Here is a 57,374-nt window from a genome sequence, read left to right on the forward strand (position 1 = left end):
TAGCGGCCTACGTCAACAGACAGAGACCGTCGGCATGAGCCAGCAGTTCCACGTCGGCGACCATGTGCGCTGGAATTCCGAAGCCGGCCACGTCACCGGTCGCATCACGAAGGTGCACACGGCAGACACGCCGTACAAGGGCCATTTGCGCCATTGCAGCCCGGAAGAACCGCAGTACGAGATCCAGAGCGACAAGACCGACCATATCGCCATGCACAAGGGCGCAGCGCTGCAGAAGATCGCGTGAACGCCATTCCCGCCACGATCTGGACGATCGGCCACTCCACCCGCACGCTGGAGGAGTTCCTTGCCCTGCTTGCGGCGTACTCCATCGAGGCGATCGCCGACGTGCGCCGTTTCCCCGGCTCACGGCGGCAGCCGCAGTTCGCACGTGACGCCTTCGCTGCCAGCCTGTCCACGCATGGCATCGCTTACCAATGGTTTCCACCATTGGGTGGACGTCGCCGGGCGCGACCGGATTCGCCCAACACGGCCTGGCGCAATGCCGCGTTCCGCGGCTATGCCGACCATCTCGCCAGCGCGGAATTCGCCGAAGGTCTGGCCGAGCTGCTGGCGTTCGCGGCACGCCAGCGCACTGCGGTGATGTGCGCCGAGGCGGTGTGGTGGCGCTGCCACCGGTCGATCATCGCCGACGTGCTGAAGCAACGCGGCGTCGAGGTGATCCACATCCTGGATCTGCATCACGGCGTGGTGCATCCATGGACCTCGGCTGCGCAGATCGAGAACGGCAAGCTGAGTTACGCGGCGCCGCAATCAACGCTGTTGTAGGAGCGCACCTTGTGCGCGATGGCTCTGGCGTTTAATCGAAGCCAAAGGCATTCGCGCGCGGGGTGCGCTCCTACCGTGATGGTCCCTGGTACGCGCCTTGCGCCAGCTGCAGCAGAATCTTCATCTCCTCGCGCAGCGGCAGCGGCGCGATCACTTCGGCATCCGGGCCGTACTTGAGCACATCCATCAGCAGCTCTTTCGAGTTGGAATACGGCAACTGCAGCTCGTAGCGGCCATCCGGCAGCCATGCGCCCTTCTGCTGCGAATGCCAGTGCTCGTCGGCCACCCAGCGCGCGGCATGCGAGGAGAAGCGGATCGTGGCCCAGGCCTTGGGTTGGCCGGCGAAGATGCCGTAGCTGGAAGCCAACGCCTGGTCGAGCTCCGCCGCGGGCACGTCGCGCGCGGGCGCATCCAGCGCCTGCGCTTCGGCGATGCGATCCACTGCAAAACTGCGCAGCGCCTCGCGATCGTGGTCCCAGACGTCCAGGTACCAGTTGTCGCGGTAATGGGTGAGGCGTTGCGGCGACACGGTGCGGCGACTGTCGGTGCCGGTGGTGCGCGCGCGATAGCGGAAGCGCAGCTGCTTGCGCTCCAGCACGGCGCCCGCCACTACGCGGAACGCCTGCTGGTCGAGCTTGCGCGCACCCCACGGGATCACGCGAATGCGCTCGATAGGCAATGCCTTGCCGCTGCCACGGTCGGACAGCAGGTGCTCGATGCGCGACTTGAACGGCGCCAGCGAACCGGCCAGCACGCCGGGACCGCTGCGCCCGATCAGTTCATTGAGCGCGAGCAGCGCCGCCAGCTCGTCGGAGGTGAGCCACAAGCCCGGCAGTTCGAAACGCTCGCCTTCGGCTTGCTCGTAACGCCACGCGGCCTGCTCGCCGCCCACGCTTTCGATGGGAGCGCCCAGCGCGTCGCGCAGGAAGGCGATGTCGCGGTAGAGCGTGGCACGCGAGCAATCCAGCTCCTCCATCAGCTTGCCCAGCGGCACCGGGTAATGCGCCGACTTCAACAGGCGATGCAGGGTGAGGGTGCGTTCGTAGCGATCCATGGCGGGTTCGGCATTCGCGGCGGGCAAGCCGGAACTATGGATACCCCCGGCCACGCCCGCAAGCCTGTCCAAGGACCTGTTCCGCTCCCCATGGCTTACCCTTGAAGCCTTGCCTTGCCCGACGGATCCACCGATGCCAGCCAAACGCCCGTCCCGTGCCGCCACCTTGCTGCAGGTGCTGGAAACCGGCGGCTACGGCGTCTGGCTCTGGCTGGGCCTGTCCCTGTTGCTGGGATTGGGCCCGCTGGGGCGCAGCAGCACCCTGGTTCCATTGGGATTGGGAGCCGCGTTGGTGAGCATCGGCCTGCTGCCAGCCTGCTTGCAGGTGCCTGGGCTTTCGCGCTGGCATGGTTGGCAACCGCGCCCCGGCCATCACCCGACCCGCTCCGCACTGGTGGCGCTGGCGAGCTGGCTGCCGGTATTGGCGGTAGCGGGGCTGGCGCAGGGCAGCAACGGCTTCTGGGCTATCCGGCTGGCCGGGGCGATGCTGATGTTGTGCAGCCTCGCCTGCCTGCTGCTGTCCGCCCACGACGATCGCGCCTGCCTGCCCGCCGCCTTGCAACGCGCCACGGCCCTGCTTCCCGCGGGGCGCATCACCACGGCGGCCTACACCGGGAGTCTCTGGTTATGGCTGGCCGTGCTGGCGCAAGGCGAGTTCGCCGGCCATCGCGGCGCCTACCCGTGGGTCATGCTGCTGGCCTTGGCGCTCGGATTGGGGCTGCTCGAAAGCGCGCTGTGGCAGTCGTTGCGTGAACCCGAAACGCACACCGGCGAATACGCACCAGGCCGCGGCATGCTTCCCGCTCGGCTTGTCGCAGCGGTGCTGACCTACGCACTGCCCTGTGCAGCATTGCTGCTGGGTGGCGTCGCGGGCAGTTTGCCGGCCGCCGCGCTTGCCACGCCCAGCTGCGTGCTTGGCCAATGGCTGGAGCGCCAGCTGTACGAGGCCACGCTGGCCGCCGCTGCGGGCGCGAAGTCGCTCTGACCGGCTGCGTTCATTGCAAATTCAAGCAGTTCCATTATGGTGTGTTGCTTACAACATTTGTTTAACAAACGGGATCCCCACCCATGAAAAAGACCCTGATCGCCACCCTGCTGATGGCGACTTGCGCCTGCTTTACCGTCCATGCACAGGACGCCAGCAACAGCGACAACAGCGGCTCCAGTTCCAGTTCCAGCGCCAACAACGGCGCCAACAACGGCGGCTGGACTGGCTCGGGCGAGTTCGGCTACGCCTCGGCCACCGGCAACACGCGTTCGCAGAACGTCAACGCCAAGCTCGGACTGAACCAGGAAAACGAGCAGTGGAAGAACAACTTCTTCCTCGACGTGCTGCGCACCAAGGTGCAGGAGAAGGTGGCCACCCCGGCCGGCAACACCGTCGATGAATTCGAGACCACCGCCAACCGTTACGACGGCGGCGCTTCGGTGGGCTACAAGCTCGACCCGCGCAGCTACATCGTGGGTGCGGCGCGCTACGACCACGACGACTTCGGCGCCAACCTGTGGCAGGGCGTGGTTTCGCTGGGCTACGGCTACATCGCGCTGAAGGACGCGCGCAACGAGCTGTCGTTCGAAATCGGCCCCGGTTACAAGGAATACCGCCCGGCGGCGCTCCCCATCCTGATCGACGGCGCCACCATCAACCAGGATCAGCCGGTGGAGCACGAACTGGTGGCCCGCGGCCTGATCAACTACAAGTTCCGCCTCACCGCCAACACCTCGTTCGAAGACACGTTCCTCACCGAAGCGGGCTCCAAGAACACCTACATTCAGAACGACGCCGGCCTTGCAGTCAGCATGACCAAGAAGCTGGCGCTGAAGGTGGGCTTCCAGGTGCGCCACAACAGCGACGTGCTGCCGGGCATCAAGAGGACCGACACGCTGACCACCACCAACCTGGTCTACAACTTCTGAGAGTCTGTCTTTGCGATCATCACGATCGCGAAAGAATCGCCTGAAGCGATTTCTGACATCGCGCCATTGCCGGCCCGAAGGGCGGTTGCCGGGGACGGTGTTAGCAAAATCAAACAGGCGACCATCTTTGGCCGCGCTCTTCCGTCCTCGGCACACACGAACGGCCTCTGCCTGCGCAGGGGCCGTTTCGTTTCGGCGCCTCGTCCCGACGCCCGGACGTCGACTCAAAGAAACCCGGCAGCGCCCTGCGCAAACAGCGCATCGGCCACCAGCCGCCCCAGCGCCTCCGCATCTTCGCCATCCGCCTGCGCGCGCAGCAGACGGCCACTGGCCGACTCGCCCACCAGGCCGCGCAAGTGCAGGCCATGCTCGGTAAGCGTGCACCATGCGCCTACCGGCACCGTGCAGCTGCCGCCTAGCGCCCGGTTCATCGCGCGCTCGGCGCTTGTTTCCAGCCGCGTGTCGGCGTCGTCCAGTACGGCGAGCAGCGCCAGCGTGTGCGGCTGGTCGGCACGCGCCTCGATGGCGACGGCCGCCTGGCCGGGTGCCGGCAACCAGTCGGGGGCGGCGAGACGGCTGCGGATGCGCGCAGCCAGATCCAGGCGCTCCAGTCCCGCGCAGGCCAGCACGATCGCGTCGTAGTGGCCGGCGTCCAGCTTCGCCAGTCGCGTGCCCACGTTGCCGCGCAGATCCAGCAGCTCCAGATCAGGCCGCAACGCGCGCAGCTGCGCCTGCCGACGCAACGAGGAGGTACCCACTTTCGCGCCATGCGGCAGCTCGACCAGGCCTGCGTGGTGGTTGCTGACGAAGGCATCGGCGGCATCCGCGCGCGGCAGGATCGCCGGCAGGACGAAGCCCGGTTCCAGCTCCGCCGGGACGTCCTTCAGCGAGTGCACGGCGAGATCGGCGCGGCCTTCCAGCATCGCCACTTCCAGTTCCTTCAGGAACAGGCCCTTGCCACCGATGGTCGCCAGCGGCCGGTCGATGATTTCGTCGCCGCGCGTGGTCATCGGCACCAGCTCCACTGCCAGCCCGGGATGGGCCGCGCGCAACAACGCCGCCACGTGCGTGGCCTGCCACAGTGCGAGCGGGCTTTGCCGGGTGGCGATGCGCAGGGTGTTGGGGATCATGCGGGCTCCGTGATGTGGCTCGTGCGTCATTGTCGCCGATGCCACGGCGACCACGCTGGCATGGCTTCATCCCATCCGCAGCAGCTTGCGCAGCGCCGGCAGGTTGCGACGGCTCACCTCGGGGCTGAAGTCGGTGCCGGCGAGGCGGGCAAGCACGCGGCCATCGGCGAGGGGCTTCAGGCCCAGCAGGCGCGCGGGCGGCACCAGGCAATTGCGGTGCAGGCGGATCAGCTGGTCGGGGTAAGCCTCTTCCAACTGGCGCAACGATTCGTCGATCAGCAACTCGCCGCCGGCGTGCCGCACACACACGTATTTCTCCTCGGCAAGCAGGCAGATCACCTCGTCCAGCTGCACGCGCACCTGTTCGTCGCGCACACGCGCGCACAGCCATGCGGTGGCGGCGCGCGGCGCATCCGCCAGCCGCTTGCGCGCGCGCAGCAGCGCTTCGCGCAGGCGCTCCAGGCGCACCGGCTTGAGCAGGTAATCCACCGCGTCCAGCTCGAAGGCGTGCAGGGCATGGTTTTCGTAGGCGGTGCAGAACACCACCTGGGGCCGTGCACGACCGGCCAGCCGCGCAGCCAGCGTCAGGCCATCGAAGCCTGGCATGTTGATATCGAGCAGCAGCACATCGGGTTGCAATCCGGCGAGCGCGGCGAGCGCGGCCTCGCCGTCGCCCACGCTGCCGGCCAGTTCGACGCCCTCGCACTCGCCCAGCAACGAGGCAAGCCGGGTGCGCGCCAGCGGTTCGTCATCGACGATCAGTACGCGCATCGCGATCTCCCTTGTCCAGCAGCGGTAATCGCAGGCTCACCACGTAGCGTTCGTTTCGCGGGCCGGCCTGCACGATGGCACGCGGGCCGTAGCGGAACGCCACGCGACGGCGCACGCTGTCCAGGCCGTGGCCGTTGCCGCCGCGGGCGGGCGAGGCCGGCAACGGGTTGGCGATCTCGATCACGATGGCGTCGCTTTCGCGCGTGCCGCGCAGGCTCACCACGCCGCCCTCGCGCAACGGCTGGATCCCGTGGCGCACGGCGTTCTCCATCAGCGGTTGCAGCAACAGGCGCGGCAGCGGGAAATCGCGCGGCAGGTCGTCCAGTAAGCGCTCCACGCGCAGGCGTTCGCCAAGGCGCAACTGTTCGATGGCAAGGTAGCGGTCAAGCAAGGCCAGTTCCTCGTCCAGCGTGCCGTCGCCTTGCTCGTGCTGTCCCAACGCGGCGCGGAACAGCTCGGCGAGGTCTTCCACCGTGCGTTCCGCCGCCACCGGATCGAGCGGAATCAGCGCCGCCACCGTGTTCATGCTGTTGAACAGGAAGTGCGGGCGGATGCGCGCCTGCAGCGCCTCGACCTGCGCGCGCGTCACTGCGGCGAGGCGCAGCCGCCACTGTGCTGCGACGTAGAAGTAGCGCAGGATCGCCGCGCCGAGCAGGGCGGCGATCAGCACGTTGTCGCGCACGAAGGCCACCGTGCCGCCGCTCACCAGATTCATGTGCAGGGCCCCGTCCAACCCGTGCGCCACCCAGCTCGCCACGCCGACGATGGGCATCACGAGCAGCCATGCGGCCAGGTAGGGCAGATGGCCCGGCAGGCATCGCAGCCATGGACGCAACAGGCACAGCACCACGACGATGGCCAGCGCCAGCCAGCTCACGAACAGGATGCCCACGCTGTAACCCGAGAAATCGCGATGGTCGCCTGCCGCCAACCACACCACGGTGGCGGCAAGCGCCCCGGTCACCAGCAGAGTGAACAGCACCGGCAGGCTGCAGAAATCCGGCAGCGGGCTGGGTTCGTCGACGGTGCCGAAATCGGGCAGGTGCATGGGCGCAGTATGCCGCAGGGTCACGTTTGCTGTAGGAGCGCACCCTGTGTGCGATGGCTTCCATGTTCGATCAGAGCAAAGGGCCCTCGCTCACAAGGTGCACTCCTACGAGTGCATCAGGTGAACCGTTGACCCAGCCACGTGCGCAGATCGGCGATTTCCTCGCCGCAGACCGCATGCGCCATCGGATAGGCGTGCCAGTCCACGCGATAACCGAGGCGCCGCAGCAGGTCCCGGCCGTCGCTGCCTCGCGACGGAACCACCACCGGATCGAAAGTGCCGTGCGCCTGGAAGATCGGCACGTCGGCATTCGCCGCACTGCGTTCGGCCTCCAACGTACCGGCCAGCGGCAGATAGGTGGACAACGCCACGATGCCGGCGAGCCGCCCCGCGTGACGCAAGCCGGCGGAAAGCGCGATCGCGCCGCCTTGCGAGAAGCCGGCAAGCACGATGCGCTCGTCCGGCACGCCGCGTTCGTTCTCACGCGCGATCAGCGCCTCGACCGCGGCGCCGGAGGCGCGGATGCCTGCCTCGTCCTGCCGCGCCAGCAGGTCGAACGCGACGATGTCGTACCACGCGCGCATCGGCATGCCGCCGTTCACCGTCACCGGCTGCACCGGCGCGTGCGGAAACACGAAGCGCAGCGCCGGCCAGTCCGCCGCCACCAGCTCCGGCACGACGGGGGCGAAGTCATGGCCGTCTGCGCCCAGGCCATGCAGCCAGATCACGCTGTAGCGCGGGCTGGCGGCGGTTTCGTGTTCGACGGCGGGGAGCAGGGCGGGCATGGCAGGAACCGTGGCGGAAAGAGGCACAGCTTAACGTCTGCGACGGTTCCTGCCGCCCATGGCAAGGTGGCGAATGCCTCAGGCCGCCTCGCCCAGCCGCGCCAGCGCCCGTTGGTGCGAGGCGTGGATGTTGTCACGCTCCGGCGTGGTGCCTTGGATGACATGGGCCAGCCATTCGTCAGTGGTCATCACGGCGGCGAAGCGCGACTGCTCCACCACCGCGAACACGCGATGGATCTCCTCGGCCGTCGCTGCGCCGGCGCGGTTGGCGTAGGGCACGCTGCCGGAGGCATCCATCAGGAATTCCACCGCCAGGCCCGCGTCGAAGGCATGCTTGATCGTGGTGTCGTTGCAGTTGTGGGTCATGTAGCCCACCACCGCCAGGGTGTCGATGGCGTGCGCTTCGAGCCAGTCGCCGAGGTCGGTGCCGGCGAAAGCGCTGGGCAGGACCTTGCGCAAGTAATGTTCGTGCGGACGGCTGGCGACGACCGCATGCAGTTCCCAGCCGCGCGAACCGGTAGCGAACAGGGGCGCATCGACCGGCGACGACTGTTGCACCACGATCACCGGAATGCCGGCGGCGTGCGCGGCATCCATCGCACGGCCGATGTTGCGCAGCGAGTCGGCCACGGGCGGGTACTGGATGCGCAGGCCGCCGCTCTCGTACTCGTTCTGCACGTCGATCACGACCAGGGCGCGGCGCGGCTTGCCGACTTCGTTCATGGCGGTTTCCTCGGATGAAGGGGACATGCTTGTCCCGGTGACGCCATGATCCGCGCATGAAGGCCCGGCCAGCAGTGGCCTGATTGCCAATCTTGATTAGAATCGGGCCAATCGATGCGGAGGTTGCGTAATGGCCAGGACACGCGTGGCAGTAGTGGCGTTCGACGGGATCCGGCCCTTCCATCTGTCGGTGCCGTGCGCGGTATTCGGCGAGACCGCTGGCGACGAGGCATCGCCCTTCGACCTGCGCGTGTGCGCCGCCGAGCCCGGCGAGCTGCGCAGCCAGGCAGGCTTCGGCATCGTGGCACGGCATGGACTGCGCACGCTGGCCTGGGCCGACATCATCGTGGTGCCATCATGGCGCGATCCGGGCGAGGCGCCGCCGACGCCTCTGGTGGCCGCGCTCAGGCGGGCGCACGCACGCGGCGCGCTGGTGGTGGGCCTGTGCCTGGGTGCCTTCGTGCTGGCCGAGGCCGGCCTGCTCGACGGTCGGCGCGCCACCACGCACTGGCGCTGGGCCGCGCGCTTCGCGGCGCGCTATCCGCAGGTGCGGATCGAGCCCGGGGTCCTGTACGTAGACGAGGGCGACGTGCTCACCTCGGCCGGCACTGCCGCCGGCATCGATTGCTGCCTGCATCTGCTGCGCCGCCGTCTCGGCGCGGAAGCCGCAAACCGCATGGCACGCACTCTGGTGGTGCCACCACACCGGCAGGGCAGCCAGGCGCAATACATCGAACAGCCGGTGCTGGCGACCGCGCGCGACACGCCACTCACGAAGACGCTGGACTGGGCCACGCGCCATCTCGGCGAAGCGCACAGCCTCGATTCGCTGGCCATGCGCGCCGCCATGAGCCGACGCAGCTTCACCCGCCATTTCCGCCAGCACACCGGCACCACCGTGGGCCGGTGGCTGCTGGCGCAACGACTGGCGCTGGCCCAGCGCCTGCTGGAAACCACTGCGCAGCCTATAGAACGCGTTGCCGAACGCGCGGGCTTCGGTACCGCGCTGTCCATGCGCCAGCATTTCGGCGCCATGCTGCACACCACACCGTCGTTGTACCGCCGCGAGTTCCGCGGCGGCTGAGGGATTACTTCTCCGGCAAACCCAGCTCCTGCGCGAAGAACGTCAGCATCAACGCCGTGTTGCCCACGCGCTGGCTGAAGGGCGCGCCGATGCCATGGCCGGCGTCCATGCGGGTGAGCAGCAGCACCGGCAGGCCCGAGGTGCTGGCGTTCTGCAGCGCGGCGGTGAATTTGCGCGACTGCCATGGCGACACGCGCGGATCGTTCGCGCCGGTGGTCATCAGCACAGCGGGATAGGCGGTGTGCGGCTGCACGTTCTGCAACGGCGAATACGCCAGCGTGGCCTTGAACTGCGCCGGGTCGGCCACCGTGCCGTACTCGGGCACGTTATAGGCGCCGTTGGCGGATTCGGTCTCGTGGCGGATCACGTCGTAGATGCCCACCATGCTCACCACGGCACGGTAGTCCTGCGGATGCTGCACCAGCGCGGCGCCCATCAGCAGACCGCCGTTGCTGCCGCCGAGGATGCCGAGGTGCCTGCGGTCGGTCCAGTGCGTGTCGACCAGCGCCAGCGCGGCGGCATGGAAATCGTCGAACACGTTCTGCTTGCGCAGCTTCTGGCCCTGTTCGTGCCACAGCTCGCCGTTCTCGTTGCCGCCGCGGATGTTGGCGAAAGCCAGCACGCCGCCGCGTTCCAGCCACGCCAGCTCCGGACCGACGAAGTTCGGCACCACGGGCAGGTCGTAACCGCCGTAGCTGTAGAGGATGGCGGGGCGGGCGCCGTCCGGCGTGACGCCCTTCATCGCCAGTACGGTGACCGGGATCTTCGTGCCGTCTTTCGAAGTGCCATCGATGCGGTACGTCTGTATCTGCGAATAATCGGCGGCGGCCTTCACCTCGAACACGGTCTTGAGCGTCCCGGCCTTGGCGTCGTATTCCGCCCAGCGCGAAGGCAGTGTCCAGCCGCCGTAACCGATCAGCGCACGATCCTGTCCCTGCTCGGCGGCGATGCCGCCGACGCCGATGCCATGCGCGGGCAACGGCAGGCGGCGCATGAACTTCGCGGCGCGGTCGTACTGCTCCACCCACCAGTCCGGCCCCCAGCTGCGCACCACGAGGAAGCCGTCGGCGACCGGCGCCACGCCCTGCAGTGCGCCTTCGCGCTGGCCCAGCACTTCATGCGCACTGCCATTCGCATCCACCGCTAGCAACTTGCCATGCGGTGCGCCTGCGAAGCTGGCGACGTAGAGTTGCTGGCCCACCCAATCGGCGAAGCGCACGTCGGCTTCGTCGCCCAACGCTTTCTTCCACTGCGAACCTTCGCGCAGCCACACTTCGGCCGGCCCGCCGTCGCCCGTGTTCGCCAGCACGGCAAGCTGCTTCGCGTCGCGCGAAGCCAGCAGACGGTATTCGGCCACCTTGGAGAAATCCTTGCCGAATACCACCCTGTCCTTTGCCTGCGCATCGCCCAGCGCGTGATGCGCCAGGGCAGCGTTGAATTGCACCACCTCCTTGCCTGCGGGCGGCAACGGGAATCGCACATAGGTGAAGCCCTTTTCGTCGGCATCCCAGGCCACACCCTGTGGCGTGGTGCCGCCGCCGGCCCAGGGCAGCGCATCGCGCAAGGTCTTGCCGGTGGCGACGTCGAGCACGTGCAAGGTGGTGAGTTCGCTGCCGCCTTCGGCGGTGCCGTAGGCGAGGTAGCGACCGCTGGGCGAGGGCCAGTAGCCGGTGATCGCGGTGTTGCCACCGCTGGCGTTGAGATCCACCAGCACGCGTGGCGCGCCGTCCGGCCACGGCTGCGCGATCAATTGCGGCTGCGGCTGCGGTGGCGTTTCCTGCAGGTAGAACAGCGTGCCGCCAGCCAGCAGCGGCGAGGAACGGGTGACGGAAGTGATCGCCAACTGCTGTACGCGCGCATTCAGCGCCTTGCCGTCAGGCATCGTACCCAGCGTGTAATCGGTGTAGCGGTTCTGTTCGGCGATCCACTGCCGTACTGCAGGCGCATCGCCATCTTCCAGCCAGCGATAGGGATCGGGCACGCGCACGCCGTGCAGTACGCTGGCGTCGTCGCGCTGCGGCGAGGCGGGCGGTTGCGATCCGTGGCCGTCGATCAACGACACATCGTGTTGCGGCGGCTCAGGAATCTGCTGAGCGTCGGCAGCACAGGCCGCGATGCCGGCAAGCAATGCGATGGAAAGGACAAGTACGGGGCGCATGCGGCTTCTCCGGCAAGTCGATCAGCTTTCGAGCGTACTCCCGCGCACGCCACCGGCGCACCTGACTTCCGGCACTGGGGCGGCCGCGCGCGCCGCGGACTCGTTTATGCTGATTTCTTTTGCCGCCGGGAACATCCATGCGCTGCCTGCTGCTTGCCAGCCTGATCGCCTTAGCCACGCTGCCCGCCATCGCCATCGCGGCGACGCCGGCGGCCGGGCCGCTGGACCTGGAAACCATCATGGCCAGTCCCGACTGGATCGGCCACCCGGTGGAGAGTCCGTACTGGAGCGTGGACGGCCGCAGCCTGTACTACGCGCTGAAGCGCGATGGCGACAGTGTGCGCGACCTCTATCGCCTAGGGGCGAACGATGGTGCGGGCGGCAAGCTCGATCCCGCCGCCATGGCGCAGGCCGAGGGGCCGGCCGTGTTCGACCGCGGCCATACGCACGCGGCCTTCCTGCTGCATGGCGATGTGTTCCTCGTCGATCTCGCCAGCGGGCACCGCACGCAGGTGACGCGCTCGCCGCAGCCCGAATCCGCACCGCAGTTCTCCGCCGACGGTCGCGCACTGCAATTCCGCGACGGCAACGACTGGTACAGCTATGACCTCGCCAGCGGCGTCACCGCGCCTGCTGCGGTCCTGAAGTTTGCCGACGACCCGCAGGCGAATCAACCCGACGCACTGGAACGCCAGCAGCTCGAAACTTTCAGCACGCTGCTGGAGATCAAGGCCGACCGCGACGCACACCGCACGCAACAGCAAACCCTGGCCGCCGCTGACCCCGGCCGCGTGCCGCAGCCGTTCTGGCTGGGCGACAAGATCAAGGCCGCGGATACCGAACTCTCGCCCGATGGCCGCTGGATGCTGGTGGTCGCCGAACCCGCGCACCACGGCGACGGCAAGTCGCCCGACGTGATCCATTACGTCACCGACTCCGGCTACACGGAGGCGGAGCCGGCGCGCAATTACGTGGGCCGCAATGATCCCGCGTCGCAATCGTTGCTCCTGCTCGATCTCGCTTCGCACAAGGTCTGGCCGCTCAAGACCGACAATCTGCCCGGCATCAAGGACGACCCGCTGAAGGCGATCCGCACACAAACCATCGCGGCGCTGGAAAAGAGCGGCCACGACGACGAAGCCAAGGCGCTGAAGGCACCCGACGTGCGTCCGGTGACCATAAGCGGCGATGGGAATGGCGGTGGCATCGCGTGGAGCGACGACGGCAACCAGGCCGCCGTGCAACTGCGCGCCGTCGACAACAAGGATCGCTGGATCGCCAGCGTCGACTTCGCCACCCATGCACTGGTGTCGCAGGACCGCCCGCACGACAACGCATGGATCAACTGGAGCTTCAACGACTTCGGCTGGCTCAAGGACGGCCGCACGCTGTGGTACCTGAGCGAGGCCGGTGGCTGGTCGCGCCTCTACGTGAAGCCGCTGGACGGTGCCGCGAAAGCACTCACCGACAACAGCAAGTTCGAAGTGAGCCAGCCGCAACTCAGCACGGACGGCAAGTGGTTCTACCTGCTGGCGAACAAGCTGGCGCCGTACAGCTACGACGTATACCGCGTGCCGTCGAGCGGCGGCGAACTCACCCGCGTGACGCAATACGAAGGCGTGGACAGCTTCACGCTATCGCCCGACGGCAAGCAGCTCGCCGTGCTGCACTCCGCGCCCTATATGCTGAGCCAACTCGCGGTGCAGCCTTCCGCCGGCGGCACGCCGCGCGAACTCACCGACACCATGAAGAGCGGCTTCGCCGCCCACGCATGGATCCAGCCGCAATTCGTCGCCGTGCCTTCCTCGCATGGCGCCGGCGTGGTCTATGCCAAGTACTACGGCCCCGCTGGCGAAACCGATGCGGCCGCCTCGCGCCCCGCCGTGATCTTCGTGCACGGCGCGGGCTACCTGCAGGATGTGTCGAAGCAGGAGACCTATTACATCCACGAACAGATGTTCCAGAACCTGCTGGTGCAACAGGGCTACGTGGTGCTGGACATGGACTACCGCGGCTCCGCCGGCTACGGCCGCGACTGGCGCGACGCGATCTACCGCGACATGGGCCACCCGGAACTGGAAGACCTGCTCGACGGCAAGGCCTGGCTGGTCAAGCACCATGGTGTCGACCCCAAGCGCGTCGGCATCTACGGCGGCAGCTACGGCGGCTTCATGACCGAGATGGCCTTGCTGCGCGCGCCCGGCGAATTCGCCGCAGGTGCCGCGCTGCGCCCGCCGGCGGACTGGGTCACCTACAACCACGAGTACACCTCGAACATCCTCAACGATCCGCAACTCGACCCCGAGGCCTACAAGACCAGCTCGCCGATCGAATACGCGCAGAACCTCCGCGATCCGCTGCTGATCGAACACGGTCTGATCGACGACAACGTGATGGCCAGCGACTCGATCCGCCTGTACCAGCGGCTCGTCGAACTGCACAAGAAGAATTTCTGGATCTCGTTGTATCCGCTGGAGCGGCATGAATTCGAGCACGCGGACGACTGGTACGACGAGTATCGCCGGATCGACGAGTTGTTCGACACCTACGTGAAGGGGCAGCCGAAGTGATATGCATGCGATCTTGCGATCCGTTCTGGCGGACAAGCGGCGCTGCAAATACCCCGGTGCAAGAGAGATCAAGCCTCATCATCACACGCAGTTCTTCGGAACAGGTTTGAAGCCATGCCTTTTTCGACGCTTTTCAAGGTCGCGATCGGGGTAGTTATTTTTTGGGCAGTATTCGCATATCAAAACGAAAAGCTCAAAAATTTAGCGCCAAGCCTGGAAGCTTTCAGCCAAACGAAGGAAGTTACTGGAATTTACACGTACAAGCAGTACGGACGAAATTTTATAACTTGGCTTGATAACACTCAAATCGAGTGCAGCCTGGATTACAGCGGAGGCAATGCATCTTGTTTTGCCCATACAAAAGACATCCCAAGAGGAGAAAAGATTACAGTTGCCATGTCTTTGATTAAAATGGATGCGGAAAATGTGCCGTATGTCAGCGCCATTAAATTCAATGGCAAGGAGATATACAGAAAAGCTCCGACGGATTCTTTGAAAGACTGGTGGTTCGGTAGTCGTGCGACAAAAGCTTTTCTTCCGGCACTTCTTGTTGAAGCTTTCTATTTATTAATCTTGTTTTTGTTCTTCACGGATAGGGACACGATGCCTTGAGGCCTGTAAAGCCGAGGCTCAGACGTGCAGATTCCGCACCAGCATATAACCCGCCACCACAACCACCGCGACTGCAAACACTAGATTGAGCGCGCCACGTGTGCGAGCCAATCGCGACGCAAGGCGCGCGCCCAGCCAGCCGCCAGCGATGCCGCCTGCCACGAACAGCCCCGCCACGCGCCATTCGACCAGGCCGGAGGCGGCGTAATTGATCGCCGTGGTGGAGGCGAACGCACCCACCGCGACCAGCGAGCTGCCGATCGCAGCGATGATCTCCATGCCGCTGGCGAAGATCAGGCCCGGCACGATCAGGAAGCCGCCGCCGATGCCGAAAAAGCCGGACAACGCACCCGCACCGAAGCCGGTGGCGGCGAGACGGGGAAACAACCGCGGCTTCGGATAATTGTCGTCCCCGCCGTTGCGCCGGCCGCGCAGCATCAGCGCCGCCACCACCAGCATCAGCATGGCGAACAGCACGAGCAGGTGATGGCCGTCCACGCGCTTGCCCAGCGTGGAACCGGCGAACGCGCCCAGCACGCCCGTGGCGGCGAACGTCAATGCAGCAGGCCAGCGTACATGGCCGGCGCGCGCGTGTGGCACGAGGTTGATGAAGGCGTTGGACGCCACCGCCACCGCGCTGGTACCGATGGCGAGGTGCGGATCGTGCAGACCCACCACATAGAGCAGCATCGGCGTGGCGAGGATGGAGCCGCCGCCGCCGATCAACGCCAACGAAAATCCGACCAGAGAGCCGCAGGCCAATGCCAACAGGTCGGCCAACATCAGGGCGACGTGTCCGGTACACGACGCAACACAGCAGGGTTCAAGGTGTAACCGGCATCGGCGGCAGCGCGCTCGATGCCTTCGTTGTCCAGCGTACCCACCATCGCCTGGGCCCACAGGTTAATGGCGCGCGTGCCTGTGCGGCAGAACGCCAGCACCGGCGCGGGCAACGTGCGCAGCGCATCGGCGAACGCGGCCACGTCGGCGTCGCGCCATTGCCCGGAGACGATGGGAAGGTGGCGCCACGCAAGGCCCTGCGCTGCCGCGACTTGTGCAAGCTCGGCGCTGGCAGGTTGGTCCGCCGCTTCGCCGTCGGGACGATTGCAGACCAGGCTGCGCCAGCCTTGCGCGGCCAGCTCGGCGATGTCGCCCGCCTGCAGTTGCCCGGCCACGCCGAACGCGGGTGTGAGGCGATGGACGGGGGTATTCACTTCGCCGCCCCGCTGCCGAGCAGGTGGCCGTTCACCGTGGTGCCGTACAGCGACATCGGCGTGTCGTGGTACTTCGCGCGCGTGGCGGCGACATCGCCGGCATAGCGCGGATCCTGCGGCCGCTCGTGCGCGTCCATGTACATCGCCACGTCCCACGCATCCTGGTCGCTCAGCGTGCCGCCGCGACTGAGCGGCATGTTGGCCTTGATGAAGGCGGCGGCATTGTCCAGCTCGTGCATGCCCGCGCCCCAGTTGAAGGACTGCGGCCCCCACAGCGGCGGGAACACGTTGCGACCGTTCACTTGTTGCCCCTGGCCGTCGTCGCCATGGCACAGTGCGCAATCCTTCGCGTATACCGTGGCGCCGCGCGCGTAGTCGGGTGGTTGCGGCGGCTTGAAGCCCTGCTTGGGATAGCCCGCACCGGCCAGCTTCACGCCGTTCGGCGCGCCCTTGCTCATCCACCACGCGTAGCTTTCCAGCGCCACGATGGTGTCGCTGTCCAGCGGTGGTGCCTTGCCGTTCATGCTGAAGCGGAAGCAGCCCTGCAGGCGCTCGCCAAAGCTGTTCACGCGACCGTTCTTCTTGCGGTACTGCGGGTACATGCCCCAGGCACCCCACAGCGGAGCGGAGTCGGCGAGGCGGCCCGCGTCGAGGTGGCAGTTGCTGCAGCTGAGGCCGTTGCCCACGTAGTCGTGCGCCTGGGTCGGCGTGTCGGTGAAGATCGCGCGGCCGAGGCGGATCTCGTCGCCCAAGGGACCTTCAGGAATATCAGCTTCGGCGGGCGGCGTGAAGGCGGGTGCGGCTTTGCTCTTCGACGACACACTGGCGACGCTGGCGGTTGATGCAGGCTTCGCAGCAACGGGGGCTTCCGTAGCCGGACGCGAACACGCCGTCAGCATCAGTGCACCGAGCAACAAGAAAGGCAGCTGTTTCATGGCGCGCTCCCTTTGGCCGGCAGCGGCTGCGCGGCGAACCAGCCGGCCACGGCGTCGATCTCCTGTGGCGTGAGTTGCTTGGCGACGTGCTGCATCAACTGCAGAGGATCGTTATGGCGCGTGCCTTGTCGCCATGCGCGCAGCTGCGAGGCGATATAGCCGGCTGGCTGGCCGGCCAGTGGCGGGAAGTTCGCGCCCACGCCAACGCCGCCGGGCGCGTGGCATTGCGTGCACGCGGGCAGAGCACGGCTCCAGTCGCCGCGCGTGGCAAGTCGTTCGCCATCGGCGCCGGGCTTGGCTGCCGCCGAAGCGGCCGGATGTGCGGGCAAGGGCAGGGCGCTGTAGTACTTCGCCAGCGCGGCGCGCTCGTCCTCGCTCAGCGCGCTGGCGTTCGGCTGCATCACCGGATTCGCGCGGGTGCCGTTGGCGAAGTCGTCGAGCTGCTTCTGCAGGTAGGCGGCGTCGAGGCCGGCCAGCCGGGGATAGCCGTTGATGTCCATGCCGCCGCCAGCAGGGCCATGGCAGGCCATGCATGGCGCGGCGCCCTTGCCGTTGCCCTGTTGCGTGATCGCGGCAGCATCGGTGGCGCTGGCGGCCAGTGGTAATAGCAGGACGAGAAACCCGAGCATGCGCAACATCAGCGTCACCTCATTTCGGCGGCTGGAAGCCGTACTTGCGGTAGATCGCCTGCGCCGTCACGCCTTGCACGAAGTCGAAGAAGTCCTTAGCCGCCTGCGGATGCGGCGCAGTCTTCAGACGCGCCACGGTGTAGATGCCGACCGCGTTCTGCGCCGCAGGTATCGCCACGGTCTCCACCGGGTGATGCAGGATCTGCTGCTGGAAATACGCTTCGGTCGACCACACCGGTGCCGCGTCCGATTCGCCCTGCAACACACGCAGCGGCGACTGGCGGTGGTGGATGGTGGTGAGGAAGGTGCTGCCGTCCTGCACCTTGGTGACCATGATGGCGCGGTCCAGCGCGTCGCCGCCGGCCTTGCGGTAGCCGTCCTCGATCTGTTTCGCGATGCCTTCCCACGCAGGGTTCGGCATGCTCACGCGCACGTCCGGGCGGCCGAGGTCCTTCAGTCCTTCGATGTGCTTGGGATTGCCCTTCGCCACGAGGATCGCCAACGGATTGCGCGCGTAGTCGGCGCTGGCTGCGAACCAGCCGTGCTGCCCCTGCAGGCGCTCGACCGCGCCCTTGCCGGCCGTATAGACGTCCGGCTTCAAGGCAAGACGCAGGTTGCCCATCACCAGCACGCCGCTATCGATCTGCTTGGCAAGGATGCCGGGCGGCAGGGTTTCCACGAATACGCGCTGGTATTCGGGGTGCGCCTGCTTGAAGGCGGCGACCAGGTCGTGCACCACCATGAACTGGTTGCCGGCGAAGAACACCGTGAGCTGCGGATCGACCACGTCGCCGTGCAGGTCGGCGATGGCATCGAACGGCGGCACGCTGAACTGCATGCCTTCCGGGGGTGAGTTCCACGGCGGCAGGTAGTCGGGTTTGGTTTGGGTGGCGGCCTGGGTGGTGCAGGCGATACCGAGCAAGGCGGCCAGCCACAGGGGTCGTGAGAGTGCTCGTTTCATCGGGTATCTCTTTCAGAGCAGGAGCGCGTGTTTGATGCCTGAAAAGTGCGTCCTGCACTTTTCAGGCTCGCCGAATCCGGCTTGGCCGGATTCGGCTCCGCTCGATCAGGCGAGTGCTACGCCTGATCGACGTTGGGCCTTTCCATGGTCCGAGAGTCTCCCGTGTCAGAGGGGCATCAGGGCATAACCCTGTTGCTGCAGTTCGGTGATCGTGGTGAGCGCGGACAGCGCCAGCGTGACGTGGCTGTCCATCCAGAGGTAGTCGAACTTGTGCTCAGCCCACGCCTGCCCGCATACGGCCACGTCGACGCCGTGCTTGCGCAGCTCCTCGATTACCGGCAGGTTGGGATTGGGCACGCCGAACTGCTGCCGATAGGCTGCGTCGCTGAGCGCGATCGGCGTGGCCGGGCCATAGGCGATGGCCACGAACTTCAGGTGGTCCAGCGGGACGCCGGACTGCACGTACAGGTTCACCGAACGCGCCACGCGATCCAGCGCGGGGTTGACCTGGTTCGGCTTGTCGGAGGCCTTGGTGAGGCTGAACACCACTTTGTAGGTAGCGTTGCGATCGGGCTGGTAGGCGGCTTGCGGCAGCGCGTGGATCTTGCCGGCACTGGCGATGGTGGGGGTTTGCCAGAAGCCGCTGTCGTCCGCCATGGCGGTAGCAGGCAGCAGGCTGAGCACGAACAAACCGGTGAGCAACGGACGGAACATGGCGACTTCCCTATTCATGGCAACGCGGACAGGCGTCTTCGCATGCTATGCCCGCGCGCAGCGATAAGCCAAGACGGTTTTTGTGATTCGGGCGATAGATGCGACTGATGTGCCGGGAAGCGTGGCCGCATGGGTTTCGCGTTCGGGCAGCGCCCTGGTCATCTGCCCGCGATGGATGAGTGTGCCTCAACCGGCCAGCGTCATTGCGCGCTCGAAGTAGCGGGCCGGCGATTGCCCATAGGCACGCCGGAACATCGCGATGAAGGCGCTGGTGCTGGCGTAGCCGGTGGCCTCGGCCACCTGCGCCACCGGCATGCCTTCAGCCAGCCGTTCCAGCGCGCTGCCCAGCCGTGCCTGCTGCCGCCATTGCGCGAAGCTGAGCGCGGTCTCGTGGCGGAACAGCCGGCTGAGGCTGCGCACCGACAGGCCTGCGTGCCCGGCCCAGGATTCCAGGCTGCGGTTGTCCTGCGGCGCCTGCAGCACCGCATGGGCGATGCGCAGCAGGCGGCGGTCGACCGGCATCGGCAGGTGCAGCGCTTCCTGCGGGGCGCGTCGCAGTTCGTCCAGCAACACTGCGCACACACGCTCTTGTTCCGGTTCCAGCCGTTCGGCGAACACCCAGTTGCTGGCGCGTCGCACCAGCGCATGCAGCAGTTCGCTGCTGCCGATCACGCACGGGCGCTCGGGCAGGCCGGCGCAGGCATCGGGCGCAAGGAACACGCCCCAGCCGCTCATCGGTCCGCTCACGCTGACCGTGTGCAGTTCGCCCGGCGGCATCCAGCCCGCGCGGTGCGGCGGCAGCCGCCACGAACCGTGGCGGCTGCGCACATGCACCAGGCCGCTTTCGATGCAGTAGACCTGCCCGCGCACATGGCGGTGCCAGTCGTGCGTGCGGGTTTCGCCGCGCCGCTCGCTGGCTGCCTCGCCTTCGTCCCAGTAGGCGATCACGGCGGGGCCATCGGCGCGCTCGATGCGGTCGTGCAGCTGTTCGTGCCAGGTGCCCATGTCCGATTCTCGCTATTTGTTGACCAAATAACGTTATCAGTTCGCAGGCCTGCGTGCGTAAGCTGGCGGGCGCCGCCAGCGCCTGCCGCTGGCTTGCGTCGCCGCTGCCGTCGCTCGCGGTTCCCCACCTCCCTGTCGCCACCCGGCGCCCTACCGGAGAAACCCGCATGTCCACGTCCACGCTGTCTGTCGCTGCCCCGTTCCGTTCGCCGCTGGAAACCTTCGTCGCCTGCGCCCACGAAATGCTCGATCCAGCCACACCCGAAGCCGTGCGCCGCCGCGCCGAACCCCGCCTGCTGGCCGTGCTCCCCATGCTGCAGGCCCTGGGCGTCTTCGAGCTGTTCACTCTTCGCGATACCGCCCTGCGCCGGCTGGTGCAGGACGAGCTGGAGGCGCGACGGACGGGCCACGGTTAAATTTTGCCGAAACAAAATTGGCCTTACACATATTTGCCTTGACAAATACTCTCGCGGCAATAGAATGCGCGTCTGTGAACACCGAATCGACCACCATCGCCCCTCTCCGCGAAAGCCTCGGCGTGCTGCTGGGCCTCGTGCGCGCCGAACTGGTACGTGCCATGGAGGCGGAAATCGCCACCAAGGGTCTGGATCTGAAATTCACCCAGTTCCTGATACTGAAGCGGCTGGCCCTGCTGGGGCCGATGAGCGCCACCGAACTGGCCCGCGCAGTGGAACTGGATGGCGGCGCGATGACGCGCCAGCTCGATCAGCTCGAGCGCAAGGGGTACCTGCGCCGTTGCCCGCACGAACAGGACCGGCGCGCACTGCGCATCGAACTGACCACCGAAGGCAACGCGCTGTGGCAACACCTCACCAGCTGCAACGATCGGGTGCTGGCCGCGGCGCAGGCTTCGCTGAGCGTAGACGAGCGCGCGCAGCTGCACGATTACCTGGAACGCGTGCTTAGCGCGCTCCGCACCAAGAACTGACTTTCCAACGAGACCGAAAGCTCATGCGCCTGCATCTCCTTGCGGCAGCGGTCGGACTGACCATCGCACTGGCCGGCTGCGCCAGCAGCGGCGGCCTGCATCCAGACGGCACGCCGATCGACCCGTCCTCGCTGAAGACCACGCAAAGCCTGGCGAACGTGCCGGCCAATGCGACCTGGCCGTCCGCCGACTGGTGGACGGGTCTCGGCGATCCCCAGCTCGACGCCCTGATCACCGAAGCGCTGGCCGACAATCCCTCGCTGGCGGTGGCCGATGCCCGTGCGCACCAGGCGCAGGCCGTGGCAGGCGCGAGCGACGCCGCGCGCCAACCCACCTTCAACGTGGGCGGCAGCGTGGCCGACGCGCGCATCCCCACGACTCTGCCGGGGCTGGGCAACGGCCACCTGACGCCGGCCCGCTACGTTTACGGGAGCTTCAACTGGGACATCGACCTGTGGGGCGGCAAGCGCGCCGCCTGGGAAGCGGCGGTGGGCCAGGCCCGCGCCGCCGAGGTCGAGGCCCGCGCCGCGCGCGTGGAGCTCTCCACCAATCTGGCCCGTGCCTACGTGCAACTGGGCTACGCCTATACCCAGCAGGATCTGGCCAAGGCCGAGCTGCAGCGCGCCGATGCCGCGCACCGGCTCACCGCGCAGCGTGTGGCCGCCGGCATCGACAATCAGATGCAGCTGAAGCAGGGCGATGCCGAAGTGGCGAGCGCGCAGGAGCAGCTGGCCGTGGCCGCCCGCGCGATCGATTCCGCGCAATCGGCGCTCTCGGTGCTGCTGGGCAAGGGCCCGGACCGCGGCCGCGAGATCGGCCGCCCGCACCTGCTGTCGCCCGCCAAGCTCGCCGTGCCGGCCAACCTGCCGGTGGACCTGGTGGGCCATCGCGCCGACCTGGTCGCCGCGCGCTGGCACGTGGAAGCCGCCGGCAAGGACATCAAGGCCGCCAAGACCCAGTTCCTGCCCAACCTCAACCTGGGCGCGATGGTCGGTCTGATCTCGATGGGCGAGGCCAGCCTGTTCCAGCTGCCGGCACGCTTCTACGATGTGGCGCCGGCGGTGAGCATGCCGATCTTCGACGGCGGCCGCTTGCGTGCGAACCTGTCCGGCAAGGACGCGCAGTACGAACTCGCTGTGGCCCAGTACAACCAGACCCTGGTACGCGCCATCAACGATGTCGCCGACGATGTCGACGCCCTGCAGTCGCTGCAGCAGCAGGCCGAAGCGCAGCAACGCGCGCTGACCGCGGCGCAGGACGCCGAGCAGCTCGCCGAGCAGCGCTACAAGGCCGGCGTGGGCAGCTACCTGGAAACGCTCACCGTGCGCCAGCAACTGCTCGTGGCCGAGCAACGCATGGCCACGCTGAAGGCACAACAAAGCGACCAGTCCGTGCAACTGATCCTCGCGCTCGGCGGTGGCTACCGCCCCGGTGCGGATCAGTCGCCGCCGACGTCGAACACCCCCGATTCCCCCGCATCCGAACAGCATCACTGAGGCAGACCCATGTCCAGCCAGAATCCCACCGCGGCCCCTGCGCCGCAGAACAACAAGCGCGGCTTCCTGCTGCGCGCGCTCGCCGTGGTCGTGGTGCTTGCCGCGATCGCCTGGGCCGTGTGGTACTTCCTTGACGGCCGCTGGTACGAAGGCACCGACGATGCCTACGTGAGCGGCAACGTGGTGCAGATCACGCCGCAGATCCCCGGCACCGTGGTCACCATCGGCGCCGACGACGGCGACTTGGTGAAGCAGGGCGACGTGCTGGTGAAGCTCGACAAGTCCAACGCCGACGTGGCGCTGGCCAGCGCCAAGGCCAACCTCGCGGCCACCGTGCGCAAGGTGCGCGGCCTGTACAGCGCGGTCAGCGGCGCCGAGGCCAGCGTGGCGGTGCAGAAGGTGGCGGTGCAGAAGGCGCAGGCCGACTACGACCGCCGCGTGGCACTGGCGAAGACCGGCGCGATCTCCGCCGAGGAGCTGTCGCACGTGCGCGACGCGCTGACCGCCGCACAGAGCGCGCTGATCACCTCCGAGCAGCAGCTCCAGACCAACAAGGTGCTGGTGGACGACACCGTGGTCGCCTCGCACCCCGACGTGCAGGCCGCGGCCGCGCAGTTGCGCTCCGCCTACCTCGACGATCTGCGCACCACCATCGTGGCCCCGGTGACCGGCTACGTGGCGATGCGCTCGGTGCAGCTGGGCCAGCGCATCGCGCCCGGCACGCCGCTGATGGCCGTGGTGCCGCTGCACCAAGTGTGGATCGACGCCAACTTCAAGGAAACCCAGCTCACCCACATGCGCATCGGCCAGACGGTGGAGATCACCTCCGACGTGTACGGCGGCTCGGTGAAGTACGACGGCAAGGTGGAAAGCCTGGGTATCGGCACCGGCAGCGCGTTCTCGCTGCTACCCGCGCAGAACGCCACCGGCAACTGGATCAAGATCGTGCAGCGCATCCCGGCACGCGTGGTCTTCACCGACCCTGCCCAGCTGGACAAGCATCCGCTGCGCATCGGCATGTCGTTGGACGTGGCGGTGAACCTGCACGACCAGAACGGCCCGATGCTGGCGCAGCAACCGCCGACGCAGCCAGCCTTCAGCACCGACGTGTATGAGCAGCAGGCGGCCAAGGCCGACGCGCTGATCAGCGAGATCATCCACGCCAACATGGCGGGTGGCAGCGGCAAGTAAGCATCAGGCCCCTCTCTTCCTGGAGAGGGGCCGGAAGAGGGTTCTGCGAACCGGTGACGCCACGCTCGCCCGTACCCTCTTCCGTCCTTCGGGCACCCTCTCCAGGGAGAGGGAACCTGTTGAATCCATCACCGGCACGGTTCCATGAGCACCCATTTCCGTCCACCGAATCTCGCCGTCACCACGATCGGATTGTCGCTGGCCACCTTCATGCAGGTGCTGGACACGACCATCGCGAACGTGTCGTTGCCGACCATCGCCGGCAACCTCGGCGTGAGCAACGACCAGAGCACCTGGGTCATCACCTCGTTCGCGGTGAGCATGGCGATCGCGCTGCCGCTGACCGGCTTCCTCACCCGCCGTTTCGGCGAGGTGAAGCTGTTCGTGTGGTGCACCCTGCTGTTCTCGTTCACCTCGTTCATGTGCGGCGTGTCGCAGAGCATGGGCATGCTGCTGCTGTTCCGCGCACTGCAGGGTGCGGTGGCCGGGCCGATGTATCCGATCACGCAGAGTCTGCTGATCGGTACCTATCCGAACGAGAAACGCGGCATGGCGCTGGCGCTGCTGTCGATGGTGACCGTGGTGGCGCCGATCGCCGGCCCGATCCTGGGCGGCTGGATCACCGACAACTATTCGTGGCCGTGGATCTTCTTCATCAACGTGCCGATCGGCATCTTCGCCAGCGTGGTGGTAGCGAACCAGTTGCGCGGCAAGACGGAGCGGCTGGAACGCCCGCGGGTGGACTATGTGGGCCTGGTCACGCTGATCGTCGGCGTGGGCGCGCTGCAGATCGTGCTGGACAAGGGCAACGACGAGGACTGGTTCAACTCGCAGTTCATCGTGATCACCAGCATCGTGTCTGCGGTCGCGCTGGCGGTATTCCTGATCTGGGAGCTCACCGACAAGGATCCGATCGTCGACCTCAAGCTGTTCCGCCATCGCAACTTCACCGCCGGCACGCTGGCGCTGATCCTGGCCTACGCCGCGTTCTTCTCGATCTCGCTGCTGGTGCCGCTGTGGCTGCAGCAGAACCTGGGCTACACCTCCACCTGGGCAGGTTTCGCCACCGCGCCGCTGGGCATCATCCCGGTGCTGCTGACCTTCTTCGTGGGCAAGTACGCCATGCGCACCGACCTGCGCATGCTGGCCGCCGCCTCGTTCGTGGTGATGGGCGCCACCTGCTTCATGCGCTCCAGCTTCTACCTGCAGATCGACTTCTACCATGTGGCGATCGTGCAGTTGTGGCAGGGCCTGGGCGTGGCGCTGTTCTTCATGCCCACGTTGACTATCCTGCTGTCCGACCTGCAGACCAACGAGATCGCCGCGGGTTCGGGCCTGGCCACCTTCTTGCGCACCCTGGGCGGCAGCTTCGCCGCCTCGATCACCACGTTGATGTGGACGCGTCGCGCGGTCAGTCACCACGAGCAGCTCGCCGAGCAGATCAACCCGTTCAATCCGGCTGCGCAGACAGCGCTGCAACAGTACGGCCACGGCAGCCTGCAACGCGGCGCCAGCGCGCTCAACGGCATCATCACGCAGCAGGGCTTCCAGATCGCATTCAACGAGATCCTGCACGCGCTGGGCTGGATCTTCCTCAGCCTGATCGTGGTGATCTGGCTGGCCAAGCCGCCATTCACGCCGAAGGCCGGCGCATCGAGCAGCGGCGGACACTGACGGCGCAGGTCGCCGGCTTCGGTCCGGCCACGTCGGATGGGCTGCCATTCCTGATAGCGGAATGGCGCGCCCGGCTTTCAGGTTAGGCGACGACCCGCCGCGGCGCCGCCCTCTTCGTCGCGATGGTCAGTGATGCGGGCGTAAGCGCTTCGGCGGCCGGGCTTTCCTCGACGGCCTCGATGCGGATCGAGCCGGCATCGGTCGCCGACTGCACGATGACCTGCGCCAAGCCGTTGAACAGCGATCGCCTCGGTTCCTTGTCGCTTTCGTGGCAATTGGGGTCGCCGTTGCCCACGCCGATCAGCTTGCCCGCGCCGGAAATGCGGAAGGCGATTTTGTTGTTCGCCGTCGGCACCGGGCGCCCATGTTCGTCGAGCACGTCGACCGTGATCATGGCCACGTCCTGCCCATCGGCATCGATCTCCGGACGATCGGCGGTGAGTCGCAGCTTGCGCGCCGCTCCGGTGGTTTCGCGGCGCTCCACCAATACGGTCCGGCCGTCTCTGCGGCCGCGTGCCTCGATCGCGCCGGGAGCGTAGGCGACCTTCCATTGCACGTGGCCGAAGCGAGGCACCTGCTGGATGCCCAGGCTCTTGCCGTTGAGCAGCAGCTCGACTTCGTCCAGGTTGCTGTAGACCCACACCGCGATTTCCTGGCCCTCCCTGCCCTGCCAGTTCCAGTGCGGGAATACGTGCAGGCTGGGCGCCTTCGTCCACCAGGCCTTGTAGTAGTAGTAATAGTCCTTGGGGAAGCCGCACAGGTCGACGATGCCGAACTGCGAGCTCACGGAAGGCCAGCCGTACGGGGTCGGCTCGCCGCGATAGTCGAAGCCCGTCCAGGCAAACCCGCCGGCCAGCCAGTCGCGCGTGCCGTAGAAGCTCCACCATTGCTCCGGCGTTTCGCCCCATTCGACCACGCCGTCGTAGCTGTTGACCGTGTTCTTCTTCGGATCGGTCGCGTATTCGCCGCGCGTGGCGATGGCGCTGGAGGTCTCCGAACCGTACACCGCACGCTTGGGATGCTCCCGGTGGAACACATCCGGATACTTCAGGTTGTAGTTGAAGCCGATCACGTCGAGTGCGTCCGACACGCCTTGCTCGTTGTTGCCGTTGACCGCCGCCGACACGACACGGGTGGGATCGAGTTCGTGGCAGCGCTCGACCATCGCTGCGCCGATGCGTTCGCCCTGCTGTTCCAGCGCACCCTTCTGTAGGCGCCATTCCTCGTTGCCGATCGACCAGAGGATGACCGATGGCGAGTTGCGGTAGCGCTTCACCATGGTCTCGAGCTGCTGCATGCCGCTGGGGCTGGAACTCATATGACGCGTCTCGCACATCATCATCATGCCCATGCGGTCGCAGGCGGCCACCCATTCGGGCGTCGGCATGTTGTGCGAGGTGCGCACGGCATTGCAGCCCATGCCCTGCAGCACGCCGACGCGGAACGATTGCAGCCGGTCCGGCAAAGCCGCGCCCACGCCCGCATGGTCCTGGTGGTTGCAGGTGCCCTGGATCTTCAGCGGCTTGCCGTTGAGGAAGAAGCCGCGGTCGGGGTCGAAGCTCGCCGTGCGTATGCCGAACGGAAACTGCTCGGCGTCGCGCGTCGCGCCGTCGACGACCAGCTTGACCAGGGCCGTGTAGAGATGCGGCTCATCGGGCGACCAGAGCTGCGGCGCATCGATGTGCGCCGTCGTCCTGCAGTCCGTCGATGCGCCGGACGCAACGGCCTGCGCAGGCGTCGTCGCCTGTGCGATCACGCGGCCAGAGGCGTCGGTGATGCTCCATTCCAGCGACGCCTGCACCGCATGTCCGCTTTCGTTCTCGACGATGCCGGCCAGTTCGAGACTGGCCGCGTCGCCTTCGACGGCCGACCGCACCACGCTTTCCCAGCGGCCGAGATGCACCGGGTCCATCTTGGTCAACCAGACATGGCGGTAGATGCCGGCGCCCTCGTAGAACCAGCCGTCGCCGAAGCTGGCATCAACGCGTAGGGCGACGACGTTGCTGCCGCCGTAATTGAGGAAATCGGTGAGGTCGAAGCGGAACGGCGTGTAGCCGTCGTCATGCCGGCCGATGAAGCAGCCGTTGACGAACAGCACGATGTCGCGCATCGCGCCATCGAACTCGATCCAGATGCGGCGACCACGATCGCTCGCAGGGATCTCGAACGTGCGCCGGTACCAGCCCACGCTGGTCGCTGGATAGCGGCGCCCGAGCGGCTTGTACCCGTGCGAGGTCAACCTTGTGTCGTCATCGCCGGTGTCGTCGTGGACGGGCGGCAGTTCCACGGCCCAGTCGTGCGGAAGATCCAGCGCGCGCCAGCCGGCGGCGTCGAAATCCGTGGTGGCGATCTTGAAGTCACCCGTCTTGGAAAAATCGCCTTGACCGAACCCGTAGCCGAAGTCCTTGGTGGGATCGTCGCCGTTGCCGAACGCGAAACGCCAGTCGAAATCGAGCAGCCACTGCTCGCGCGGCGCCACGGGCGACTCGCCGCCATGCGCAGGAAGCAACGACTTTCCCGCAGGCCCGCTGCCGATGCCGGCAGCCCACAAGGCGCGCGGCAACAGGCAGGATCCCGCCAATCCGATGCCTGAAAGGATGAAAGTGCGGCGCGTAGTATCGACCATGGGATTCGGTTCCGGGCAACCTGCGATTCCACGAAAGCTACTCGTTGCAGCGACAATTTCCAAGGTTGTTTGGCGAATTTGTAGTATTTCCGGCATGGACCGGAATGTGGATGGCCGGATGGCGATCGGCACGCGGATCGACGATGGGGCGGTGCTATGGTGTGCGCCTCTTTACAAGCGCCGAGGCCATCCATGCGAACGATTCCGGGATTTGTCCGTCTGCTCTGCCTGACCGCGCTGCTGGCATCGTCCGGCGCATCGGTGTTTGCGCAGGATGCCTTGCCTGCCGACCTGTCCGCGAAGATCGACAAGGTTGCCAGCGATGCACTGGCCAAATCGGGCGTACCCAGCGCTTCGGTCGCGGTGGTGCGCGATGGCAAGATCGTCTACGCCAAGGCCTATGGCGACGCGCGCCTCGATCCGAAGACGCCGGCCACGTCCGCGATGCGCTACAGCGTCGGTTCGATCAGCAAGGAATTCACCGCAGGTGCGATCCTGCTGCTGCAGCAGGAAGGCAAGCTCAGCCTGGACGACAAGGTCGCGAAGTTCTTCCCCGATCTCACCGATGCCGATCACATCACGATACGCCAGATCCTTTCGCACACGGCCGGTTACCAGGACTACTGGCCGCAGGATTACCTGATGCCGGCGATGCGCCAACCGACCACGCCGGCGCAGATCATGGCCGGCTGGGCGAAGAAACCGCTGGATTTCGCGCCGGGTACGCAGTGGCAGTACAGCAACACCGGCTACGTGGTTGCCGGCGCCATCGTGCGGAAGGTCAGCGGCCAGGATCCGTTCGCCTTCCTGCAGCAGCATGTGTTCCCGGCGCTCGGCATCACCGATGCGTACGACACCGACCTGCATGCGCTGCCGGCGGCCGACGCGCGCGGCTATTCGCGCTACGCGCTGGGACCGCTGCGTCCCTCGCCGAAGGAAGGCGTGCACTGGATGTTCGCCGCGGGCGAACTCGCGATGACGGCGAGCGATCTCGCCAAGTGGGACATCGCGATGATCGACCAGAAGGTACTGTCGCCGGCGTCGTGGCAGGCGATGCAGACGGACGTTCTACTCAACAGCGGACTGAGCTCGGGCTACGGCCTCGGCGTATTCATCGGCCGCCTGGACAGCCACCGCATGATCTCGCACGACGGCGAGGTCATGGGCTTCACTGCCGGCAATTACATCTTCCCCGACGACCGCACGGCCGTCGTGGTGCTGACCAACCAGGATGCGGTGGGCGCCTTCGGCACCATCGGCGTCGGCGTCGCCAAGGCCATGTTCGAAGTGCACGATGCCGCTTCGACAAAAGCGCTCGCACAAGCCGAGACGATCTTCGATGGCCTGCAGCACGGCAAGATCGACCGCAGCCTGTTCAGCCCCAACGGCAACAGCTATTTCGACGCCACGGCGCTGAAGGATTACCAGTCCAGCCTCGCACCGCTGGGCAAGCCTACGGCGTTCACCCTGCGCGCCACGCGCCTGCGCGGCGGCATGCAGATGCGCGCCTACATTGTGGAGTTCTCCAAGACGAAGCTTTCCGTCTCCACCTACATGCTGCCGGATGGCAAGCTCGAGCAGTACATCGTGGCGTCTACAGACTGACGGCGACGCGGAAAAAGCGGGGCCGGGATGCATTGCGCGTCCCGGCCCTTTTCATTTCTTCTGCGCGGACCGGTTCATCGCCACCGTGCTCACCATCACATAGCTGATGATCATCAGCAGGAACCACGCGCCGAGTTTCGAGAGCGGCACCATGACCCAGCCCTGGTGTTGCGCCGGGTAGCGCCAGGCGGCGGTGAACGTCCCGATGTTCTCCGCGATCCAGATGAATAGAGCCACCAGCCCGAATCCCAGCAGCAGGGGCATGCGCCGGTGCACGTGGCGTATGCGGAAATGGACCCATGTCCTTCCGAACAGCAGCGCCACAGCAGCGAACAGCGGCACACGCACGTCCGGCAAGAAATGGTGCGTGAAGAAATTCGCGTAGATCCCCGCTGCCAGCCACATCGTCCAGGCCAAGGGCGGATGCCGGGTGAAGCGGAAATCGAACAGACGCGATGCGCGGGCGATGTAGCTGCCAATCGAGCCGTACATGAAGCCCGTGAACAACGGCACGCCACCGATATGCAACAAGGCGTGCCCTGGATAGACCCACGATCCGACTGCGGTCTTGAATACCTCCATCGCTGTGCCGACCAGATGGAACAACAGGATCACCTTCGCTTCCTCGACTGTTTCCAGCCGCGTCACCAGCAACAGGCACTGGATGGCCAGTGCCGCCAGCGTGAGGATGTCGTAGCGCGCAAGCACAAAGTGCTGCGGATAAAAGGCCCAGGTGAGCCCGAGCAGCAGCACCATACAGCCGCCGAACAGACAGGCAGAGGCCTGCTTGGCGCCAAAGCAAACGAATTCATGCAGTACGGACGCCCAGCATCCCCGCGATTCCGCCCAGGCACCGACGCGACCATCCAGCTGCAGTGCAGCGGAGGCCAGGTTGAAAGAGATGCCCATCGTCGGCTCCCGTGCGCGGCACAGCAGGCAGCCTGACGAATTCAGATAGCCATACCGATGCAGGGCATGGCAAACACGTGGCGAAGCGGCATCATTCTTCGGCCCGAGACAGCATCGCGTGGGGCGAGCAGCTTGCCGGCATCTGGTTAAAGCGCGATGCGACCATCGCAGGGATGCGGTTTACTTCGGCAATGCCGGTATCTGCTTCGCCACCTGCTTCTGCCGGCGGATCTCCTCGCGCAGCGCCTTGCGCCTGGCCTTGCGCTCGCGGCGGTCGTGCTGCCACAGGTACATCGCCGGGGTGCTGAGCAGGGTCAGCAGCTGCGACACGAACAGGCCACCAAGGATGGCGATGCCCAGCGGCTGGCGCATTTCCGAGCCGATACCGAAGCCGATGGCCAGCGGCAGCGCAGCGCCCATCGCCACCAGGGTGGTCATGGTGATCGGACGGAAGCGCACCAGCGCGGCCTCGCGGATCGCTTCGGGCGGCGTCTTGCCGTGCTCGCGTTCGGCGACGAGGGCGAAGTCCACCATCAGGATGGCGTTCTTCTTCACGATGCCGATCAGCATCAGTACCGCGATCACCGACATCACGGTGAGCTGGGTATGCGTCAGCAACATGGCGAGGAAGGCGCCCATGCCGGCGGCGGGCAGGGTGGAGAGGATGGTGAGCGGGTGGATCAGGCTTTCGTACAGGATGCCCAGCACCACGTACATCGCGGCGATCACCGCGACCAGCAGGAACAACACGTCGCTGAGCGCTTCGAGCAGGTTCTGGTTGTCGCCGGTGTACTTCTTCTGCACGCCGTCCGGCAGGTTGGCGGCGTAGATCGCCTGGTCCACCAGCTTCATGCCATCGATCTGGGTCACGCCCTTGGCGAGGTTGTAGCTGATCGCGGACGATTCGATCTGGTTGAAATGGCTGATGGTGAGCGGCGCGGTGATCGGCTTGATGTGCGCGATGGCGGACAGCGGGATCATCTTGTTCTGCGCGTTGCGCACGTAAGTGTTGAGCAGCGCGTCGGGGCTGAGCGAGTCGGCCTTGTCCGAGGTGAGCACCACGGAGTACTGGCTGATGTCGGAATAAATCGTCGATACCGGCGTCTGTCCGAAGGATTTGTTCAGCGCGTCGTCCACCTCGCCCATGCTGATTTGCAGGCGCGATGCCGCGTTGCGGTTCACCTCCAGCATCTGCTGCTTGCCGATGGTGTCGTAGCTGGTGGTGACGTCGCGGAACTGCTTCATGCCGCGCATCACCCTCGCCACGGCTTGCGTGGGCTGCTGCAACGGCAGGCCGTTGTTGCTGCTGAGCTGGAACGTGTACTGCGGACCGCTGCTTTTCCCGCCGCCACCGCCGCCCAGGAACTGCACCGGCGTCACCGACACCTCCATGTCGGCCAGGCTCTTGAACTTCGCGGCCAGCCTGTCCGCCACCTGCTGCGCGGTGTCGTGACGATTGTTCTTGCCGTCGCCGTGCGGCTTGAGGTCGATGAACAAGGTGGACGTGTTGCCGACGGAGCCCGGGTTGTTGTTGCCGCCAAGGATGGTGGTGGCATCGAGTACGGCAGGTTCGGAGAGTACCGTGTCGATGATGTCCTGCGTGCGTTTTGCCAACTGTGTGGGCGAAACGTTGGCGTCGGCTGAGACCTGGGCCTGCAGCAGGCCGATGTCCTCTTTGGGCATGAAGCCGCCGCCGGCGGTCATGCCCACCAGCACGGCCAGTACGATGGTGAGTATCAGCAGGATGGGCGGCTGCCAGCGCATCAGGCGGCGATGCTTCATCGCCCAGTCCAGCCCGCGTTCGTACAGGCGCAGGAACGACTGGTCGAAACGCTCTGCCCATTGCTCCATGCGGCCCGGCTTGCGCGCCGGGGTGTCGTGCTCGTGCGCCAGCCAGTGCCCGCACAGCGCGGGGGTGAGCGTAAGCGACACCAGCGCGGAGATCACGATGGTGGCGATCAGCGTCACCGAGAACTCGCGCATCAACATGATGAACATGTTGTTGCCGAACACCATCGGCCCGAACACCGCGATCAGCGACAGCGTGATCGAGATCACCGTGAAGCCGATCTCGCGCACGCCGGTGAACGCGGCCTCCAGCGGCGACATGCCCTGCTCCATGTGGCGTACGATGTTCTCGATCACCACGATGGCGTCGTCCACCACGAAGCCCACGCACAGCACCAGCGCCACCAGCGACAGCGTGTTGAGCGTGAAGCCCATCGTCCACATCAGCACGAAGGCGCCGGCCAGCGACAGCGGCACGCTGAACATGGCGATCACCGTGGGCCGTGCGCGACGCAGGAACACCAGCATCACCAGCGCCACCATCACCACGCTCAGCACCAGTGCCACCTCGACCTCATGCAAGGCGGTCTTGGTGGTGTTGGTGAGGTCGAAGATCGGGCGAATCTGCACGTCCGCCGGCATCAGCGCATGCAGTTCGGGCAGACGGGCGAGGATGGCCTCCACCGTGGCCACCGAGTTCGCCTCGGGCCGCTTGCTGATCTGCAGCAGCACAGCGGGCTGCCTGTTGAACCAGTTCGCGGCGTACTGGTCCTGCTGGCCGCCGGTGATGGTCGCCACGTCGGCCAGATGGATCGGCACGCCGCCATGGCTGGCGACGATCAATTTGGCGAAATCGTCCACGGTGTGCAGCGAGTCGTTCATGCTCACGGCGAACTGCGTGGTGCCGTTGCTGAGCGCCCCCTGCGGCGCGGTGACATTGGCCGCCGTCAAGGCGTTGGATATGTCGTTCGCGGTGATGCCGACGTGCGCCATCGCATTCGAATGCAGCGCCACGCGCACCGCATGCGGCGAACCGCCCACCTGCACCTGCGCCACGCCAGGCACCTGCGCCACCGCCGGTTGCAGCAGCGTGTCGGTGAGATCGTAGAGCTTGTCCGCCGACATGCTGGCGGACGTCACCGCGATCAGCAGGATGGGGATCTGCGACGTATCGGCTTTGAAGTACTGCGGCGGCGAAATGCCGGTGGGCAGGTCGGGCATGGCCGCATTGATCGCCTGCTGCACGTCGCGCGCGGCTTCGTCCGAATTGCGGCTCATGTCGAACTGGATCTGGATCTGCGAACCGCCTTCGCTGGAGTCGGACGACATCTGCTTGATGCCGGGGATGCGGCCCAGATGCCGTTCCAGCGGCGCTGTCACCGTGTTCGCCATGGTCTGCGCGCTGGCGCCGCTATCCGTCGCTATTACCCCTACGAAGGGGAACTCGATCGACGGCAACGCCGCCACGCCCAGCAACAGATAGGCCCAGAGACCGGCAATGGCCAAGCCGATCGCCAGAAGCGATGTGCCGACGGGTCGGCGGATCATTGGGGCGAAGATGTTCACGTGTCCTCCGTGGCGCGCAGCATAGCGGGTGACCCTGCGCGGCATGCAGTGACAAGAGTCAGTTCCCGATGTTGCGCCCTTTATGACGCGGCTTGCGCGGCGATGTATGTGCCTGAAGACGGGCCCCTGCCGAAAGGCAGGGGATGCCGTTCATGGATATATCGCCAGCGGCGAAGCGGTTTCGTGTCGCCGCTGCGGCCGAGCCAAGCCAAACCGGCACAAGGCGTCCGTGGTTTGGCTCCTCATCACGGCGCAGGCCGGACCAAATATGCAGGGCACGGAACGCCCGCAGGGCGACCCGAAGGAGCGAGCGTAGCGAATCATCCAGTAGCGACTACGCTTGTCCAAACTCTACCGTCACTGGATGACCAGCTTCGCTGTTGTGAAGCTCCTCCGGCCTGCGCCGGAATGACGAGCGCGTGGGGTCTTCGTTTCGGGTGGATCTTCAGTTTCCAGATACGGTGCGGCGTGGCCGTCTCGTCAATCGCCTAGGCGGGGAGGATTCCGAAATCCTCGACACGGCCTGCTCGTAGTTCAGGTGGACTGAATCAGGCCGTTTCTCTTGGCTACTACTCTTTGCCCCGGGCATTCCCGGATCGAGTCCGCGACAGGCTAGGCCCTCCGTCCTTCCGCCGGCTTCGCCGTTCGCCACTGCTCCTGCGATGACGTGGCCAGCAAAGAGAAGCAACTCGGGCGCCGGCAGGCGTCCGAAGCCGCTCCGTTACTTGCAAACGATCCCAAGCAACCCGCAACCGACACCAAACCGAAAGTCACCGCGGACACCAATCCTCATCCCAAAAAGGGAAGGGGCATATCTCCTCAAACTTCAACCGCTATGGTCAGCGATATAAACCAGCCGACCATCATGCTGCCGAAACTCGCTGCGCCCCTCCATCACGATGGACTGCCCCGCCCGCACCCCATTGGGCAGGTCGATGGCAAAGGTCCCTTCGAAGCGGATGCCGGCATACCCGCACCCGTCCGCCTCGCGCCAGGCAGTGACGGTCTGCCGGCGCATCGAGAACAAATGGCGCGAGCTTTCGGCGAGGTGCCGCAGTTCGGCGATGCCCATGGTGCGCAACGCCAACACGCCGCCGGTGTAGTTCTCGAACACCACCTCGTCCTGCATCGTCGCCAGCATGGCGTCGACGTCCATGCGGTTGTAGGCATCGAGGTAGCGGTCGACCAGGGCGCGCATGCGGTGGTTCCAGGTTGGCGGGGCGTGCATTTCAGCACGCGCCCAACGCGCCTGCCAGTCAGTGTTTGACGTTGTCCGTGCTCTCGATGAAGGCCGCCACGTTGTCGTGCAGCAGCTTCAGCGAGGGCACATGCGCATACACCATGTGGCCCGACGGGTACCAGTGGTAGGAGATGTTCTGCTGCAGCGAATCGGGGATCGGCAGGTGACGCATCTCGTACTGCGCCGCGAAGAACGGCGTGGCGAGATCGTAATAACCGCCGTTGAGCATCACCTTGAGGTTCGGATCGGTCTTCATCGCCGTGGCCAGGTCCGGCATCACGTTGGTGGACTGCTGCAACGCCTCGTGGCTGCCTGGCGCGCGATGCGACATGTCCCAATGGGAAATGTCGGCGTATTCGCGGTAGGTCTGGCCGTCGCCGTATTTCAGGTCCTTGCGCACGTAATCGTTGAAGGCGGCGATGTAGGCGGAACTGATCGCTGAGGACTGCGGGTCGTAGTCGGACTCCTTGCCCAGCGGATCCAGCGCCGGACCGGAGAAACGGGTGTCGAGGCGGCCGGTGGTGGTGTCGTCGTCCGCCTGCAGCTCGTGCTCGAACATGCCACCGCTGACGCGCAGGTTGGCCTTCACCCAGTACGCCGCCGGCACGCCGGTGTAGCGGTACAGCTTCTCGGCGATGGCCTGCTTGCGCGCGGCATCGAGTTGCGAGCCGGCGATCAGCGCCTGCGCGTATTCGCCGGTGGCGAACTGCTCCACTTCGCCGATCAGGGTCTCCACGTCGGCGGGCGGCGAAGGCAGCTTGTGGTGGTACCAGGCGGTCGCGGCGTAGGTGGGCAGCGCCAGCCAGTAGGGCTGATCCACGCCTGGGTTGGTATCCGGGCCATCCACGCTGTTGTCGAAGCTGAGGATCTGCGACAGCAGGATCACGCCATTGAGGTCCACGCTGTCGTCGTTGGTGAGGATGTTGGCCACCACCGCCGAGCGCGTGGTGCCGTAGCTCTCGCCGAACAGGTACTTCGGCGAATTCCAGCGCCCGTACTTCGACAGGAACTGGGTGATGAACTGAGCGAACGCATGGCCATCGCCGTCCACGCCATAGATCGCCTTCTCGCGATCCTTCATCTGTTCGGCGCGCTTGCTAGGATCCTTGTCGTCGGCAACCAACCGGCTGAAGCCCGCGCCCGGCGCGTCGATGAACACCAGGTCGGAGGCGTCGAGCAGACTGAAGTCGTTGTTGACCAGCTGGTACGGCGCGGCCGGCGTGTGGGAGTCGTCCGCGGTCACCACGCGCTTCGGTCCGAACGCGCCCATATGCAGCCACACCGTAGCCGAGCCGGGGCCACCGTTGTAGATGAAAGTGACCGGGCGCTCGCCCGCCTTCGCGCCCTTCTTGAAATAGGCGGTGTAGAACATGCTCACCGTGGGCTCGTGTTCCTTGTCGCCCGAGCCGTGCAGCACCAGGGTGCCGGCCACGGCCTGGTAGCGGATGCTCTTGCCTTCCACGCTCACCGAGCCTTCGCTGGTCGAGGATTGCGGCTTGGTCAGGGCCGCCTCGGGCGTGTCGGCCTGCGCGTCCTTGTCGGCCTTCTTGCCGTTGTCGGCGGCCACGGCGGTGCTGAGCAGCAGGGCGGCCAGGGCCGCGGCGAGGGGAAGCTTGCGCATGGGGAGATCCTCGGGATGACCGTCGCAGCATAGGAAGCGCTTTCGCGCGGCCGCATGCCCCGGAAGTCACGCTCCACGTGTCAGCAGCACGATGGCCAACAGCGCCAGCCCCAACGCGGCGACGTTGAGGCGGCTCAGGCGCTCGCGGAACAGCAGCACGCCAGCCAAGGCGCCCAGCATCACCACGCCGAGGTTCATGCTGGCGAATACCAGCGCAGGGTGTTGCGGCAACGCACGGTGCGCACGCAGGTAGAACAGGATGTTGCCGAAGTTGAACAAGCCGAGCAGCAGGCCGCCCAGGGCGTTGCGCAGGGTGAAGCGCGCGCCGCCGCGCAGGCGCCCCCATGCGGCCAGCGTGAAAGCCACCGGCAACGCCAGCACGAACATCGCCTCCAGCGACGTGCCCAGCGGCACACCCGCCGCCGCCACGCGCTTGAACAGCACGTCGATCGCGCCGAAGCCGGCGAATACCAGCAGCGGCCAGTACCACGATGCCGAGCCGCCTTCGCCGCGACCGTGCTCCCCACGCCACACCATGCCCAGCAGCGCGAGCAGCCCCAGTGCGCAACCCAGCGCCTTCGCCGGATCGAGCTTCTCGCCGAACAGCACGAACGCCGCCAGCAGCGAGAGCAGCAGCGACAGGCGCTGCGCCACATCCGAACGCACGATGCCCGCATGCCTTACCGAGGCGCCGAGCGCATGGAAGATCACGGGTAGCAGCACGCCCAGGCCGACCAGCGCAAACCATGGCGCGCCCGCTGCGCGCAGCGGCGCCAGCGAAGGTTGCAGCAGCAGCGCTGCAAGCGCGCATGCCATCACGTAGTTCCACGCCACCATCTGGCCCACGTCCAGCCCGAACCGTCGCGCCAGCTTCAGCAGCACCGACACCAGCACGCTGCAGATCGCGCTCGCCAGCACATAGACCATCGAACGGGTCCCGCTCCGGAAGGACGGCGAGCTTAATGCCTGCGACGCGGATTGCCGCAGATATCCTGACCGTGGAACGATGGCTGCCCGGTGCTTCGCGCCACGCAACCGCAGGCGACTTCCATGGATATCCGACTGCTCGACCGCAACGATGCTCCCGCCTACCAGGCATTGCGGCTGCAGGCGCTGCGTGAGAGTCCGGACGCGTTCAGCGCCAGCCACGAGGACGAGGCGACCCGCAGCATCGACGAAGTGGCGGCGCGCATCGTGCCGGCCGCGGACGGCTCGATGTGCATGTTCGGCATCTTCGAGAGCGGCGCCCTGACCGGTTTCGTGGCCCTCGTCCATCCACAACGGAAGAAGCTGCGTCATGGCGCCGAGCTGGCGGGCATGTATGTGGCACCAGCCTTGCGTCGGCGCGGGTTGGGTGCCGTCCTGTTGCATGCGGTGATCGCGCATGCGCGCTCCATCGATGGCGTGCGCCAGCTCGGACTCGGCGTCAACGCGACGAATGAAGCGGCGAAGGCCCTGTACCGTTCCGCGGGTTTCGTGCGTTGGGGCGTGCAGCCACGGGCGCTGCAGATCGGCAATGTGTTCCACGACGAGGAACACCTGTTGCTGCGTCTCGACGTCACGGGCTGAACCTTCCCCGGAAGCCGCGTAGCGCGGCTCACGCCTGCATCGCCTGCCGGCACGGAACCAACCGGCCGGCGTCAGGTCTTCGTCGTGGCCTGTGCGCCATCCGGCGCTGCATGATCGGGATGGAACCTCGCCACATGACTGGACGGACGGCATCGGCGGAACGGGAAGGGTCAATCCGGTATGGCCATCGGCTGCGCTGGACACGTGTCGCCACGCTGGCGGCCGTGGTGCTGATTCACCTGTGCTTCCTTGCCTTCCTGCTCGCACCGCCGCCGGGCCCGCGCTGGCCTGCGGCAGAAACGCTGACAGCATCGGCGGATGCGCTGGTCGTGCGCTTGCTGCCATCGAGGAAGCCGCCTGCCGAACCACCGCAAACGGCGGCCATGCCGCGGCTGCCGCGATCCACGCATGCCGCCGACTACCTGGCGCGCCATCCGATGCCTGTGCCCACCACGCGCTCAGCGACACTGGCGTCGCCGCCTCCGCCATCTGCGATGCCGCATCCGATCGACCGCCTGATCGTCGCCACGCCGCCCAGCTACATCGCCGGCGGTGGCCGGTTGTCCGAAGCGGAGTACGGGCAGCAGAACATCCGCGTGCCGAACGGCGACCAGCCGGTGCACGGCACGCCGGTGTTTCGCATGGCCGATCCGCGCATGCAGGGCATCGCCGGCGTGGTCCGCTTCGTCGGCAGCCAGTTCGGCGCCATCGATCCGCACTGCCTGAAGCTCGACGCCGAGAGCAACATGTCCATCCGCGAACGCGTCGCGAACCACGTCGATGCCGACGATGCGCAGATGGCCGCTTCCGCTGAACGCTATGGCTGCCCCGACCCGTTGAAACCGGGCGCCCCGATGTACTACTCCCGGCACTGAAGCCGACACCCGGAGTTGCCGGTCACGATGCTCTCGTCGCGACGCCCCGACAGGCCGGCCGACTATTTTGCCCGGGTGTTATTGACATCGATTTTAACCCGGACAAAAATAAGCGACCCATTCCACCCGGATCAATCCATGTCTTCGCCTGCCAATCCCGGCTGCACTGCCTTCGATGGCCACACGCTGGTCGCCTCCGGCACGCTTGCCGAAGTGGCACTGGCGGTGAAGCGCGCGCTCGACCAGGCCCCGGCATGCACGCCGCTGATCTTCGACGATGCCACCGGCCAATCGGTGGAAGTCGACTTCCGCGGCAGTGCCGACGAGGTGCTGGGGCGCCTGCAACCGGCCGCGGAAGGCGATGCGCCGCGCGGGGCGGGGCGCCCACGGCTCGGCGTGGTGGCGCGCGAAGTGACCCTGCTGCCGCGCCACTGGTACTGGCTGAACAGCCAGCCCGGCGGCGCCTCGGCCACGCTGCGGCGGTTGGTGGAGGAGGCGCGGCGCAACGGCAGCGCGAAGGATCGGGCCCGCCTTGCAGGCGAAGCCGCCGACCGCTTCATGCGTGTGGTCGGCGGCGATCTTGCCGGCTACGAGGAAGCCTCGCGCGCGTTATGGCGCGGTGACCGCGATGCCTTCAACCGCCATACTCGCAGTTGGCCGAAGGATGTACGCGAACACGCCCGCCGGCTCGCCGCCATCGCACGCGATGCCCAGGCCGAGGCCGGCTGAGCCGTCCGGCCGCAAGACACGGACCTACTCCCCAAAAGGATTTCCATGCCATCCCCGCTTGGCGCTTCACCGCTTGCACAGCGCGACTTCCGCCTGCTGTTCGGCGGCAGTTCGATCTCCGCGATCGGCGACCAGTTCACCCTAGTCGCCCTGCCCTGGCTGGTGCTCAAGCTCACCGGCAGCCCGGCCGCGTTGGGCCTGGTTCTGGCGACGATGGCGCTGCCACGTGCCGCTTTCATGCTGATCGGCGGTGCGGTGGTCGATCGCCTCTCCCCGCGCCGCGTACTGCTGGCGGCGCGCGGGGTGAATGCGCTGCTGGTGAGCCTGCTGGCGGCACTGGTGCTGGGTGGCGCCATCCAGATGTGGCTGGTGTATGCGCTGGCGCTGGGCATCGGCCTCGCCACCGCGTTCGCCTACCCGGCCGGATCGGCGATCCTGCCGCAGCTGGTGCCACCGACGCAGCTGCGCGCGGCCAACGCGCTGTTCATGGCCATGCGCCAGCTGAGCATGCTGGTGGGACCGGCGCTGGCCGGACTGCTCATCAGCACCGGCGCGCATGGCGTTCACGTCGGCGTGGCCGATGCCACCGGACTCGGCCTCGCCTTCGCTATCGATGCGCTGAGTTTCGTGTTTTCGCTGGTCTCGCTGGTGCTGATCCGTGTCCACGGCGACCATCATCCGCGCCCGCGCGATGGCGGCGTGCTGGCCAACGTCGGCGCGGGCATTCGCGCAGTCTGGGCCGACCTGCCGTTGCGCGCCTTCGTGCTTTATGCGGCCGTGGTGTCGGTGTTCGTAGGCGGGCCGATCCAGGTCGGCCTGCCGATGCTGGCCAATACCCGACTGGATCTCGGTGCCACCGCGCTGGGCATCCTGATGACCGCGAACGGCGGTGGCATGCTGGTGGGCAGCATGCTGTCCGGCCTCGCCGCGAAACTGGTGCGCAACCGGCTGGGCCTGATGGTGCTGGGTATCGACAGCGTGGCCGGCCTGGTGCTGGCCGCGCTGGCCTTCGACCACTCCACGCTGACCGGCGCCGCCCTGCTGGCCACCACCGGCATGCTGGGCGGCATCGCGCAGGTCACCATCGTCAGCTGGATCCAGCAACGCGTCGCGCCAGAGATGATGGGCCGCACGATGAGCCTGCTGATGTTCACCTTCATGGGCCTGGGGCCGCTGTCGGCAGCAGTGGCTGGCAGCCTGCTGAAGCTGATCTCGCTGCCCACGCTGTTCGCGGGTGCGGGGTTGGCGCTGACGGCGATCGCGCTGAGCTGCATGGTCAGCCCCGCGCTGCGCAGCATCGGCACGCCGCTGCGCGTGCCGGACGCTGCTTGATTGGCATCGTCTGCAGAGAAGGCCTGCCGCAGGCGCACGCTCCAAGAGGATCCGTTGCCCGATGAACACCATGCACACCGTTCGCTTCAGCCAAGTCGACGTGTTCAGCGCCGTGCCGTTCAAGGGCAACCCGCTGGCCGTGGTATTCGACGCCGACGGACTCGACACCGCGCAGATGCAGGCCATCGCGCGCTGGACCAACCTGTCGGAGACCACCTTCCTGCTGAAGCCGGATGATCCGGACGCCGACTATCGCGTGCGCATCTTCACCACTGGCGGCGAATTGCCGTTTGCCGGACACCCCACCCTGGGCACCGCGCATGCTCTTCGCGAAAGCGGTTACCGGCCGCGCCGGCCGGGCCGGCTGGTGCAGCAATGCGGCGTCGGCCTGGTCGAATTGAGCGAGCGCAACCACGGCCGCTGGGCCTTTGCTGCCCCGCCGGCCCGCATCACGCCGCTGCCGGCGCCGCAGCATGCCGGGCTGATCCGTGCGCTGCGCACTGATGCGATCGATTTCGCGGCGCCGCCGTGCATCGTCGACAACGGCGCGCCATGGTTGGTGGTGCGGATGAATTCAGCCGCCGACTGCCTCGCCCTCCGGCCCGACATCGCGATACTCGCGCCGGTGACGCGGGCCGGCGGCACCGACGGTTTGGCCATCTACGGCCCGCACGGTGTCGACGGCCCTGCCTGTTTCGAAATGCGTTGCCTGATGACCGGAGGCCGTTTCGGCTTCGGCGAGGATCCCGTCACCGGTAGTGCCAACGCGGCACTGGCGTGCCTGCTCGATGCGCAGGGACGGCGCCCCGCGGACACGTACATGGTGCGCCAAGGCACCGCGCTGGAGCGCGACGGGCGCGTGGCGATCAGCCACGATGCGCAGGGCCGTGTCTGGATCGGCGGCGACTGCGTGACGGTGATCGAGGGTTGCTTCCGCTACCAGGAGCCTTTGAACGGGCTCTAATGGCGGCGCATGTTCAGCGCAGCGCCGCCGCCTCGCGTGCCAGCTGCTCGATGCCGGCCCAGTCGCCGACCTGAAGCTTGTCCTTCGGCGTGAGCCAGGAACCGCCTACGCAGGCCACATTGGGCAGGGCGAGGAAATCCGGTGCGCTGGCGAGGCTGATGCCGCCGGTGGGGCAGAAGCGGATCTGCGGCAGCGGGCTGGCCCAGGCGCCGAGCAGTTTCGTTCCGCCCACGGGCACAGCCGGAAAAAGCTTCAGGTGCTTGTAGCCGCGTTCGAGCAGGCTCATCGCCTCGCCCGCGGTGGCCACGCCGGGCAGCAGCGGCAGCGCGCTGGCGTCGGCAGCGTCGAGCAGCTTCGGCGAGACGCCCGGCGATACCGCGAAACGCGCGCCGGCCACGCGTGCGGCTTCCAACTGCTGGCCGTCGAGCACCGTACCGACGCCCACCACCGCGCCTTCCACTTCGCTGGCGATGGCACGGATCGCATCCAGCGCCACCGGCGTGCGCAGCGTCACCTCGATGGCACGGATGCCGCCGGCGACCAGCGCGCGCGCCATCGGTACGGCATGCGCCAGTTCGTCGATGATGACCACCGGCACCACGGGTGCCAGCGCGAGGATATCGGCGAGTTGCTGTTGCTTGGTTGCTTGTGCGGTCATGGGATGGCTCACAGGTACGGGCTTGGCGTAGGAGCGCACCCTGTGCGCGAAAGGCGATCGCGCACAGGATGCGCTCCTACAGTTTGTGGAGATCAGGCATCGGCCGCGTGGTGGCGGTCGTGCTTGGCAAAGATGGTGGCTCCGGCATCCGCCGAGCCCACCGCGTTGCGCAGGGTGGCGAACAGTTCGCGGCCCATGCCGGCGTGATGCGTGGAGAGATCCGCATGCGCCTGCTCGCGCCCGGCCCATTCGGCGGCATCGACCTTGGCCTCCAGCGTGCCGGCAATCACGTCCAGACGGATGACGTCGCCGTCGCGCAGCTTGCCCAGCGGACCGGCGTCGATGGCCTCGGGCGTGACGTGGATGGCCGCAGGCACCTTGCCGGAAGCGCCGGACATGCGCCCGTCGGTGACCAGCGCCACGCGGTGCCCGCGTGCCTGCAGCAGACCCAGGGTGGGCGTGAGCTTGTGCAGCTCGGGCATGCCGATGGCCTTGGGCCCCTGGAAGCGCACCACGGCGATGAAATCGCGGTCGAGCTCGCCGCGGTCGAAGGCCTTCTTCACATCGTCCTGGTCGTGGAACACCACCGCGGGCGCCTCGATCACCAGTCGGTCGCCCGGCACCGAGGACACCTTGATGACGGCGCGGCCGAGGTTGCCTTGCAGCACGCGCAGGCCGCCGTCGGCGCGGAATGGCTCGTTGGCGGGACGCAGCACATCGCGGTTGGCGCTTTCGCTTACCTCGTTCCATGCCAACTTTCCGTTCGCGTCCAGCACGGGCATGCCGCGGTAGGCGTCGAGGCCGCGGCCCCATACCGTGTGCGCATCGCCGTGCAGCAGGCCGGCATCGATCAGCGAGCCGATCAGGAACGGCATGCCGCCGGCCTGGTGGAAGTGGTTCACGTCGGCGGAGCCGTTGGGATACACACGCGCCATCAGCGGCACCACGCCGGACAGCGCGTCGAAATCCTCCAGCGTCAGCGCAATGCCGGCCGCATGCGCCATCGCCACCAGGTGCAGCAGGTGGTTGGTGGAGCCACCGGTGGCATGCAGGCCAATCACGCCGTTGACGATGGTGCGCTCGTCGATCATGTGGCCGAGCGGAGTGTGGTGCTCGCCCGGCGCGCTGATCGTCGCGAGGCGGTGCACGGCGGCTTCGGTGAGCGCTTCGCGCAGCGGCGTGTTCGGGTTGACGAAGCTGGAGCCCGGCAGGTGCAGGCCCATGATCTCCATCAGCATCTGGTTGGAGTTGGCAGTGCCGTAGAAGGTGCAGGTGCCCGGCGCGTGATAGGACGCGGCCTCGGCTTCCAGCAGCTCGTCGCGCGAGGCCTTGCCCTCGGCGTAGCGCTGGCGCACGGCGCTCTTGGCGTCGTTGGAAATGCCGCTGGGCATCGGCCCGGCCGGCACGAAGATCGTGGGCAGGTGGCCGAAACTCAGCGCGCCGATCAGCAGGCCCGGCACGATCTTGTCGCAGATGCCCAGCATCAGCGCGCCGTCGAACATGTCGTGCGACAGCGCGATCGCGGCGGACATGGCGATCACTTCGCGCGAGAACAGGCTCAACTCCATGCCGGCCTGGCCCTGCGTGACGCCGTCGCACATCGCCGGCACGCCGCCAGCCACCTGTGCGGTGACGCCGGCCTCGCGTGCCACGCGGCGGATCAGTTCGGGATAGCGCTCGTAGGGCTGGTGCGCCGAGAGCATGTCGTTGTATGCGGTGACGATGCCGATGTTGGACGCATGGCCGCTGCGCAGCGCCGCCTTGTCGTTTTCGCCGCACGCGGCGAAGCCGTGCGCGAGGTTGCCGCAGGAAAGCCGCGCGCGATGCGGGCCGTCGCGGCGCGCGGCGTCGATGCGCGCGAGATAGTCGGCGCGGCTCTTGCGGCTGCGCGCTGCGATGCGGGAGGTGACTTCGGCGACGACAGGGTGCAGGGGCATGACACGTTTCCGGGAATCAGGGAGGGAAGCGGGCCATGAATGGCCCGCCCGCGAAGCAGGCGCAAAGCGCCTGCTTCGCGGGGCCTGATCCGAACAAGTTCGGATCAGGCGAGTCCATAAAATGCAGGAAGCACTTTGTGGACAATCAGGCACGGCGCTTTTGCTTTGCTGCCATGCCTACGAAGCAATATCGAGATCAAGGACTCCAATAAATCGCCAGCGGCACGCTGACCTGCATCACCACGGAGCGCACCGGATAATCCTTTGCAGCATCCACTCCCTGTTGCACGGCTGCCAGCAGATCGCGCTTGCCGGTACCACGCACCAGCAGGTACAGCGCGCGGGTATCGAGCAGCGCAGGCAGACTGAGCGTGACGCGCGGCTCGCCGGCGCCCGCTGCATGCATCGGCCACACCTTCGCCGTGCCGTGGGGATCGGTGGCCTCGGCGAGATGGTCGCCACCGGGGAAGAACGATGCGGTATGGCCGTCGTCGCCCATGCCCAGCACCACGGCATCGAACGGCGCCGGCAACGCGACGATGCGTGCTTCGGCTTCCGCCAGCCCCGCTTCCGGCGTGGCTGCGCCGGTGTAGAGCGGCACGAAGTTCGCGGCGGCGGCGGCGTTCTGCAGCAGGCTCGACTTCACCAGTCTTGCGTTGGAACGATCGTCGGTGTCCGGCACCCAGCGCTCATCCACCAGCGTGACGGTGACAGTCGGCCAGTCCAGCACCTGCTTCGACAATTGCACGAAGAACGCCTTGGGCGTCGTGCCGCCCGAAACCGCGATCACGGCGCCGCCGCGCGCCGCGATGGCTTCGCGCAGTTGCGCGGCAACGTTCTGAGCGAGTGCCTCGGCCTGCGCGTCGGCATCGGCGAAGTTTTGCGTGGTGACGTTCGCCATTGCCTTACTCGCTGTCTTCCAGCCAGGTACGGCCATCGCGCTCGATCAGGGCCACCGCCGCGCTCGGCCCCCAGGTGCCGGCGGCGTACGGGCGCGGCGCTTCGCCGCTTTCGGCCCAGGCGGCGAGGATGGGATCGGCCCAGCGCCAGGCCGCCTCCACTTCGTCGCGGCGCATGAACAGGGTGGGGTTGCCGCGCACCACGTCGAGCAGCAGGCGCTCGTAGGCGTCCGGCTGCGCCACGCCGAAGGCTTCGGCAAAGCTCATGTCCAGCGGCACGTGGCGCAGGCGCAGGCCGCCGGGACCGGGGTCCTTAATGGTGAGCCACAGCTTCACGCCCTCGTCCGGCTGCAGGCGCAGCACCAGACGGTTCTGCGCCAGCGGGCCGGCGCTGGTGCCGAAGATCGAATGCGGCACCGGCTTGAACGCCACGACGATCTCGGAAACGCGCTCGGGCAGGCGCTTGCCGGTGCGCAGGTAGAACGGCACACCGGCCCAGCGCCAGTTTTCGATCTCGGCCTTGAGCGCCACGAAGGTTTCGGTATCGGATTTCGAACCCTCGAGTTCGTCCTGGTAGCCCGGCACGGACTGGCCCTCGGCCACGCCGGCGCGGTATTGGCCGCGCACGGTGAGCTGGGCGGCGTTGCCGTTGTCGATGCGCTTGAGCGATCGCAGCACCTTGAGCTTCTCGTCGCGCACCGCGTCGGGCGACAGCGAGGCCGGCGGTTCCATCGCCACCATGCACAGCAGCTGCAGCAGGTGGTTCTGCACCATGTCGCGCAACGCACCGGCACGGTCGTAGTAACCGGCACGGCGACCCAGGCCCAGTGTCTCGGCCACGGTGATCTGCACGTGGTCGATGTGGCTGGCGTTCCACAGCGGTTCGAACAACGCATTGCCGAAGCGCAACGCCAGCAGGTTCTGCACCGTTTCCTTGCCGAGGTAGTGGTCGATGCGATAGGTCTGCGACTCGGCGAACACCTTGCCCACCGCGTCGTTGATGCGGTTGGCGCTGGCCAGGTCGCGGCCGATCGGCTTCTCCAGCACCACGCGCGAGCGTTCGCCGTTGAGGTTGCACTGGCCGAGCCGGCGGCAGATGTCCTCGAACAACTCAGGCGACGTGGAGAGGTAGAACACCCGGATGTGTTTCGGCTGCTCGCCGATCATCGCGGCAAACGCGTCCCAGCCTTCGTCCTTGCGCGCGTCCAGCGGGCGATAGAACACCTGCTGCAGGAAGGTGTCGAGCTTCGCGGCGTCGGCACCCTTGTCGACCAGCGATTCGCGCAGCTGCGCGCGGTAGCCGGCGTCGTCCAGCGGCTCGCGGGCCACGCCGACGATGCGGCTGCCGGCCGGGATCTGGCCGTCGAGGTAACGATGGAACAGCGCAGGCAGCAGCTTGCGCAAGGCAAGGTCGCCGGTACCGCCGAAGATCACCAGGTCGAACGGATCGACCGTCTGGAAAGTAGCCGTCACGCGATCACCTCAATACGGGGAAGACGGGCAGGCCGGAGGGGGATTCGGCCCGTCGCACGACGATAGTACCAGTGGGATACCAGGGCAAGCACCGCTTTGCATACGAATTCATTGACGCCCCGGAAGCCGCTCCGGAGCTCGATTTTCTCCATGGTCCACGAAATGGACGTCCAGACCGCTTGCAGCCAATGGTTTGCTATTGGTATCTTCTTGGCATGGAAACCGCCCTGGCCCGCGAATACCGCCGCATTTGCCGCGACCCCACCAGCCATCAGCCGCTGGCCTACCTGCGTCTGCGCAGCGCGATCCGCAACGTGGTCGAGCAGCGCGCCATCGAGCCGGGCCAGGCGCTGCCCAGCGAGCGCGACCTGTCGCAGGCACTGAAGCTGTCGCGCGTCACCGTGCGCAAGGCCATCGCTGGCCTGGTCGAGGAAGGACTGCTCACCCAGCGCCACGGCGCCGGCACCTTCATCGCCGAGCGCATCGTCAAGCCGATGTCGCGGCTTTCCAGCTTCACCGAGGATCTGCGCGACCGCGGCCTGCATCCGCGTTCGGAGTTCTTCGAGCGCAGCGTGGGCGAGGTCACGCCGGAAGAGGCGATGGCGATGAACCTGTCACCCGGCACGCTGGTGGCGCGCCTGCACCGCGTGCGCTACGGACAGGACGAACCGCTGGCGATCGAGCGCAGCGTCGTCCCCGCCAGCGTGCTGCCCGACCCGACCGTGGTACGCGATTCGCTCTACGAGGTGCTGGAGTCGCTGGGCTGCCGCCCGAGGCGCGCACTGCAGCGCCTGCGCGCGGTGTCGCTGGGCGTGCAGCATGCACGCCAGTTGCACGTGGCCACCGGCAGCGCGGGGCTCAACATCGAGCGTCGCAGTTTCCTCGACGACGGTCGCGTGGTCGAGTTCACCTGTTCCTGGTACCGCGGCGACATCTACGACTTCGTCGCCGAATTGCACGCCGACTGACCCTCTTTCAAACGCGAGATGCCCATGCAAGCCAGCGACACCCTGATGTTCCGCGAGGCGCACGAATCCGCCGACGTGGTAGCGCGCCAGTTCGCCGCCAACGAGCGCGTGGTGACGGAGCTGGCCGATGCGCTGCGCGCGCAGCCGCCACGCTTCATCGTCACCTGCGCGCGCGGCAGCTCCGACCATGCCGCTGCCTACGCCAAATACGTGTTCGAAACCCAGCTCGGCATCGTCACCGCCTCGGCTTCGCCGTCGGTGACCTCGGTGTACGCGGCGCCGCAGCAATGGGAAGGCGCGCTGTTCATCGCCATCTCGCAGTCCGGCAAGAGCCCCGACCTGGTACGCAATGCGCAAGCCGCCAAGGCGGCCGGAGCGCGCGTGGTGGCGATGGTCAACGTGGAGGATTCGCCGCTGGCACAGGTGGCCGACACGGTGATCCCGCTGCACGCCGGTCCCGAGCGCAGCGTGGCCGCCACCAAGAGCTACGTGGCCGCCCTGGCCGCGATCCTGCACCTGTGCGCGCGCTGGCATGGCGACGCCAAGCTGATCGCTGCGCTGGAAGCGCTGCCCGATGCCTTGCGCAAGAGCTGGGATGCGGACTGGTCGGCGTTGACCGACGGCCTGGTCGATGCGCACAACCTGTTCGTGGTCGGCCGCGGCTTCGGTTTCGCCGTCGCGCTGGAGGCGGCGCTGAAGTTCAAGGAAACCTGCGGCCTGCACGCGGAAGCCTTCAGCGCGGCGGAGGTGAAGCACGGTCCGATGGCGCTGGTCGGCCCGCACTTCCCGGTGCTCTGCTTCGCGCAGGACGACGGCACGCTGGAAAGCACGCTGGCCGTGGCGGACGAGTTCCGCGGTCGCGGCGCACAGGTACTGGTGGCCGCACCAGGCCTGAGCGGCGAAGGCTTCCTGCCGCTCGCCTCCGGCCTTCCGGCTATCTGCACGCCGCTGCTCACCATCCAGAGTTTCTACCGTGCCACCAGCGCGCTGGCGCTGCGCCGCGGCTTCAACCCCGACGTGCCGCCGCACCTCAACAAGGTCACCGAAACCGTCTGATTTCCTCGTGGTAGGAGCGCACACAGTGCGCGATTGTTTTTGCTTTGATCGAAGTGCAAGGCAATCGCGCACAGAGTGCGCTCCTGCACCGTTCGCTTCCAACGGGATGCCCTCGCCATGACCATCGCCCTCACGAATGCCCGCGTCCTCACCGTCCACGGCTGGCGCGACGACCTCGCCGTGCTGGTCGACGGCGAACGCATCGTCGGGCTGCTGCCGCACGACCATGCCGCCGTGCACGCCGCACGAGTGCAGGATCTCGACGGCGCATTGCTGGTGCCGGGCTTCGTCGACACGCAGGTGAACGGCGGTGGCGGCGCGTTGTTCAATGCCGAACCCACGGTGGAAGCCATCCGCACCATCGGCGTCGCGCACCGCAAGTTCGGCACCACCGGTTTCCTGCCCACGCTCATCAGCGACAGCCTGGATACCATGCGCGCGGCGCTGGCCGCGGTGGACAAGGCCTTCGACGAAGGCGTGCCGGGACTGCTCGGCGTGCATCTGGAAGGCCCCTATCTCGCGCCCGAACGCAAGGGCGTGCATGATCCCAAGTGGTTCCACGCGCCGGGCGAGGAAGAGGTGTCCATGCTGTGCGCGCCGCATCGCGGCGTGCGGCTGGTGACGCTGGCGCCCGAGCGGGTGCCGCACGACGTGATCGCGCGGCTCGCCGCCGCCGGCGTGATCGTCAACGCCGGCCACACCGCCGCCGACCATGCCACCACCCGCGCCGCGCTGGCTGCTGGCGTACGTGGCTTCACACATCTGTTCAACGCGATGACGCCGTTCGGCAGCCGCGAGCCCGGCGTGGTGGGCGCGGCGCTAGACGACCCCGACAACTGGTGCGGCCTGATCGTGGACGGCCACCACGTACATCCGACCAGCCTGCGCGCGGCCATCGCGGCACGACCGCGCGGCAAGATGCTGCTGGTCACCGATGCCATGCCGCCGGTGGGCGCGGACGATCCCAGCTACGTGCTCAACGGCGAAACCATCGTCATGAAGGACGGCATCTGCCAGACCGCGAACGGCGTGCTGGCTGGCTCCGCCCTGGATATGGCCGGCGCCGTGCGCAATACCGTGGAAATGCTCGGCCTGCCGCTGGACGAGGCGGTGCGCATGGCCAGCACCTATCCTGCCGACTTCCTCGGCCTTGGCGCCAGCCACGGCCGCATCGCGGTGGGTTATCGCGCCGACCTCGTTGCGATGGACGACAGCTGCAACGTCCGCCGCAGCTGGATCGCCGGCCAATCCTCGTAAGCCCATCGGCGCGAGGCATGGCCGGCATCCGGCCGTCCAAAGCCCGCGACCTGCTAGACTGCGCGGCGTCCAGGTGTCCCGACGGCATTCGCCGGAGGGATGAAACGGGAAGCCGGTGCGCGGTGTCATACCGCAAGGCCGGCGCTGCCCCCGCAACGGTAAGCGAGCAAACCCGCGGCCAACGCCACTGTGTCCGACGACATGGGAAGGCGCCGCGCATGACGGCGATAGCGCCGTCGCTCGCCAGCCCGGAGACCGGCCCGGACATGACTGCTGGCTCGCGGTGGGCGAGGCCGAACAGGCATGTCCGGCCCTGCCGTGCCTGCCTGCCTTCGTCCCGACCTCCGTTTCCGGCCCATTGATTGAACGCAACGCCGTGCGCGGGCGCGCGGCCGAGGAACGAGACGTGAAAAAGACCCTGCTGGCCGCAGCGCTGCTGTGCTGCTTCTCCACTGCTTACGCCGCCGACCAGGACAACGCCAGCGCGTTGAATCCGGTGATCGTCACCGCCACGCGCACGGCGGTCACTGTCGACGACACGCTGTCGTCGGTCACCGTGATCACCCGCGCCGACATCGAGCGCCTGCAGCCGGTGTCGGTGCTGGACCTGCTCACCGGCCTGCCGGGCGTGAACACCACCCAGAGCGGCGGCCTCGGCCAGACCAGTTCGCTTTTCATGCGCGGCACCAACTCCACGCACACGCTGGTACTGATCGACGGCGTGCGCATCGGCTCGGTCACCGCCGGCTTCGCCTCGCTGGAGCAGATCCCGGTGGAGCAGATCGAGCGTATCGAGATCGTGCGCGGCCCGCGCTCCAGCCTGTACGGCGCCGACGCCATCGGCGGCGTGATCCAGATCTTCACCCGCCATGGCTCCGCCAACGGCGGCGTCACTCCGTCGCTGAGCATGACCGCGGGCAGCCATGGCCTGTTCGGCAGCCAGGCCGGCCTGTCCGGCGGCGACCAGCATGCCTGGTACAACCTCAACCTGGGCGGCGAATACACCAGCGGATTCCCGGGCTGCAAGATGGGTGCGGCCGAGGCGATGGCCGGCTGCTTCGTGGACGATTCCCGCGACGACGCCTACCGCAACTGGAACGGCTCGGCCAACGCCGGCTATCGCTGGGACAACGGCACCGAGCTGGCCTTCACCTGGCTGCGCAGCAAGAACGACGTGGACTACGCCGGCAGCCCGTACGGCGGCAACGACGCGGTCAACGAGCAGCGCGTGGCCGGCGTGCGCCTGAGCTTCTCGCCGATGGAAGCGTGGGGAGTCACGTTGAACGCGGGCCAGAGCAAGGATCTCTCCACCACCTATTACCAGGGCTCGTACTACGGCGCGTACTACCCGCTGGCGCAGACGGGCTACTTCAACTCGCAGCGCAACCAGTTCTCGTGGCAGAACGACATCGAGCTCACTTCGAACCAGCTGCTGACGGTGGGTGTCGACTACCAGCAGGAACACCTGGACAGCAGCACCGGCTACCTGGCCGACAGCCGCGACGACACCGGCACCTATGCGCAGTACCAGGGCACGTTCGGCAGCAACGAAGTGCAGCTCTCTGTGCGCCACGACCACAACCAGCAGTACGGTGACCACGACACCGGAGCGGCATCCTGGGGCTACCACTTCGACCACGGTCTGCGCGTGTACGCCAGTTACGGCACGGCCTTCCACGCACCGACCTTCAACGACCTGTACTACCCGCCGTACTACGGCATCCCGTCGGCCAACCCGGACCTGAAGCCGGAGAAGTCGCGCAGCGCCGAAGTGGGCGTGACCCAGCAGCTGGGTATATGGAACTGGGGCGTAAGCGCCTACCAGACCAGGATCGACGACCTGATCCTGCTCGACCCCAACCAGAACTACGTGCCGTTCAACGTCAGCAAGGCACGCATCCGCGGCCTGGAAGGCCAGCTTGGCGCGGATATCGACGGCTGGCAGGTGCAGGGCTACCTCACCCTGCAACAGCCGAAGGATGTGGGCGACGTTACCGCGGATGCCAACAGCGGCAACCTGTTGCCGCGTCGCCCCGAGCGCATGGCGCGCGTCGACATCGACCGCCGCTTCGGCGCATTCGGGATCGGTACCACCTGGTATGCCGCGGGCTACAGCTACGACGATGCGGCCAATACGCATCGCCTCGGCGGCTACAGCACGCTGGCGCTGCGCGCGAGCTGGCACTTCACGCAGGACTGGCAGGTCGAGGCCAAGCTGGCCAACGCCTTCGACCGCGACTACGAGACCGTGTACTACTTCAACCAGCCCGGCCGCACCTGGTACCTGACCTTGCGCTATAGCCCGGCTGCGCGCTGAGGAGGCGGTTTTCTCTCCCCGGTCGGAAGCTGCCTGATCGGTGTTTTCTCTGCCCGTCATCCCGACCTGCGCCGGGATGACGAGCAAAATCCGAGCGTCTTCAGCTTGCGGACCGGTGCGTCAAAGCCCCGTATCGCTCGCATCCCACTGGTTGCGGCCACGGCCTTTGGCGCGGTAGAGATTGCGATCCGCGCGTTCCATCAGGCTCTCGGCCTGCACATCGGTTGCATTGCGGGCCGACACGCCGATGCTGACGGTCACGCGGCCGTCGATGCCCGTGGCGTAGGGCAGGTTGGCGGTATGGATGCGCTCGAGGATGCGGCACGCCACCACCTCGGCGCCCGCAAGTTGCGTTCCAGGGAGCAGGATGACGAACTCCTCACCGCCATAGCGTCCGCAGAAATCCGCGGGCCGATGCAGCGTGCCGGCGATCAGTCGCGCCACGGTACGCAGGCAATGGTCGCCCGCCTGGTGTCCGTAGAGGTCGTTGTAGTCCTTGAACCGGTCGATATCGATCATCAGCAGGCTCATGCCGTCCGGCACGCGCGCCGAAGCCGCCCACTCGCGGACGAAGGCATGGTCGAACGCGCGGCGGTTGGGCAGGTCGGTGACGGCGTCGGTGTAGGACAGCCGCTCCAGCGCCCGCGTCATGCCCTGCAATCGATCCTGCGCCTGCACGTAGTGGTATTGCACATGCACGGTGCGCAGGATGTAGGCCACCATCGCCAGCCCCACGATCAGCAGCACCTGGCCGGTGCGCCTGCCGTCGATGCTCAGACCCACCGCGAAGATCGCCAGCAGGAACAGGATCGGACTCACGCCCAGCGCTATGCGCTGCAGCACCCCGCTGCCGGAGGCAGCCGCCTCTGACGGGGCATTGCGCCAGTGGTGCAGCATCAGCGCCAGCGCGATGAACGGCACCGGCGGCAAGACATCGCCGAGGATGCTCATGAAGCTCACGCCCACGCTTTCCATGTCGGCATGGTTGTGGATGCCGATGCACACGACGTAGCCGACCAGATACACGCTGGTAATGCGGAAGAAGCGCCGCGAGGCCACCGAACTCGCGGTCAGCCAGCGAGCCACGTGCGCCACCGCCAGGAAGACGTTCACGGCGTCCAGCGCGTGCCTCACGTACCACAGGCTGGTCGGGCTGAGGCTGCCGTGCGCGTCCAGCACATCCACGATGCTCACCCAGTACAGCAGACCCAGCAGCACCAGCAGCGAGGCATCCAGCATCTTCTGCCAGCGGGACGAATACGGGTCGCCGAAAGCCACCGCGACATACAGCAACGGGACGCCGTAGCCGACGAACAGCAGATACGTGTAGTTCGTCATGTCCACCAGCGAATGCAGCAGGTCGATCTGCACCAGCAGCGTCGCCACCCCCAGCGTCCACAAGCCGAGGCTGATGGCCAGGGCGAGGATCAGCGTACGCGGATAGCTGGAGCGGAATACCAGCCGCACACACCAGATCGTCGTGGCGAGGGCGATGACGAACTGCAGGTGATACGACCAGTGGTCCACCTGCAGCGGCGCGATCATCAGGCCGCAAGCCAGCAACGCCGGCAGGGAGACCAGCGTCAGGGCATAACGCAGCCCGGTTTGCCCGTGCGATGCAGTCATGATGGTCGAAGCGCCGCTTCCCCCGGAGACGTTTGCGGACCGTATCGGCGCGTCTTGCGCGTGGCAAGACCCGCCTGTCTACAGGGCACCTGCCGCGGCTGTCTGACTGGGATCAGCGCTTAGCCGGCGTTCCGCGCAAGGGAGCCGTGGAACCACGCACCACCAGTTCCGGGCTGAATCCCTCGTTGCCTTCCTCCAGCGGCTCGCCGTTGGCTTCGCGCTGCAGGTTGCCGATCAGCCGCTGTGCGGCGTGATGGGCGATTTCCTCGGTGGCCTGGCGCGCGGTGGTGAGCGCGGGCCAGGATTGCTTGGAGAATGGGCTGTCCTCGAAGCCGGCGATGGAAAGCTCCCACGGCACGCTGATGCCGCCAGAGTGCGCGGCGGCGAGCACGCCGGCGGCGATCTCGTCGTTGGAGCCGAAGATCGCGGTGGGGCGATCCTTCAGCGCCAGCAGCTTGCGCGCGCCACGGAAGCCGTCGTCGAAGGAGTAGTCGCCGGGCAGGATCAGCTTGCGATCCAGCGCGATGCCGTAGTCCTTCAGCGCGTCCTCGTAGCCCTGGTAGCGCTCGGGACTGGAACGGTGGTCGCGGCCGCCCCACAGGAACCCGATGCGCGTATGGCCAAGCTGGATCAGGTGTTCGGTGATCGCGTAAGCCGCGTCGCGGTCGTCCACGTACACGCAGGGATAGCCGTCCTGCGGATCCTTGCGTGCGGAGATGATGCGCATGAACGGGATCTTCGCCGCCGTGAGTCTGCGGATCAGTTCCGGCTTCTCCGACATCGGCGGCGCCAGCACCATGCCGGCCAGCCGTGCCTGCGCGGCCAGCGACACCAGTTCGTCGGCCAATCGGGGGGACGTGGAATCGCAGGGATGGATCTGCAGGCCGTAGCCGTTGGCGCGGCAAGCCGCCAGCACGCCGCTCTGCATGCTGATGACGTAGTGCGCATTGGGGTTGTCGTACACCAGGCCCACCGCATAGGCGCGCGTGCTGCGCAGGCTGCGCGCGGAAGGGTCGGGCCGGTAATCCAGCGCTTCGATCGCCCGCTGCACTTTCTCCCGCGTGCGCGCGTGCACCGAGGGTTCGTTGTTGATGACGCGCGAGACGGTCTTGAGCGAAACGCCCGCCTGTTCGGCTACATCCTTGATGGTGGCGTTGCGCAACCGTGGGTCCTCAGTGCAGGGAAACATCGCGAGGCACGGCCATGAAGCCGTGCCGACGTGCGGCAAAGTCTAGCTGACGGTGACGCAACCGCATGCGTCCTCAGCCTGCCTGCTGGCCTACGTGATGGCCGCGCAAGCCGTAGTACAGGATGTACAGGTAGCACGGCACGATCACGATCACGAAGGCCAGCTGGAAGTCGATGACCTGCTTCAGGTGCACGAAGGCCTGCGGCAGCAGCGCGCCACCCACGATGCCCATGATGAGCAGCGCCGAGCCGAGCTCCGTGTGGCTGCCCAGTCCCTTGATCGCCAGCGGGAAGATCGCCGGCCACATCATTGCGTTGGCAAAACCCAGTGCGGCGACGAAGGCCACCGACGCATAGCCATGCGTGACGTACGCGCCCAGCGCAAACAGCACGCCAAGCACCGCCGACACCGCGAGGTAGCGTTGCTGCGAAACCACGCGCGGGATCAGCGCCGAACCCACCAGGTAACCCACCAGCATCGCCACCATCGTGTAGGTGGTGAAGTGCGAAGTTACCTGCAGCGGCAGGCCGAACCCCTGGCCATAGGTGTTGATGGCATCGCCCGCCATCACTTCCACCCCCACGTACAGGAACAGGCACAGCACACCGAGCCACAGGTGCGGGAAGCTGAAGATGCCGCCCTTGGCGTGGCCCACCGAGCTTACGCTGTTGGCGCCAGCCGGCTTGATCTCCGGCAAGGTGGAAAAAATGATCACCACCGCGATCACCACCAGCAGACCAGCCACGGCCATGTAGGGCCAGAACACGCGCGCCGCGAAATCGTTGAGCAGGGCTTCACGTTCCGGCCCGGTGGGCATCGCGGTGACCTTTTCGAGGAAGGCGTCGATGCCTTTCATCACCAGCACGCCGAACGCCAGCGGTGCTATCGCGCCGGCGATCTTGTTGCAGATGCCCATGATGCCGATGCGCTGCGCCGCGCTTTCGATCGGTCCGAGGATGCTGATGTAGGGGTTCGACGCAGTCTGCAGCAGCGACAGGCCCGCACCGATCACGAACAGGCCGGCCAGCGCACCCGGATATACGCGGATGCGCACGAATGCGCCGAACAGCGCTGCGCCGATGGCCATCACGAACAGGCCAAGCACCATGCCGCGCTTCATGCCGGTGCGCTTGAGCACCGCGCCCGCGGGCAACGCGAGCACGAAGTAGGAAAGATAGAACGCGAACGGCACCAGGAAGGCGTTGATGTCGTCAAGGGTGAAAGCCACCTTCACGAAGGAGATCAGCGGCCCGTTGAGCCAGGTGAAGAAGCCCATGATGAAGAACAGCACGCCGATGATGATCATCGGCCCGATGTAGGAATGTCCGGACGGCGCGGCCGCCTGCGTGCTTGCCATGAAATCTCTCCCCGAGGAATGGCGTAGACGCCCGTGAGCATAACGGTACGTGCGGCGCCAGAACGCTCTTTATTGGCTGCAAAGTACAACGTTGTCAACCGGTAGACACCTCAACCCCACCCGGATCAGGCGGCGAACCTATCGCGAGAGGGTGCTCGCAGCGAAGAGCTCTTCGCTTCGTCCAGGACACAGAGCGTTCGAGCGCAGGAAGCGCAGCTGCTCCGTGCTTTTCGTTTCCCCGGCTGCAGGACAACAAGGGTCGAAACGTCAAAATCCGGCACTCCGGAAAATTTAAATCGATCCAATGTCTTAGACCCTGCCAACGGTCATGTTGCATGGCCATGCACCCCGTGATGAAAATTTCGGGACATCCACTTGACAACGTTGTCATGACGATTCCAGAC

Annotated in this window: 49 protein-coding genes and 1 riboswitch; of the genes, 22 read left to right on the top strand and 27 right to left on the bottom strand. The window is 66.6% G+C overall.

All coding sequences use genetic code 11. The features are described from left to right. The first annotated feature begins 34 nt into the window (after positions 1–34). Positions 35–247 carry a hypervirulence associated TUDOR domain-containing protein gene (locus ISP25_RS12900; protein WP_192155959.1) on the top strand — a complete coding sequence of 71 codons (213 nt, stop codon included), beginning with the start codon at positions 35–37 and terminating at the stop codon, positions 245–247. Next, positions 244–789, top strand: a complete 546-nt coding sequence (locus ISP25_RS12905; RefSeq protein WP_192155961.1) for a DUF488 family protein, N3 subclade — start codon at positions 244–246, stop codon at positions 787–789. Before ISP25_RS12900 ends, ISP25_RS12905 begins: the two co-directional genes overlap by 4 nt. A 70-nt stretch (positions 790–859) precedes the next feature. Here ISP25_RS12905 and ISP25_RS12910 read toward each other — a convergent pair whose 3' ends face one another. After that, positions 860–1,843 carry a helix-turn-helix transcriptional regulator gene (locus tag ISP25_RS12910; protein WP_192155963.1) on the bottom strand — a complete coding sequence of 328 codons (984 nt, stop codon included), beginning with the start codon at positions 1,841–1,843 and terminating at the stop codon, positions 860–862. Between the two features lie 133 nt (positions 1,844–1,976). Here ISP25_RS12910 and ISP25_RS12915 point away from each other — a divergent pair, with 133 nt between their 5' ends. Both ISP25_RS12915 and ISP25_RS12920 read left to right on the top strand, forming a co-directional pair. Further along, positions 1,977–2,828, top strand: a complete 852-nt coding sequence (locus ISP25_RS12915; protein WP_404614402.1) for a hypothetical protein — start codon at positions 1,977–1,979, stop codon at positions 2,826–2,828. An 83-nt stretch (positions 2,829–2,911) separates the two neighbouring features. Next, on the top strand, positions 2,912–3,760 hold the full coding sequence (locus ISP25_RS12920; protein WP_404614404.1) for a DUF481 domain-containing protein: 849 nt from the start codon (positions 2,912–2,914) through the stop codon (positions 3,758–3,760). 224 nt (positions 3,761–3,984) lie between these two features. Here the strand turns inward: ISP25_RS12920 and hemC are convergent, their stop codons facing one another. The 5 genes from hemC to ISP25_RS12945 all read right to left on the bottom strand — a co-directional run bounded on the left by hemC (position 3,985) and on the right by ISP25_RS12945 (position 8,217). Further along, on the bottom strand, positions 3,985–4,890 hold the full coding sequence (gene hemC, locus ISP25_RS12925) for a hydroxymethylbilane synthase (RefSeq protein ID WP_404614406.1): 906 nt from the start codon (positions 4,888–4,890) through the stop codon (positions 3,985–3,987). Positions 4,891–4,956: 66 nt separating this feature from the next. Continuing rightward, entirely contained in the window at positions 4,957–5,661 is a 705-nt protein-coding gene (locus ISP25_RS12930) for a LytR/AlgR family response regulator transcription factor (RefSeq protein WP_192155971.1), read from the bottom strand. Further along, the gene (locus tag ISP25_RS12935; RefSeq protein WP_404614408.1) at positions 5,639–6,709 is read right to left on the bottom strand and encodes a sensor histidine kinase; all 1,071 of its coding nucleotides are present in this window, start codon (positions 6,707–6,709) and stop codon (positions 5,639–5,641) included. The genes ISP25_RS12930 and ISP25_RS12935 overlap by 23 nt, the downstream gene beginning before the upstream one ends. A gap of 116 nt (positions 6,710–6,825) precedes the next feature. After that, complete coding sequence (locus ISP25_RS12940) at positions 6,826–7,494, bottom strand: alpha/beta hydrolase (RefSeq protein WP_404614410.1); 669 nt, start codon at positions 7,492–7,494, stop codon at positions 6,826–6,828. A 78-nt stretch (positions 7,495–7,572) separates the two neighbouring features. Then, the gene (locus ISP25_RS12945; protein WP_404614412.1) at positions 7,573–8,217 is read right to left on the bottom strand and encodes a cysteine hydrolase family protein; all 645 of its coding nucleotides are present in this window, start codon (positions 8,215–8,217) and stop codon (positions 7,573–7,575) included. A gap of 130 nt (positions 8,218–8,347) precedes the next feature. On the opposite strand from ISP25_RS12945, the gene ISP25_RS12950 reads away from it, so the two are divergent. Then, positions 8,348–9,301, top strand: coding sequence for a helix-turn-helix domain-containing protein (locus ISP25_RS12950; protein ID WP_404614414.1), 954 nt, complete (start codon positions 8,348–8,350; stop codon positions 9,299–9,301). 4 nt (positions 9,302–9,305) lie between these two features. Here ISP25_RS12950 and ISP25_RS12955 read toward each other — a convergent pair whose 3' ends face one another. Further along, positions 9,306–11,459, bottom strand: coding sequence for a prolyl oligopeptidase family serine peptidase (locus ISP25_RS12955; RefSeq protein ID WP_404614416.1), 2,154 nt, complete (start codon positions 11,457–11,459; stop codon positions 9,306–9,308). A gap of 137 nt (positions 11,460–11,596) precedes the next feature. Between ISP25_RS12955 and ISP25_RS12960 the strand changes: the two genes are divergently transcribed. Together ISP25_RS12960 and ISP25_RS12965 are read left to right on the top strand one after the other, a co-directional pair. Continuing rightward, a complete protein-coding gene (locus ISP25_RS12960; RefSeq protein ID WP_404614418.1) occupies positions 11,597–14,029 on the top strand; it encodes a S9 family peptidase in 2,433 nt (810 codons plus the stop codon). A 114-nt stretch (positions 14,030–14,143) separates the two neighbouring features. Continuing rightward, positions 14,144–14,641, top strand: a complete 498-nt coding sequence (locus ISP25_RS12965) for a hypothetical protein (protein ID WP_192155982.1) — start codon at positions 14,144–14,146, stop codon at positions 14,639–14,641. 18 nt (positions 14,642–14,659) lie between these two features. Here ISP25_RS12965 and ISP25_RS12970 read toward each other — a convergent pair whose 3' ends face one another. The 7 genes from ISP25_RS12970 to ISP25_RS13000 all read right to left on the bottom strand — a co-directional run bounded on the left by ISP25_RS12970 (position 14,660) and on the right by ISP25_RS13000 (position 20,099). Next, positions 14,660–15,424: a sulfite exporter TauE/SafE family protein gene (locus ISP25_RS12970; protein ID WP_404614420.1), complete on the bottom strand. Its 765-nt coding sequence runs from the start codon at positions 15,422–15,424 to the stop codon at positions 14,660–14,662. Then, complete coding sequence (locus ISP25_RS12975) at positions 15,424–15,855, bottom strand: TIGR01244 family sulfur transferase (RefSeq protein WP_404614422.1); 432 nt, start codon at positions 15,853–15,855, stop codon at positions 15,424–15,426. Before ISP25_RS12975 ends, ISP25_RS12970 begins: the two co-directional genes overlap by 1 nt. Continuing rightward, complete coding sequence (locus tag ISP25_RS12980) at positions 15,852–16,790, bottom strand: c-type cytochrome (protein WP_404614424.1); 939 nt, start codon at positions 16,788–16,790, stop codon at positions 15,852–15,854. Before ISP25_RS12980 ends, ISP25_RS12975 begins: the two co-directional genes overlap by 4 nt. Further along, positions 16,787–17,428: a c-type cytochrome gene (locus ISP25_RS12985; protein WP_404614425.1), complete on the bottom strand. Its 642-nt coding sequence runs from the start codon at positions 17,426–17,428 to the stop codon at positions 16,787–16,789. Before ISP25_RS12985 ends, ISP25_RS12980 begins: the two co-directional genes overlap by 4 nt. Positions 17,429–17,438: 10 nt before the next feature. Next, positions 17,439–18,380, bottom strand: a complete 942-nt coding sequence (locus tag ISP25_RS12990; RefSeq protein WP_404614427.1) for a molybdate ABC transporter substrate-binding protein — start codon at positions 18,378–18,380, stop codon at positions 17,439–17,441. Between the two features lie 165 nt (positions 18,381–18,545). After that, on the bottom strand, positions 18,546–19,094 hold the full coding sequence (locus ISP25_RS12995; RefSeq protein WP_404614429.1) for a DsrE family protein: 549 nt from the start codon (positions 19,092–19,094) through the stop codon (positions 18,546–18,548). 186 nt (positions 19,095–19,280) lie between these two features. Then, positions 19,281–20,099 (bottom strand): AraC family transcriptional regulator, encoded by an 819-nt coding sequence (locus tag ISP25_RS13000; RefSeq protein ID WP_404614431.1) that lies wholly within the window; start codon positions 20,097–20,099, stop codon positions 19,281–19,283. A gap of 167 nt (positions 20,100–20,266) precedes the next feature. Here ISP25_RS13000 and ISP25_RS13005 point away from each other — a divergent pair, with 167 nt between their 5' ends. The 5 genes from ISP25_RS13005 to ISP25_RS13025 all read left to right on the top strand — a co-directional run bounded on the left by ISP25_RS13005 (position 20,267) and on the right by ISP25_RS13025 (position 25,409). Next, positions 20,267–20,515 (top strand): hypothetical protein, encoded by a 249-nt coding sequence (locus tag ISP25_RS13005; protein WP_404614433.1) that lies wholly within the window; start codon positions 20,267–20,269, stop codon positions 20,513–20,515. Between the two features lie 74 nt (positions 20,516–20,589). Continuing rightward, complete coding sequence (locus ISP25_RS13010) at positions 20,590–21,048, top strand: MarR family transcriptional regulator (RefSeq protein WP_192155992.1); 459 nt, start codon at positions 20,590–20,592, stop codon at positions 21,046–21,048. 23 nt (positions 21,049–21,071) lie between these two features. Then, positions 21,072–22,544 (top strand): efflux transporter outer membrane subunit, encoded by a 1,473-nt coding sequence (locus tag ISP25_RS13015; RefSeq protein WP_404614435.1) that lies wholly within the window; start codon positions 21,072–21,074, stop codon positions 22,542–22,544. Positions 22,545–22,553: 9 nt separating this feature from the next. Beyond that, positions 22,554–23,735 carry an HlyD family secretion protein gene (locus tag ISP25_RS13020; protein ID WP_404614437.1) on the top strand — a complete coding sequence of 394 codons (1,182 nt, stop codon included), beginning with the start codon at positions 22,554–22,556 and terminating at the stop codon, positions 23,733–23,735. A 144-nt stretch (positions 23,736–23,879) separates the two neighbouring features. Then, positions 23,880–25,409 (top strand): DHA2 family efflux MFS transporter permease subunit, encoded by a 1,530-nt coding sequence (locus ISP25_RS13025; RefSeq protein ID WP_192155996.1) that lies wholly within the window; start codon positions 23,880–23,882, stop codon positions 25,407–25,409. An 82-nt stretch (positions 25,410–25,491) separates the two neighbouring features. On the opposite strand, the gene galA is transcribed toward ISP25_RS13025, so the two are convergent. After that, entirely contained in the window at positions 25,492–28,035 is a 2,544-nt protein-coding gene (galA, locus tag ISP25_RS13030) for a beta-galactosidase GalA (protein WP_404614439.1), read from the bottom strand. A gap of 192 nt (positions 28,036–28,227) precedes the next feature. Between galA and ISP25_RS13035 the strand changes: the two genes are divergently transcribed. Then, complete coding sequence (locus ISP25_RS13035; protein WP_404614441.1) at positions 28,228–29,640, top strand: serine hydrolase domain-containing protein; 1,413 nt, start codon at positions 28,228–28,230, stop codon at positions 29,638–29,640. A gap of 51 nt (positions 29,641–29,691) precedes the next feature. Here the strand turns inward: ISP25_RS13035 and ISP25_RS13040 are convergent, their stop codons facing one another. The 5 genes from ISP25_RS13040 to ISP25_RS13060 all read right to left on the bottom strand — a co-directional run bounded on the left by ISP25_RS13040 (position 29,692) and on the right by ISP25_RS13060 (position 37,691). Beyond that, complete coding sequence (locus ISP25_RS13040; RefSeq protein WP_404614443.1) at positions 29,692–30,549, bottom strand: DUF817 domain-containing protein; 858 nt, start codon at positions 30,547–30,549, stop codon at positions 29,692–29,694. A gap of 180 nt (positions 30,550–30,729) precedes the next feature. Then, the gene (locus tag ISP25_RS13045; protein WP_404614445.1) at positions 30,730–33,903 is read right to left on the bottom strand and encodes an efflux RND transporter permease subunit; all 3,174 of its coding nucleotides are present in this window, start codon (positions 33,901–33,903) and stop codon (positions 30,730–30,732) included. Positions 33,904–34,729: 826 nt separating this feature from the next. Beyond that, positions 34,730–35,101, bottom strand: coding sequence for a nuclear transport factor 2 family protein (locus ISP25_RS13050; RefSeq protein ID WP_192156006.1), 372 nt, complete (start codon positions 35,099–35,101; stop codon positions 34,730–34,732). A 58-nt stretch (positions 35,102–35,159) separates the two neighbouring features. Continuing rightward, the gene (locus tag ISP25_RS13055) at positions 35,160–36,764 is read right to left on the bottom strand and encodes a S10 family peptidase (protein ID WP_404614447.1); all 1,605 of its coding nucleotides are present in this window, start codon (positions 36,762–36,764) and stop codon (positions 35,160–35,162) included. Between the two features lie 66 nt (positions 36,765–36,830). Further along, complete coding sequence (locus tag ISP25_RS13060; protein WP_404614449.1) at positions 36,831–37,691, bottom strand: EamA family transporter; 861 nt, start codon at positions 37,689–37,691, stop codon at positions 36,831–36,833. A gap of 123 nt (positions 37,692–37,814) precedes the next feature. Between ISP25_RS13060 and ISP25_RS13065 the strand changes: the two genes are divergently transcribed. The 5 genes from ISP25_RS13065 (at position 37,815) to ISP25_RS13085 (ending at position 42,233) form a co-directional block, all read left to right on the top strand. Further along, positions 37,815–38,333, top strand: coding sequence for a GNAT family N-acetyltransferase (locus ISP25_RS13065; protein ID WP_404614451.1), 519 nt, complete (start codon positions 37,815–37,817; stop codon positions 38,331–38,333). A 134-nt stretch (positions 38,334–38,467) separates the two neighbouring features. Further along, entirely contained in the window at positions 38,468–39,208 is a 741-nt protein-coding gene (locus ISP25_RS13070) for a hypothetical protein (RefSeq protein ID WP_404614453.1), read from the top strand. Between the two features lie 138 nt (positions 39,209–39,346). Next, entirely contained in the window at positions 39,347–39,937 is a 591-nt protein-coding gene (locus ISP25_RS13075) for a DUF2239 family protein (RefSeq protein ID WP_404614455.1), read from the top strand. Positions 39,938–39,982: 45 nt separating this feature from the next. Continuing rightward, entirely contained in the window at positions 39,983–41,269 is a 1,287-nt protein-coding gene (locus ISP25_RS13080; protein ID WP_404614457.1) for an MFS transporter, read from the top strand. 61 nt (positions 41,270–41,330) lie between these two features. Then, entirely contained in the window at positions 41,331–42,233 is a 903-nt protein-coding gene (locus ISP25_RS13085) for a PhzF family phenazine biosynthesis protein (RefSeq protein WP_404614459.1), read from the top strand. A gap of 13 nt (positions 42,234–42,246) precedes the next feature. On the opposite strand, the gene eda is transcribed toward ISP25_RS13085, so the two are convergent. The 4 genes from eda to zwf all read right to left on the bottom strand — a co-directional run bounded on the left by eda (position 42,247) and on the right by zwf (position 47,200). Continuing rightward, a complete protein-coding gene (eda, locus tag ISP25_RS13090) occupies positions 42,247–42,891 on the bottom strand; it encodes a bifunctional 4-hydroxy-2-oxoglutarate aldolase/2-dehydro-3-deoxy-phosphogluconate aldolase (RefSeq protein WP_192156025.1) in 645 nt (214 codons plus the stop codon). A 92-nt stretch (positions 42,892–42,983) separates the two neighbouring features. Next, the gene (gene edd, locus ISP25_RS13095) at positions 42,984–44,828 is read right to left on the bottom strand and encodes a phosphogluconate dehydratase (RefSeq protein ID WP_450088477.1); all 1,845 of its coding nucleotides are present in this window, start codon (positions 44,826–44,828) and stop codon (positions 42,984–42,986) included. Between the two features lie 196 nt (positions 44,829–45,024). Continuing rightward, on the bottom strand, positions 45,025–45,729 hold the full coding sequence (gene pgl / locus ISP25_RS13100; protein WP_404614461.1) for a 6-phosphogluconolactonase: 705 nt from the start codon (positions 45,727–45,729) through the stop codon (positions 45,025–45,027). Positions 45,730–45,733: 4 nt separating this feature from the next. Continuing rightward, the gene (gene zwf, locus ISP25_RS13105) at positions 45,734–47,200 is read right to left on the bottom strand and encodes a glucose-6-phosphate dehydrogenase (RefSeq protein WP_192156031.1); all 1,467 of its coding nucleotides are present in this window, start codon (positions 47,198–47,200) and stop codon (positions 45,734–45,736) included. A gap of 215 nt (positions 47,201–47,415) precedes the next feature. Here zwf and ISP25_RS13110 point away from each other — a divergent pair, with 215 nt between their 5' ends. From ISP25_RS13110 to btuB, 4 genes are all read left to right on the top strand, one after another. Continuing rightward, the gene (locus ISP25_RS13110) at positions 47,416–48,168 is read left to right on the top strand and encodes a GntR family transcriptional regulator (protein WP_192156033.1); all 753 of its coding nucleotides are present in this window, start codon (positions 47,416–47,418) and stop codon (positions 48,166–48,168) included. A 24-nt stretch (positions 48,169–48,192) separates the two neighbouring features. Next, the gene (locus ISP25_RS13115; RefSeq protein ID WP_404614463.1) at positions 48,193–49,224 is read left to right on the top strand and encodes an SIS domain-containing protein; all 1,032 of its coding nucleotides are present in this window, start codon (positions 48,193–48,195) and stop codon (positions 49,222–49,224) included. A gap of 117 nt (positions 49,225–49,341) precedes the next feature. Further along, positions 49,342–50,481 (top strand): N-acetylglucosamine-6-phosphate deacetylase, encoded by a 1,140-nt coding sequence (nagA, locus tag ISP25_RS13120; protein WP_404614465.1) that lies wholly within the window; start codon positions 49,342–49,344, stop codon positions 50,479–50,481. Between the two features lie 54 nt (positions 50,482–50,535). Further along, positions 50,536–50,759: riboswitch (cobalamin riboswitch) on the top strand. 128 nt (positions 50,760–50,887) lie between these two features. After that, complete coding sequence (btuB, locus tag ISP25_RS13125) at positions 50,888–52,798, top strand: TonB-dependent vitamin B12 receptor (RefSeq protein WP_404614467.1); 1,911 nt, start codon at positions 50,888–50,890, stop codon at positions 52,796–52,798. 120 nt (positions 52,799–52,918) lie between these two features. Here btuB and ISP25_RS13130 read toward each other — a convergent pair whose 3' ends face one another. From ISP25_RS13130 to ISP25_RS13140, 3 genes are all read right to left on the bottom strand, one after another. After that, positions 52,919–54,424, bottom strand: a complete 1,506-nt coding sequence (locus ISP25_RS13130) for a GGDEF domain-containing protein (protein ID WP_404614469.1) — start codon at positions 54,422–54,424, stop codon at positions 52,919–52,921. A 112-nt stretch (positions 54,425–54,536) separates the two neighbouring features. Then, positions 54,537–55,586, bottom strand: coding sequence for a LacI family DNA-binding transcriptional regulator (locus ISP25_RS13135; RefSeq protein WP_192156043.1), 1,050 nt, complete (start codon positions 55,584–55,586; stop codon positions 54,537–54,539). A 100-nt stretch (positions 55,587–55,686) separates the two neighbouring features. Continuing rightward, on the bottom strand, positions 55,687–56,970 hold the full coding sequence (locus ISP25_RS13140; RefSeq protein WP_404614471.1) for a sugar MFS transporter: 1,284 nt from the start codon (positions 56,968–56,970) through the stop codon (positions 55,687–55,689). Between the last annotated feature and the right edge of the window lie 404 nt (positions 56,971–57,374).

It is taken from the genome of Rhodanobacter hydrolyticus, from assembly GCF_044904645.1.

Excerpts from the sequence above, each read along its gene's own strand:
- ISP25_RS12995 (WP_404614429.1), bottom strand. The coding sequence starts at position 19,094 with ATGTTCCGTCCGTTGCTCACCGGTTTGTTCGTGCTCAGCCTGCTGCCT.
- ISP25_RS13035 (WP_404614441.1), top strand. The coding sequence starts at position 28,228 with ATGCGAACGATTCCGGGATTTGTCCGTCTGCTCTGCCTGACCGCGCTG.
- ISP25_RS12970 (WP_404614420.1), bottom strand. The coding sequence starts at position 15,424 with ATGTTGGCCGACCTGTTGGCATTGGCCTGCGGCTCTCTGGTCGGATTT.
- ISP25_RS13025 (WP_192155996.1), top strand. The coding sequence starts at position 23,880 with ATGAGCACCCATTTCCGTCCACCGAATCTCGCCGTCACCACGATCGGA.
- ISP25_RS13140 (WP_404614471.1), bottom strand. The coding sequence starts at position 56,970 with ATGGCAAGCACGCAGGCGGCCGCGCCGTCCGGACATTCCTACATCGGG.
- ISP25_RS13040 (WP_404614443.1), bottom strand. The coding sequence starts at position 30,549 with ATGGGCATCTCTTTCAACCTGGCCTCCGCTGCACTGCAGCTGGATGGT.
- galA (WP_404614439.1), bottom strand. The coding sequence starts at position 28,035 with ATGGTCGATACTACGCGCCGCACTTTCATCCTTTCAGGCATCGGATTG.
- ISP25_RS12965 (WP_192155982.1), top strand. The coding sequence starts at position 14,144 with ATGCCTTTTTCGACGCTTTTCAAGGTCGCGATCGGGGTAGTTATTTTT.
- ISP25_RS13015 (WP_404614435.1), top strand. The coding sequence starts at position 21,072 with ATGCGCCTGCATCTCCTTGCGGCAGCGGTCGGACTGACCATCGCACTG.
- ISP25_RS13110 (WP_192156033.1), top strand. The coding sequence starts at position 47,416 with ATGGAAACCGCCCTGGCCCGCGAATACCGCCGCATTTGCCGCGACCCC.
- ISP25_RS13070 (WP_404614453.1), top strand. The coding sequence starts at position 38,468 with ATGACTGGACGGACGGCATCGGCGGAACGGGAAGGGTCAATCCGGTAT.
- ISP25_RS12985 (WP_404614425.1), bottom strand. The coding sequence starts at position 17,428 with ATGTTGCGCATGCTCGGGTTTCTCGTCCTGCTATTACCACTGGCCGCC.
- ISP25_RS13130 (WP_404614469.1), bottom strand. The coding sequence starts at position 54,424 with ATGACTGCATCGCACGGGCAAACCGGGCTGCGTTATGCCCTGACGCTG.
- ISP25_RS13065 (WP_404614451.1), top strand. The coding sequence starts at position 37,815 with ATGGATATCCGACTGCTCGACCGCAACGATGCTCCCGCCTACCAGGCA.
- ISP25_RS13050 (WP_192156006.1), bottom strand. The coding sequence starts at position 35,101 with ATGCGCGCCCTGGTCGACCGCTACCTCGATGCCTACAACCGCATGGAC.
- ISP25_RS12940 (WP_404614410.1), bottom strand. The coding sequence starts at position 7,494 with ATGCCCGCCCTGCTCCCCGCCGTCGAACACGAAACCGCCGCCAGCCCG.
- ISP25_RS12935 (WP_404614408.1), bottom strand. The coding sequence starts at position 6,709 with ATGCACCTGCCCGATTTCGGCACCGTCGACGAACCCAGCCCGCTGCCG.
- ISP25_RS13005 (WP_404614433.1), top strand. The coding sequence starts at position 20,267 with ATGTCCACGTCCACGCTGTCTGTCGCTGCCCCGTTCCGTTCGCCGCTG.
- ISP25_RS13075 (WP_404614455.1), top strand. The coding sequence starts at position 39,347 with ATGTCTTCGCCTGCCAATCCCGGCTGCACTGCCTTCGATGGCCACACG.
- ISP25_RS12990 (WP_404614427.1), bottom strand. The coding sequence starts at position 18,380 with ATGAAACGAGCACTCTCACGACCCCTGTGGCTGGCCGCCTTGCTCGGT.
- ISP25_RS12930 (WP_192155971.1), bottom strand. The coding sequence starts at position 5,661 with ATGCGCGTACTGATCGTCGATGACGAACCGCTGGCGCGCACCCGGCTT.
- nagA (WP_404614465.1), top strand. The coding sequence starts at position 49,342 with ATGACCATCGCCCTCACGAATGCCCGCGTCCTCACCGTCCACGGCTGG.
- ISP25_RS13085 (WP_404614459.1), top strand. The coding sequence starts at position 41,331 with ATGAACACCATGCACACCGTTCGCTTCAGCCAAGTCGACGTGTTCAGC.
- ISP25_RS13020 (WP_404614437.1), top strand. The coding sequence starts at position 22,554 with ATGTCCAGCCAGAATCCCACCGCGGCCCCTGCGCCGCAGAACAACAAG.
- pgl (WP_404614461.1), bottom strand. The coding sequence starts at position 45,729 with ATGGCGAACGTCACCACGCAAAACTTCGCCGATGCCGACGCGCAGGCC.
- ISP25_RS12955 (WP_404614416.1), bottom strand. The coding sequence starts at position 11,459 with ATGCGCCCCGTACTTGTCCTTTCCATCGCATTGCTTGCCGGCATCGCG.
- ISP25_RS13000 (WP_404614431.1), bottom strand. The coding sequence starts at position 20,099 with ATGGGCACCTGGCACGAACAGCTGCACGACCGCATCGAGCGCGCCGAT.
- ISP25_RS13080 (WP_404614457.1), top strand. The coding sequence starts at position 39,983 with ATGCCATCCCCGCTTGGCGCTTCACCGCTTGCACAGCGCGACTTCCGC.
- ISP25_RS12910 (WP_192155963.1), bottom strand. The coding sequence starts at position 1,843 with ATGGATCGCTACGAACGCACCCTCACCCTGCATCGCCTGTTGAAGTCG.
- ISP25_RS13060 (WP_404614449.1), bottom strand. The coding sequence starts at position 37,691 with ATGGTCTATGTGCTGGCGAGCGCGATCTGCAGCGTGCTGGTGTCGGTG.
- ISP25_RS12960 (WP_404614418.1), top strand. The coding sequence starts at position 11,597 with ATGCGCTGCCTGCTGCTTGCCAGCCTGATCGCCTTAGCCACGCTGCCC.
- ISP25_RS12915 (WP_404614402.1), top strand. The coding sequence starts at position 1,977 with ATGCCAGCCAAACGCCCGTCCCGTGCCGCCACCTTGCTGCAGGTGCTG.
- ISP25_RS13055 (WP_404614447.1), bottom strand. The coding sequence starts at position 36,764 with ATGCGCAAGCTTCCCCTCGCCGCGGCCCTGGCCGCCCTGCTGCTCAGC.
- edd (WP_450088477.1), bottom strand. The coding sequence starts at position 44,828 with ATGCCCCTGCACCCTGTCGTCGCCGAAGTCACCTCCCGCATCGCAGCG.
- ISP25_RS12950 (WP_404614414.1), top strand. The coding sequence starts at position 8,348 with ATGGCCAGGACACGCGTGGCAGTAGTGGCGTTCGACGGGATCCGGCCC.
- ISP25_RS12945 (WP_404614412.1), bottom strand. The coding sequence starts at position 8,217 with ATGAACGAAGTCGGCAAGCCGCGCCGCGCCCTGGTCGTGATCGACGTG.
- hemC (WP_404614406.1), bottom strand. The coding sequence starts at position 4,890 with ATGATCCCCAACACCCTGCGCATCGCCACCCGGCAAAGCCCGCTCGCA.
- eda (WP_192156025.1), bottom strand. The coding sequence starts at position 42,891 with ATGACCGCACAAGCAACCAAGCAACAGCAACTCGCCGATATCCTCGCG.
- ISP25_RS12900 (WP_192155959.1), top strand. The coding sequence starts at position 35 with ATGAGCCAGCAGTTCCACGTCGGCGACCATGTGCGCTGGAATTCCGAA.
- ISP25_RS13115 (WP_404614463.1), top strand. The coding sequence starts at position 48,193 with ATGCAAGCCAGCGACACCCTGATGTTCCGCGAGGCGCACGAATCCGCC.
- ISP25_RS12920 (WP_404614404.1), top strand. The coding sequence starts at position 2,912 with ATGAAAAAGACCCTGATCGCCACCCTGCTGATGGCGACTTGCGCCTGC.
- ISP25_RS12980 (WP_404614424.1), bottom strand. The coding sequence starts at position 16,790 with ATGAAACAGCTGCCTTTCTTGTTGCTCGGTGCACTGATGCTGACGGCG.